This window comes from Methylobacterium sp. E-065 (assembly GCF_022829605.1).
Lineage (GTDB): Bacteria > Pseudomonadota > Alphaproteobacteria > Rhizobiales > Beijerinckiaceae > Methylobacterium.
The window spans coordinates 1-56,658 of sequence record NZ_JAKSYD010000289.1 but is presented as its reverse complement, the minus strand read 5'-3'; the positions used below and the strand labels follow the sequence as shown (position 1 = coordinate 56,658).

Here is a 56,658-nt window from a genome sequence, read left to right as displayed (position 1 = left end):
GGGGGCGGGTGGGCTTGTGGAGCACGTGGATTGGCCAGCGTATCCGCCGGCAACGCTGCACGCGCGTAAGACCGCCTTCGATGAACGAAGCGCGGGTCCCCTCTCCCGAGCGGGAGAGGGACAGGGTGAGGGATGAGAACTGCCCGAAAGAGGCACATCCCGTCGGCGCATTAATGACGCGCCCTATCCTGAAAATTCTCGACCCTCACCCCAGCCCTCTCCCTCACGGGAGAGGGAGCGGGTCGCACCTGTGGAGCGCGTCGGCCTCCGTAAATTGAGCGGCCGGCAATGGTCCGGGCGGGAGCCCTTCTCGTCCTCCGCCACGACAAATTCCCGCCGCGGCGCTGCCGGGCAGGTAAGGGTATTCCGATTTTCTGGAGAAACCACGGCGGTGCGGCTCAAGTTGGGGCTTTTCGCGCATTCGAAGGCGTGCCGTATCGGCCGCTTCTGCGCCCCTGGAGCCGCTTCCGTCCGGTTGTTCGTCTGGTGCCGCTGGGCCCGGGCCGAACCTGTCCCGAAACCGTCTATGCGGCGTTCCGCTGCGGTGGAGTCATCCCTGTCTCCTCCAGTTTCAGCCAATCGCAACCGTTGCGAAACCTGATCTCCTCAAGGTTTCCGGCCGATCCGTGCCTGCATTCGCGAAGCACACAGGGAGACTGCGCCCGTCACAGCGGTCGGTCAACTGCAAATTTGCCGCTTGAAAGCTTTTTCCCGACAGCCGACACCATGCGGCGATGCATCATGAGGCCGCGCAACCACTTAGATCGATCCTACGGCAGCGCAGAAACTTCAATGGCGCCCCAACCAATCGGCGGCTTCTGAGTTGGACTCAGCAAGCAAGGCGGCGCCCCGGTCGCTCGACGCTATAGGCCTTCCGGCGGCTTGCCGGTCAGCGACGCCACTCAGACGGTCAGGTCGACGCCCCGCATTCTTGCTTCTGCGGGGACGCGCAGCGAACGGAAATCAAGTCACATCCAACGTGTCGTCAGCGCCGGTCGGCCTCGACGGTGGGCGTCTGCGTCAGGGCAGAGACGCGCTCCCGCAGATCCATGAACCACGTTGGCGCCGGTGCGCGGCCGCCATTGACCACGACGGTCGCGGTCATGCCGGCGATCAGCGGGATCTCCGATGGAACGTGATCGATGCGGATGCGGACGGGGACGCGCTGCGCCAGACGCACCCAGGTGTAGACCGGGTTCACGTCCGGCAGGCCCTGCGTGCTGGAAGCGGCATTCGCCGTCGAGATGCCGAGGGTGATGCTGGCCACCGTGCCGCTGAGGCGCGGGTCGAAGCCCATCAGCTTGACGTCGGCCCGGTCGCCGACATGGATGTTGGGCATCTTCGTTTCTTCAAAGTAGCCGTCGATCCAGTACGAATCGGTATCGACCACGTTGATGTTCGACGTTCCGGTCCGGGCGTAGTCGCCGACACGCATCAGCAGGTTGGTGACGCGACCGTTGACGGTGGATTTCACCTGCGTGCGTTCGAGGTTGATCTTGGCCTGACGCAGCTGCGCCTGCGCGCTCTCCAGGGCGGCCTCAGCGATCTTGGCCTGACCGGCAAATTGCTGCTTCTCCTCGACCGAGGTCGAGACCGTGGTGAGCGCCTGCCGCCGGGCCGACTGGGCGTTCTTGACCTGAAGATCGGCCTCGCGGTTCTTCACCTCGGCATCGGCCGAGGTCACGTTGACCTCGAAATCGACCGGATCGATCACGTAGAGCACGTCGCCCTTGTGTACGTTCTGGTTGTCATGGACGCGCACATCCACGATCTGCCCGGCGACCTGCGGGGCGATGTTGGCGACCTGCACCCGCACCGTCCCGTCGCGCGTCCAGGGTGCCGCGACGTAGAATTCCCAGACATAGGCGGCCGCCACGAAGGCGACGAGCAGGATCACGCCGGTGGCGGCCAAGCGGAACACCTTGGCAGCCCGGCCCCGGCGCGGGACAATCGGCAAAAGATCGTTGTGATCCGTCGCACCCGCGCGGGCTGCGGGCTTGGGATCGTCCTCGTCGGCGGTCGTTTCAGGCATCAGATCAACGCGATGAGCAGGGCGAGGACACAGACGTAGATGCCGGCCTCGGCGAGCGGGGCGTTGGCAACATAGCGACTGAAGCGAATGCGGGCGAAAACCCAGCGCAGCAGCAGGAGAATGACGAAGGCCGCCAGGGCGTAGGCGACGAACGAGGAGATCAGCACCCCACCGATGTGAATGTCTTCATACATGTGCGAGCGCGATCAATCTGGCCGCTTGAGGAGCGACACGGCTCCGACGCCGAGGCGCCGAAGGAACTTGCGGTGTCGGGCGATGGTTCGCGCGGCGGTGAGAAGATCGCTGGCGGCCCGCGCCGTCGTGAGACGCACGCGCCGATCCTGCCGCGAGGCCGCGCGGATCAGATCGCCAGCGGAGGCTTCCAACGCGCGGTCGTCCGCGGTGGCCAGCCCGTCCCGGGCGCGCAGGATCGCGTCGCGCATAGGCGTTGTCGGCCAGAGCCGGCGCAGCTCGGCATGGCCACGGGCGGCCGCCGCCTCCAGCCGGGCCAGGGCGAAGGCGTGTGAAAGGCTCGCCTGCCGCACGGCGCCGCTCCCCGAGCTGTAGCCGGCGAACTGGAACAGGCGGTCGGCGTTCAGGCTGGTCCGCGTCGTGGCATCGCCGCCCTCACCGAGGAGGGCGTTCGCCAGCGCGCGGTGGGCGGAGTCGAGCGCGAAGACGCGCTTCTGCGCCGGCGTCACCGGAATGAGGAGGCGAACGACGATCGACAGGATGGTTGCGGCGACCACGACCAGGAACGCGTTCAACAGGAAGGTCTCCGCGTCATAGGTCTGCGGGTTTGCGGGTCCGAGCAGGACCGGGAAGAACACGATCACGATAAAGCCGATGCCGAAGGTCTTCGGGTTCAGCGACAGGAAGCAGCCGAGGAAGATCACCGGCGCCATCACCATGGCGAGCATCGGGAAACCCTGGACGCCGTTGAGGAAGACGAAGCGCGCGATGCCCGCGAAGGTCGCCGCGAGAACCATCCCGATCACGACGCCGGTGGCGAACTTTTTCGGGTCCGGCGTCACAGAGGACAGGGACGCGGTCGCCGCCACTTGCACGAGCGCGAAAGAGGCCTGCGGCAGGCCGAGCGCCACGAAGGTTGCGGCGGTGGCCGCGAAGCCCAAGGCGACCCGGAAGGCGCCGCGCAGGGCGACGGGAAAATCCCGGTGCGTCGGCAGGCTGGCATCGCGCAGAGGCTCATGGCCATCCGCCACGGCCCCTAGGCCGTCCTGCGCGAAGGTCGCCGCGCAGACGAAATCCAGGGCGCGCTGAAGCACCACCACCTCGTCGAGGGGTCTTTGACCGTCCCGGACGGCCTCATCCACGAGGTCGCGCAGGCGCTCGTCATCCCGGTCGAGGCTGGCGGGATCGGGCGCATCGGCGACCCGGCGGCAGATATCCAGCGCCTCGGCCACCGCCGGGCTCGGGTTCCGCAGATTCGCGGCGGCCGCCGCCACGGTTCGAATCGAGGCCGCCATCACGTACAGCGCGGCGATGCAGCTGCGCGCGCCGGCGGCGCGGAAGGGGCCGTCGTCGAGTTCCCCCGCGATGGCGCTGGCATCGGCGCGCATCGGCGCGATCGTACGGATCAGCGCGGCGGTGCGCGCGGCACCGAGATCGCCATCGGCCAGGGATTCCCGGGCGTAGGCGCGCGTCCCGTCCCAGGCCTTGCGGAGCTGCGGCAGCAGGGCCCGCCATGTGCTCGGGGAGGCGAGGGCGTCGTTGATGAAGGTGATCGCAACGATACCGAGGACGATCACGGCGACGCGCGAGACTGCGGCATCGAAAGTCCCCTGAGGATCGTCGATCTGTCCCAGCGCAATGATCGCGACCGTGTAGCCCGACAGCATCGCCCCATAGGCGCGGGTGTCCTGGAGGTACTGCGCCACGAACACGCACAGGCCGAGCCAGACCGTGACGCTGGTAAACAGCAGGACCCGGTCCTGCCCGAACAGCGCGACGACGACGATCGACACCACGGCACCGATCAGCGTGCCTAGAAGGCGGTAAACGGCCTTGGAGATGGCCTGCCCGCGCTTCGGCTGGGCGAGGATCGCCACGCAGGTGGCGGCCGAGGAGGCGCTGTCGAGCTGGAGCCAGAAGGCCGCCGCCAGCGCCAGCATCATGGCGATCCAGATGCGCAACGCGAAGGCCCAGGCCGCGGGCTTGGGCACCCAGGCGTCGAGAAACGCGATCACCCGATCACTCAGCGAGGCCGGACCCGCACCGGTGGCCGACGATTCAGCCATGCCGGGCGCAGCCCGGCACAGCCCCACGGTTTCGATTCGACAGAGCCGCGCGCACCGATCCGGCCTCCGCTTCGCCGGAAACAGTGCGTGGCATCCGCCGGGGCAGGCCTTCGTGCGTCACGATTGGTACCCCGGTGGTCCGCAGCTCCGGCGTTAGGAACGAATGAGACGCGTCGCGGTTCGCGCGCCTCAGGCCTTGTCGCCGCCCTTCAGGCGCTTGTTGCACTTGCTCCAGTACTGCGGCCACTTCGGACCCTGCGCGGCCTTCTGCGCGTCGGTGAGCGCGCGCCACTCTGAGCCACAGGTCTTCTGGCGGGTGCGCGCGGCGGTCTGGCCGGGCGTCAGCTCCTTTGCGGCCGGGGCGCCCGGCGCGGTGGCCGGCGCCTCGGCGGCGGCCGGAGGTTTTGCGGATGAATCCTTCGCCAGCACCGGCTGCCCGGCGAGCAGCGGCACGGCGAGCCCCACGATCGTTACGAATCGCCTGATCATCGACTGGTCCCCCACGGCGCCATCGCGACGCCCCGGTTGCCTATCTCGCTGCGCCCACGCTGGGTCGGCAAGGGTCAACCGGACGCTGCCAACAGGCAGTGCATCACAGCGCGCGATCTTGAACCGCCAGCGGCTCCTGCCGTTGAGACCTTGAGCGCGGCGGGGAAATCGTCTTCATTGCCGGGATTGTCCGAACCCGGCAGGGGGGCGCCGCGCCGCGGCGATACGGTCGAGGAGCAGGCAGAGCATGGCAGCGGTTTCCGGGCGGCCGATCGACGTCCATACCTGGAGCACGCCGAACGGTTGGAAGATTCCGATCATGCTGGAGGAGTGCGGGCTCCCCTACAGGATCGTCCCGGTCGACATCGCCAAGAACGAACAGTTCGCCCCGGACTTCCTGGCGCTCTCGCCCAACAACAAGATCCCGGCGATCGTCGATCCTGACGGACCGGGCGGCACACCGATCTCGGTGTTCGAATCGGGCGCCATTCTGCAGTATCTCGGGCGCAAGACCGGTCAGCTCTATCCCACGGACGAGCGCGCCCGCGTGCTCGTGGACGAATGGCTGTTCTGGCAGGTCGCAGGCTTCGGGCCGATGCTCGGCCAGACCCATCACTTCAAGATCTACGCGCCCGAGAAGGTGCCATACGCGATCGAACGCTTCACCGCCGAGGCGAAGCGCCTGTACGGCGTGCTGGAGCGCCGCCTCGAGGGTCGGGCCTATCTGGCCGACGATTACTCGATCGCCGACATCGCGACGTTCACCTGGGCCAAGCTCAATTTCAAGCAGGGTGTCGCGATCGAAACCCTGCCGAACGTAGCGCGCTGGCTGGAGAGCGTGCTGGCGAGGCCGGCGGTCCAGCGCGGCCTCGCGGCAATTTGACGAACCGGTCGAGCCGTCAGTTCTTGTTGGCGGCCTGCTGGTTGACGTCCGGCACCCGCGTCCAGGTCTGGGAGCCGCACAGGATCTTGAGCATGCAGCCCGAGACGCTGAGCTCGGCCTCGCTCTCCCGCTCGAGGCTGACCGTGTAGATCTTGCCCTCCTCGATATTGTAGATCTCGCCGGAGAATTTCTCCTCGTCTGGCTTCAACCCGTCGATCAGTTGCAGGCCCATGACCGGGCGGCTGCGCTTCTTCGGATCGGGGTTCTTGAGGTCGGTGCGCGGCGTACCGGACTCGGTGGTCGGCAGCTTGAGCCACACGACCTTGCCGCAGACCAGCTTCTGGCCCGGGCCGCACCGGTCGATCCGGATCTTGGCGCGGCCATCGCCGGTCAGCCACGTGCCGGAGGGATCCTTGCCTGTGTCTGCGGTGGCGGCCGAGAGGCCGGTGAGGAGCAGGGCGGCGCTGAGAGGGATGCGCATGGTTCGTCTCCGTGAAGGGGGCGTCGCGGGCGCCCGGGGGAAGGACGAAGTCGATGGAGCGGGAGTGAGCCGTCGCAATCAGGCGAATTTTCGGCGGTGTTGCGGCGGAGCCACGGCCACGCTGGCGTTACCGGATCGCCCGGCGCCGCTTGAGACCCCGTACTGCCACCGCTATAAGCCCGGCGCCGAAGCGAAATTTTCGCTCCCGCGGCGCGGCCGGCATCCCGACGCGCCGTACGCCTTTTCCACAGACGGACCGGACGCATCATGGCCACCGAGCGCACCTTCTCGATCCTCAAGCCCGACGCCACGCGGCGGAACCTCACGGGCGCCGTCAACGCGGTGATCGAGGAGTCCGGCCTGCGCATCGTCGGCCAGCGCCGCATCCGCATGACCCAGGCCCAGGCCGAGAAGTTCTACGAGGTGCACAAGGAGCGCCCGTTCTTCGGGGAGCTCGTCAGCTTCATGACCTCCGGCCCGGTGGTGGTCCAGGTTCTGGAAGGCGAGAACGCCGTGGCGAAGTACCGTGAGGTCATGGGCGCGACGAACCCGGCCCAGGCCGCCGATGGCACGATCCGCAAGAAGTTCGCGGAGTCGGTCGGCGAGAACACCGTCCACGGTTCGGACAGCGCCGAGAACGCCAAGCTCGAGATCGCGCAGTTCTTCCAGGATTCCGACATCGTCGGCTGACCCTCAAGGCGGTGGCGGGCCGGGCACACCGGGCCGCCATCGTTCCCCCGCGCGCTTCGGGGTGTGGTGAATGCCGCCCTGTGTGTCCGGCCCGCCATTGACGGACGGGAGCGTGGAGGCGTCCAACGGCCGAGCTTCATCACCCTCAGCCCTGGACTTTGACCACCATGACGATGCGCCGCCTGCCCCTGCTGATCGCGACCGGTCTCATCGCCCTCGGCGCGACCGCCGCCCTCGCGGGCGGATCCTCGGCCCCGTTCCAGCAATACGAGCCGGATCCCGCGCTCAAGACCGCCACCAAGGCGAACCTCGAAGGGCGCGTGCGCCACGCCTGCACGATCGTCCAGGCTCGCCTGACCAGTGCTCCCGAGGCATCGTTGGAGCGTCCCTGCGGCTGCTACGCCCGGCAGACCCTGCGCAGCCTCGACGCGTCCGAGATCGAAGCCTACCGGGCGACCGGCTATTTCAACGACACTGCGCGCGCCAAGGCGCTCTCGGCGCTGGACAGCTGCAAGCTGCAGCGCCCGGTCTGACGATCACCGGGGCGCTGCCCCGGACTTCGCCGAAGGGACTTGTCCCTTCGGGATCCCCCGTTAGACGCTGAACAGGACGCCCTCCGGGGCCTCCTCGGCGATGATCACGCGATCCTCCTCCAAGTGGGCCCGCCCGCCCGCCACCAGGGCGAGCACCGCCGGATAAAGCCGCCGCTCCTGCACGATCACGCGGCCGGCGAGGCTGTCGGGATCGTCGTCCTGTCGGACCGGGATCGCGGCCTGGGCCAGGATCGGACCGGCATCGAGTTCCGGCACCACGAAATGGACGGTGCAGCCGTGCAGGCGCACGCCCGCATCGAGCGCCTGACGGTGTGTGTGCGTGCCCTTGAACAGGGGCAGCAGCGACGGATGGATGTTGATCATCCGCCCCGCCCAGCTGGCCACGAAGCCCGGCGTCAGGATCCGCATGAAGCCCGCGAGGCAGACCAGCTCGACGGACGCGGCCCGGAGTTCGGCGTCGAGCACGGCATCGAAGCTGGCGCGATCCGGAAAGGCCGTGTGGTCGATGATCCGCGTCGGGATGCCGGCCTCGGCGGCCCGGGCGAGGCCCGCCGCATCGGGCCGGTTCGACAGGACCAGGACGATCTCGGCCGGATAGGCCGGGTCCCGCGCCGCTTCGAGCAGCGCCACCATGTTCGAGCCGCGCCCCGAGATCAGGACCGCGACCCGCATCTTCCCCGTGGCCGCCATCAGAGGGCGAGGCGCCCGCTGAAGGTCACGGCCTCGGGTCCCCGCGGCGTGATGCGGCCGAGGCGCACCGGAGTCTCGCCGGCCCGGGTCAGGGCCTCGTCGACATCATCCACTGCGTCGGCAGCGGCGATCACCACCATGCCGATCCCGCAATTGAACGTGCGCAGCATCTCGGCTTCGGCGACGCCGCCCTCCCGGGCGAGCCAGCCGAACACCGGCGGCGGGGTCACGGCGTCGAGGTCGACGCTGATGCCGACATCGTCCGGCAGGACCCGGGGCAGGTTGTCGGGGAAGCCGCCGCCGGTGATGTGCGCGAGCGCCCGGATGCCGTCGGTGGCGCCGAGCGCCGCCAGCAGGGGCTTCACGTAGATCCGGGTCGGCGTCAGCAGCGCCTCCCCGAGGCTCTGGTCCGGCGCGAAGGGCGCCGGCGCGTCCCAGCGGAGACCGGTCTTGGCGACGATCCGGCGGACCAGCGAGAAGCCATTGGAATGCACCCCGGAGGAGGGCAGGCCGAGCACCACGTCGCCGGGGCGGATGCCCGGACGCGGAAGCAGGCTGCCCCGCTCGGCGGCGCCGACCGAGAACCCCGCGAGGTCGTAATCCGAACCGTCATAGAGGCCCGGCATCTCCGCGGTCTCGCCGCCGATCAACGCGCACCCGGCCTGACGGCACCCCTCGGCGATACCGCGCACGATGTCGGCGCCGACGCCCGGCACCAGTTTACCGGTGGCGTAATAGTCGAGGAAGAACAGCGGCTCCGCGCCCTGGACGATGATGTCGTTGACACACATCGCCACGAGGTCGATGCCGATCGTGGCGTGCCGCCCGGTCTCGATCGCGATCTTGACCTTGGTGCCGACGCCATCGTTGGCCGCCACCAGGATCGGATCGCGGAAACCCGCGGCCTTCAGATCGAACAGGCCGCCGAAGCCGCCGATCTCGGCATCGGCCCCTGGGCGCCGGGTCGAGCGCACCATCGGCTTGATCGTCTCGACCATGGCGTTGCCGGCGTCGATATCGACGCCCGCCGCCGCATAGGTCAGCCCCGTCGTCGGCTCTTTGCCGTCCCTGGCCGTCATGCCCGCGCCACCTCGGTGATTGATCGGCCCGCTCTAGCGGCTAACCGCGCGTTGCGCGAGTCGGCGCCTGGCCGCCCGACCATCGCTCCGCTTGGACGAACGGCCCTTGACCTGCGCGGGTGCGGGGTGATCCTGAGTGGGCATGCCTGAGAACGTACCACCGCGGCAGCTCGCCTTCGACCTGCCGCTCGATCCGCGCTACGGCCGCGAGGATTTCCTCGTGGGTCCGGCCAACGAGGCCGCCTACGCACTGATCGAGGCCTGGCCCGACTGGCCCGACAGCGTGCTGGTGCTGACCGGCCCATCCGGCAGCGGTAAGAGCCACCTGGCGGCAATCTGGGCCGAGCGCGCCCACGCCTGGACCGTTCAGGCCGCCGACATCAATGCGGATGCGGTCCAGCACCTCGTGTCCAACGGGGCGCTCGTGATCGAGGATGTCGACCGGGCGCCGGACCGGGACGAGGCGGCGCTGTTCCACCTCCTGAACCGCGCCCGTGAACGCGGATGCCCGCTGCTGCTGACCAGCGGCACCGGGATCGATGCGCTCAATCTCGCTACGCCCGACCTGCGCTCGCGCCTGCGCCTCGCGCCGGGGATCGCGATTCGGGAGCCGGACGACGCCCTGCTGCGGGCCGTGCTGGTGAAACTGTTCGTCGATCGCCAACTCGTGGTCGATCTGAGCGTTATCGATTCGCTGGCCCTGAGGATCGACCGGTCCCTCGGGCGTGCCCGTGATGTCGTCGCCGAACTCGACCGGGATGCCTTGGGCCGCCAGCGGCGGATCAGCCGCCCGCTCGCCCTCGCCGTTCTGCGGCGGATGGGCTTCGACGATGAGTCCGATCCGGACGGCTGATCTTGGAATCCCGGGTTCGTCACGAAACTGTCGTGAAGGCTCGGGGTGGACGTTGTAGAACGCGCGCCGCCGCGCAAAGCCGTGATGAGGGACAGGGAACAGGAATGGATTCGACGCAGAAGCCCACGGAACGCGAAGCCGCCGACGAGGCCGCGGAACCCCGTCGGCATTCCGCGTCCCATCCGACCACCCGTCGCGCCCCGGCCGTCCGGCGAACGCCGGCAGGCGCCACCGCCGCGCCGGCTGTCGCCTCTGCACCGGCCGCGCAGCCCGAACCGACCGCGCAAGCCAAGCCCGTCGCGCAGCCTAAAACCGCCGCGCAACCGAAGCCGGCCACGACACGGCCCCGGACAACGACTGCAACCCAAGCCGCAACCGCCGCGCCGCGGCCGGCAGCCGGGCCGCAGAACACTTCGCCGGCGGTCAATGCTCCGACGGCCTCGGCCGCCGCGATCGCGGATACGACCGACGAATGGCCGGCCGTCGTCGCTCAGCCCGAGGAGCCCCAGGCGGACGCGGCGCGCGAGTCGGTGCTCGAAGCCGGGCGCGGGCTGCGGCATTCGCCGGAGCGGTTCGTGAACCGTGAATTGTCCTGGCTGCAATTCAATCGTCGCGTGCTGGAAGAGGCCTCGAACCCCAATCATCCGTTGCTGGAGCGCCTGCGCTTCCTGTCGATCTCGGCGAACAACCTCGACGAGTTCTTCATGGTCCGCGTGGCGGGCCTGATCGATCAGGTACGCGCCGGCCTCACGGTCCCGTCCCAGGACGGCCTGTCGCCCTCCGAGCAGCTGGTGCGGATCGGCACGGAAACCGCGCGGCTGGGCGCGGACCAGCAGGCGCGCTGGCGCGAGCTGCGCGAAGAGCTCCACGCCTCGGACATCGACATCGTGGAGCCTGCCGCGCTGACCGCCGAGCAGACGAAGTGGCTTGAAGATTATTTCCTGACCCACGTCTTCCCGGTGCTGACGCCGCTGGCGATCGACCCGGCTCACCCGTTCCCGTTCATCCCGAATCTCGGCACCACGATCGCGCTGACGCTGGTGCGGCCGAAGGACGGGCGGACCCTGCGCGCCCTGATCCGCCTGCCGGGCGTCATCGACCGATTCGTGCGTCTGCCGGTGAGCGACAGCGAGACCACGGCACGCCTGATCCCGATCGAGCAGGTGATCGGGATGTTCACCGGCCGCCTGTTCCCCGGCTACCTCGTGAAGAGCTGCGGCGCCTTCCGGGTGGTGCGCGATTCCGATCTCGAGATCGAGGAGGAGGCGGAGGATCTCGTTCTCCACTTCGAGACCGCGTTGAAACAGCGCCGCCGCGGCGTGGTCATCCGCCTCGAAGTCGAGGCCGGGATGGCGGAGGATCTGCGCGGCTTCGTGGTGGACGAACTCGAGATCGCCCCCTATGCGGTGTTCCTCGTCGAGGGCATGCTGGCCCTCAACGAACTCAGCCAAGTAGTCGGGATCGACCGGCCGGACCTGAAGTTCAAGCCCTACAACCCGCGCTTCCCGGAGCGCATCCGCGAGAGCGGCGGCGACGTGTTCGCGGCGATCCGACAGAAGGATTTCATCGTCCACCACCCCTACGAGTCCTTCGATTCGGTGGTGCAGTTCCTGGCCCAGGCGGCCCGCGACCCGAACGTGGTGGCGATCAAGCAGACGCTGTACCGCACCTCGTCGAACTCGCCGATCGTGGCGGCGCTGGCCGAGGCGGCCGAGCTCGGCAAGTCGGTGACCGCGCTGGTCGAGCTGAAGGCCCGCTTCGACGAGGAGGCGAATATCCGCTGGGCGCGCAATCTTGAAAAGGCAGGCGCGCAGGTGGTGTTCGGCTTCGTCGAGCTGAAGACCCACGCCAAGCTGTCGCTGGTGGTCCGGCGCGAGGGCGACAAGCTCGTCACCTACTGCCATGTCGGCACCGGCAACTATCACCCGATCACGGCGCGCATCTACACGGACCTGTCGTTCTTCACGGCGGATCCGGCGATCGCCCGGGACGTGTCGCGGATCTTCAACTTCATCACCGGCTACGCGGAGCCCGCCGAGCTGGAGCGCATGGCGGTCTCGCCGCTAACGGCGAAGAACAAGCTTCTGGAGCACATCGAGGCCGAGGTCGCCCACGCGAAGGCCGGCCGCCCGGCGGCGATCTGGATCAAGTGCAACTCCCTGGTCGATGCCCAGATCATCGACGCGCTCTACGACGCCTCGGAGGCGGGCGTGCAGATCGACTGCGTGGTGCGCGGCATCTGCTGCCTGCGGCCCGGCATCCCGGGCCTGTCGGAGACGATCCGGGTGAAGTCGATCGTCGGGCGCTTCCTGGAGCACGGGCGCATCTACGCCTTCGGCAACGGCGTCGGGCTGCCGCATCCGAAGGCGACGGTCTACATCTCGTCGGCCGACCTGATGAGCCGGAACCTCGACCGGCGCGTCGAGGCGCTGCTGCCGATCATGAATCCGACGGTGCATCAGCAGGTCCTTGACCAGATCATGCTGGCGAACCTCTTGGACAACCGTCAGAGCTGGCGGCTGCTCGCCTCCGGCGGGTGCGAGCGGATCCAGCCGGCGGATGGCGAGGAACCCTTCAACGCCCATAAGTACTTCATGACGAATCCGAGTCTCTCGGGACGCGGCAAGGCGTCGAAGAAGTCGAGCCCCCGTGCGTTGAGCCGGCGGGCGCAGCGCGCCTAGACGTCCGCCGCATGCGCCGGAAGCTCGACAGGTTTCGCACGGACGCCCTGCGCTTCTGCGTGAGGAACTTGCGGACGATCGAAGATTTGCGCAAAGGACGTACCCGCCCGTCGACGCAAGGCCATGTGGTTTCCCCGCCGCCGACATGGTTTCCCGACCGGCCACCGGGCCGTGACATCATGGGTCCGGAGCCGACATCGGTCGCAGCGCGACCGGCCACGGCCCCGGATCGCACCGGCGGTGCGTCCAGCGAGCCCGCCGCGCTCACTCAAGGACATGGACGTTTGGGCAGCTCTCGCGCCAATCTCATCCTCGCGCATACGACGGAGCGGTCCGTGGTCGACGCGCATGCCCCGGTGGCCATCATCGACATTGGGTCGAACTCGGTCCGGCTCGTTGCCTATGACGGCCTGACCCGGGCGCCGACTCCGCTCTACAACGAGAAGGTCCTGTGCGGCCTCGGGCGCAACGTCCTGACCACGGGCCGGCTGAATGACGAAGCGGTCGCCCGGGCGCTCGCCGCGCTGGCCCGGTTCCGGGTGCTGTGCGAGACCATGCGGGTGTCGCGGGTCTTCGTGCTGGCGACCGCGGCGGCCCGCGACGCGGAGAACGGCCCGGATTTCCTGCGCGCCGCTGAGACGGCCTGCGGCCAGGAGATCCAGCTCCTGTCCGGCCGGCGCGAGGCGGAACTCTCTGCGATGGGCGTCATCTCCGGCTTCCACGCCCCCGACGGGGTGGTGGGCGATATGGGCGGCGGCTCGCTCGAACTCGTGGATGTCCGCGGCACCGTGGTCGGGCAGGGGGTGACCATGCCGCTCGGCGGCCTCGCCCTCCAGGATCTCTCCGGCGGCTCGGTGAAGAAGGCCGCCAAGATCGCGCGCGAGCACATGCGGAAGGCGGTGCCGCAGCTCGAAACCCTGCGCGGTCGGACCTTCTACGCGGTCGGCGGCACGTGGCGGGCGCTGGCACGGCTGCACATGGCCGCCCGCGGCTACCCGGTCCACGTGATGCACGGCTACACCGTGGAGCCGACCGACGAATTGACCTTCCTGCAGCTCGTCGAGCAGACCGACGTCGCCCTGCTGCAGGATGTCGACGCGATCTCCGAGGCGCGGCGCCCGCTCCTCGCCTACGGCGCGGTGGTGCTGGAGGAGATCATCCGGGTCGGCCGCCCACGGGAGGTCGCGATCTCGGCTTCCGGCGTCCGCGAGGGCCTGCTGTTCGAACAGCTCGACCGCGACGCCCGGCTGATCGATCCGCTCCTGGCCTCGGCGGCGGAGTTCAACACCCTGCGCTCCCGCGCGCCCCAGCACGGCGAGGAGCTGATCGCCTGGACCGACCGGTTCGTGGCGACCCTCGGCGGCCCCGAGACCGCGGACGAGCGCCGCCTGAGGCACGCAGCCTGCCTGCTCTCGGATGTCGGCTGGCGCGCCCATCCCGATTACCGCGACCAGCAGAGCATCGCGGCGATCCAGAACGCCGCCTTTGTGGGCGTCGACCACCCGGGCCGGGCCTATCTCGCGCTGGCGGTCTCGCTCCGGCACACCGGGCTCGCGCCGGAGAAGGCCAATCCGATCCTGCGCGCCGTGGCCGGGCCACGCCTGTTCGAGCGGGCCCGCCTGCTCGGGGCGTTGTTGCGGGTCGCGTTCCCGATCTCCGCCGGAATGGACGGAGCCCTCGGCCAGGCGCCGCTGACCGTCGAGGACGGGCGGGCCATCCTGCGCCTGCCGCGGGACTGGGCAGCCCTGAACGGCGACCGCCTGCTGAACCGTGTCCGCGGCCTCGGGCGCGTCACCGGCCTCGAAGGACGGGTCGAGATCGGGTAGCGGCGCCGTTTGAACGGAGCGTCACCGCACCCTCCCGCTCGGCGCGAGGGCCGAGGGATGCTGGGGTCCCGGCCCGCGCATGCCGTGCGATGACACCGTCAGGCCGCCCAGCTCGTGGACGGTCAAGCAGGTTTCGCAAAGCTGCTCTGCCGGCTTCGCAACGAATTCTGCGGCCGACCTGGCGCCTACGCGGACGAAACGTCGGCCTGGGCCCGCGCTACACGACGCAAGACCGAGAAGCTCTGCTATTCCCCGATCCTGAAGTGCCGGAGGGTAGCGGAGACCTCGAAGGCGCCTTCCTTCGAGGCCCGCTGACACGATCACTTCATGACGCGGGTGATGTGGGTGGGATCGCCCGACGACCGCAATTGCAGCTCTCTGTCTTGGACCAAGTGGCCAACCTCTGGAAATCTGCCCGGAGCTGCGGTCGATGCTATGTCTCGATCGGTCGGTAGGACTCGATCCCGAACACCGCCGGTCTGCTTTCGGATCTGACGCCCCCGAGAATGATCGCGGACCATGGCGGCGCACCGCGACCGATCACGCTCATTTCGCAATGCTGTGATCAAATTAGAACAACCCCGAATAATTAGGACCTATTGTGTCCTCACATCGCTCGACGAACATAATTTTGCATTGCCGCCAAGTCGCGTCGATTCCTCTACCCTAAAATATATATTACAAGATCATTATACAAACACATACCGATCTTTCGTAGTGAGGATTTTTGGTCTTACAGTGCCACAGAGACTTGCACTGTTTGACGGAAAAAATGATGCGCTGGTTGGGTCGTTTCTCGATAGGCGTGATGCTGGGCCTGCTTCTGGGCACTACGGCCCTCATGCTGCTGAGCTACACCGCGAGCAGCCTGATCGATGCGCGCGGTCAGATGTTCAGGGCGGAGAGGGCCGTCACCCTGGCGCATGCGAGCCGCCGCCTGCTCCAGACGCTGCAAACCGTCCGCCTCGGACGCGGCTTGGCGGTCGCACTGAATGCCGAGGAACCGGCGGGCGGCGACACCCTGTCGTTCGTTGCGGCCAATCGCCGGGCCGTGATCGAGGACGTGCGGCGCCTGCACGACCTGCAAGGTCACGCAGACATGGCCGGGTTCGCCGCGCTGCTCAGCCGGATCGAAACGCAGCATCAGGCCGTCGCCGCGCTCTGGCCGCGGGTGGATGCGTCCCTCAAGCTGCCCAAGGGGCAGCGCGACATGGCGCTGCGATCCGACATCAAGACGGCAGTCGCGGCGCTGCTGGACGCGCTGACGGAGGCGACGAACGCCGTCGATGCGGAATTCGTGCGCACCGATCCGACCCTGCAGCAGGACCTCGCGCTCAAGGGTGCCGCCTGGGCGATGCGCTTGGCCAGCGGCGATCTCGCGTTCCGGATGCAAACTTCGGTGGCGGCCGGGACACCCTGGTCCCTGACCGACACCGTGGCCGCCGCGGAGGAACGTGCCCGGGTGCAGGTCGCCTGGGCAAAGACCCGCGAAGCGGCGTCCGGCGCGGCCGAGACCGTCCGGGCCGCATTCGAGCGGGTCCGAACGGCCTACGGGGATGGCGAGCCGGCCGCGTCCCGGTCCCTGTTCGAGGCCCTCAGTCAGCAACGGATGCCGGGCATCACCTTGCAGGACCTACGGCAGCGCAACACCGTCGAAGTGACGGCGATCGCCGACCTCGCCCGCGCGGCCCTCGACGATCTGGTCACGCGCGCCGAGACCCTGGCTGGCGAAGCGAGGGCCAGCCTCATCCGCAACGCCGCCGCTATGCTGAGCGCGATCCTGCTGGCCGGCTTTGGTTTCGTGGTGCTCATCGGCGGCGTCCTGCGCCCCCTCCTGCGGATCTCGGCGACGATGCAGGCGCTCGCCGAGGGGGATATCGCGGTCCTGATTCCGGTCGATGGGTATCGGAACGAGTTCGGTCCGGTCGTGCGGGCCGTGCAGGTGTTCAAGGAGAACCTGATCCGCACCCGGCAGATCGAATCCGAGGCGGACGAGGCGCGCCGCGTCGCCGAGGAGCAGCGCCGCACCGGAATGCGCCAGATGGCCGATGGGTTCGAATCCGCAGTCGGCGGCATCGTCCAGCAGGTCTCGGTGGCCGCCGCCGGGCTGCGCGACATCGCGGGCCGCATGACCGAGACGGCCGAGGAGACGGCGGCGCAATCCACACGCGTGGCGGCTGCCGCCGAGGAGGCGTCCACGAACGTCAACACGGTGGCAGCCGCAGCCGAAGAGCTGGGCTCGTCGGTGCGGGAGATTGGGCGGCAAGTCCAGGGCTCGGCCGAAATCGCCAAGGCGGCCGCGGCCGAGGCGGATAAGACCGGGGCACTGGTCCGAACGCTGAGCGCTGCCGTGGCCAAGATCGGCGACGTAGTCGGTCTAATCTCGTCGATCGCGGGCCAGACCAACCTGCTGGCGCTTAACGCCACGATCGAGGCGGCGCGCGCCGGCGAGGCGGGCCGCGGCTTCGCGGTCGTCGCCGCGGAAGTGAAGGCGCTCGCCGAGCAGACCGCCAAGGCCACGGAGGAGATCGCGAGCCAGATCGCCCAGGTGCAGGACGTGACGAATCAAGCGGTCGGTGCGGTCCGGACGATCACGGCGCGCATTCGGGAGGTCGACGGCGTGGCGGCCTCGATCGCAGCCGCGGTGGAGGAGCAGGGCGCAGCGACCCAGGAGATCGTGCGCAACGTGGGTCAGGCGGCCCAGGGCACCAGTGAGGTGACCGGCAACATCCTCGGCGTCGCCGGCGCCGCCGAGAAGACCGGGACGGCAGCGGTCGAGGTGTTCAAGGCCACAGCAGAACTGTCGGGACAGGCCGAACGGCTCGCCGGCGAGATCGGCCGCTTCCTGACCAACGTGCGCGGCAGCTACGCGCTGTCGGCCCGGCAGGTGATGCTGGTGCAAGACAGCTTCGCCGAGGTCCGGCCGATCGCCGACACGGCAGCCGACCTGTTCTACGGCCGCCTGTTCGAGACCGCCCCGCAGGTGCGCACGCTCTTCCCGAGCGATATGGCCGAGCAGAAGAAGAAGCTGATGGCGATGCTCGCCCTGGCGGTGGCCAACCTCGACAAGCCGGAGGCGCTCGCCGCGGCCGTCGGCGAGCTCGGCGCACGGCACGCGGGCTACGGCGCGAAGGCCGACCATTACGGACCGGTCGGCGCTGCCCTGCTCTGGACGCTGGAGCAGGGGCTCGGCGCGGACTTCACCGCAGAGGTCCGGGACGCCTGGGGCGCGGCCTACGCGGTCGTCGCCGGCCTCATGCGCCCGGCCGCGACGGAGCGCGCCGCCTGAGGGGTGGAGCTCAGGCGAGCCGATCGGGGAAGATCGCCTTCTTGACCACCGCGTGGACGCCCCAATTGCCGTCCACGACCTGCGTGATCCCGAAATCGACTGCCACCGACATCAGCGAGATCGCCTCGTCCTCGGTCAGCCCCTTCGCGTGCATTAGGAACTGGCGCATCTTGCGGAACGCGTCGCGCATGGCGAGGTCGATCGACGACTTCTCGAAAATCGCCGCCTGGGCATCCGGACCGAGGTCGCGCAGATAGTTCGGGTAGCTGAATCCGGACAGGACCCAGTCGTCCTTCGTCTCGATCATCGGGAAGTCGAGGGCTTCCAGCGGCGAGCCCGGCAGGTCCGCCTTCTTGTGCAGGATGAACTGGAAGGTGCCGGTGAGCGAGCACTCGATCGCGGTCCCGCACAATTCGGAATCGCCCTGGCTGGCATGGGGATCGCCCACCGAGAACAGCGCCCCCGGCACGGCGACGGGGAAGTAGAGGGTTGCGCCCTTGCCGATCCGCCAATTGTCGATGTTGCCGCCGGTATAGCTCGGCGGGATCGTGTTGACCCGGTCGGCCTCGGCAGGCGCCACGCCCAGCGTGCCGAAATGCGGGCGGATCGGCACGCGGATCCCCTTCAGCACGTCGAAGGTCTTCTGCGTCTTGGCATGGTCGACCGGCAAGCCGGGATAGTCGATGGTCGGGTGCGCGACCCCGAACGGGTCGGTGACGCCGGGCCAGCGGAAGCTGTAGACCGCCCGCGCCCAGTCGCGCGCCCCGGTGGCATCCACCTCGTAGATGGTTACCACTTCCCGGGGTTTGTCGCCGGTGATCAGATCCTTGTAGTGGAAGCCCCACCACGCGGCCGCGTTGCTGCCGAAGGCGAGCCCCTTGTATTTCGGGTTGGCGCTGGGGCGAGGCGCCACATCGAGGATGCGGACCTCCAGCACATCGCCGGGCTCCGCGCCACGGATCGCCACCGGGCCGGTGCAGATATGCACGCCGAGACCGCCGCCGGGGCCGATCTTGGCGTCCATCGCGCCCGCGCCGCGGGGCGAAACCGCCATCTTGTCCTTGGTCCAGAGGTAGACGCTCTCGGCGCCCGGATCACCCTGGATCATCCGTTCGGCATCGTCGCTCGCCTGATGGGTGAGCGTCTCGATCGTGACGAAGTCACCTGAGCCGATCTCGACCTGCGGCTTGAGGCTGCGGCTGAAGAAGCCCCAATGCACCGTCTCGGCGTTGGCGGGCAGATGGTAATGGCCAGTCGCGGCGAACTTGGCGCCCGAGGCCTGCGCCAGAGCCGGGCTCACCAGCGAGGGGCCTCCGGCCGCGAAGGCCGCAGCCGCAGCGCCCGTCGCCGCAAAGCCGCTCTTCAGGAAGGCGCGCCGCTCCGGCTCCAGGTCGCGTTTGAACCGACGCCGATGTTCCTCGAAGGCGTGGCAGTTCGGGTCGTCGCCCAGGCACATGATGTCCGCTTCCGGTGGTGTCGTTTCCCCGGAAGCGGTCAAGCAATTCGACGGCCACGCTCGCGGCCGTCGCGAGGGGTGCTTACTCGGAGATCATCCCGACCCCGGCCTCCTCGGGCTTGGGCGGCGCCTCGTCCGATTGCGCCTCGACCACCGCGGCGGCCGTGACGTTGACGATGCCGCGGGCGGTCACCGAGGGCGTGAGGATGTGGGCGGGCTTGGCCGGTCCGATCAGCAGGGGGCCGACCGGCAGGGCGTCCGCCATCACTTTCGCGAACTGGAACGCGATGTTGGCCGCATCGAGGTTCGGGAAGATCAGGACATTCGCCGCACCCTTCAGGCGCGAGCCCGGCAGCACCCGGTCCCGGACCATCTCGGAGAGCGCCGAATCCGCCTGCATCTCACCATCGACGATCAGGTCCGGATCGCGCGTCTGCAAGAGCGCGAGGGCGTCACGCATCTTCATGGCGGAGGCCGAGTCCGACTGGCCGAAATCCGAGTGGCTGAGCAGCGCGATCTTCGGCGTCAGCCCGAACCGGCTCACGTGGTTGGCGCAGGCCTGCGCCACGTCGGCGATCTCCTCGGCGGTCGGGTCTGCGCGGACATGGGTATCGGCCAGGAAGTAGGCGCCCGTATGGGTGACCACCAAGCTCATGGCGGCGCATTGCTTCACGCCGGGCGCGAGCCCGATCACGTCGCGGATGATGCGCAACCGCGTCTCGAACCGGCCCTCCAGACCGCAGATCAACGCGTCCGCCTCACCGCGGCGGACCGCAATGGCGCCGATCACCGTGTTGTTGGTGCGCACCAGGGTGCGGGCGGCGTCCGGGGTGATACCGCGCCGGCCGGCGACATCGAGGTAAGTCTGCACGTAGGCGCGGTAGCGGGGATCGTCCTCGGGGTCGATCAGCTCGAAGTCGCGGCCGTGCTCGATCGACAGGCCGAACCGCTTCAGGCGGGTCTCCACCACCCGCGGCCGGCCGACCAGGATCGGGAACGCGACCTTGTCCTCGACGATCGCCTGAACGGCGCGGAGCACGCGCTCGTCCTCGCCCTCGGCGTAGATCACCCGCTTGGGCTCGGCCTTCGCCTTGGAGAACAGCGGCTTCATGATCAGGCCGGACCGGTGGACGAACCGATCGAGGCTGTCGGTATAGGCGTCGAGATCCGCGAGCGGCCGGCCGGCCACACCCGAATCCATCGCCGCCTTGGCGACCGCGGGGGCGATGCGCAGGATCAAACGCGGGTCGAACGGGCTCGGGATCAGGGATTTCGGCCCGAACGGCCGCGCCTCGCCGCCATAGGCCCGGGCGACCACGTCGGAAGTTGTCTCGTGCGCGAGGCCGGCGATCGCCTTCACGGCCGCCTTCTTCATCTCCTCGTTGATCTTGTGGGCGCCGACATCCAGCGCGCCGCGGAAGATGTAGGGGAAGCACAGGACGTTGTTGACCTGGTTCGGGAAATCCGACCGGCCGGTGCAGATCATCGCGTCCGGCCGCTCCTTCTCGGCGAGCTCCGGCATGATCTCGGGATAAGGGTTGGCCAGCGCCATGATGAGCGGCTTCTCGGCCATCTCCCGGAGATATTCCGGCTTCAGGACGCCGCCGGCCGATAGGCCGATGAACACATCCGCCCCCGGGATTACCTCGGCCAGGGTCCGCTTCTCGGTCTCCTGCGCGAAGACGTCCTTCCAGCGGTCCATCAACTCCGGGCGGCCCTTGTAGACCACGCCCTTGATGTCGGTAATCGTGATGTTCTCACGGGTCGCGCCGAGCGACACGAGCAGGTTGAGGCAGGCGAGCGCCGCGGCGCCCGCCCCCGACGTGACGATCCGGACGTCGGACAGCGTCTTGCCGGCGAGTTCCAGCCCGTTGAGGACGGCCGCTGCCACGATGATCGCGGTGCCGTGCTGGTCGTCGTGGAAGACCGGGATGTTCATCCGGGCCCGGCACTGCTCCTCGACCTCGAAGCATTCCGGCGCCTTGATGTCCTCCAGGTTGATGCCGCCGAAGGTCGGCTCGAGCGCGCAGACCACGTCGACGAGCTTGGACACGTCCTTCTGGTCGACCTCGATGTCGAACACGTCGATGCCGGCGAATTTCTTGAACAGGACCGCCTTGCCCTCCATCACGGGCTTGGAGGCCAGCGGTCCGATGTCGCCGAGACCCAACACGGCCGTGCCGTTGGTGAGCACCGCCACGAGGTTCTGGCGGATCGTGAGGTCGGCGGCCTGCTGCGGGTCGTCGTGGATCGCCATGCAGGCGGCCGCGACGCCGGGCGAGTAGGCCAGCGCGAGGTCGCGCTGGTTGCCCAGTGGCTTCGTCGCCTGGATCTCAAGCTTCCCGGGCTTGGGCAGGCGGTGGTAGACGAGCGCCCCGGCCTTGAGGTCCTCGGACATGTTATCGGCCATCGCCCACGCTCCCGCTCACCTTTTTCACCCGGGACGACGCGGTCGCGCATCGCGCGGGCTCGCGTCTTGACCGGTCTGTTGCACCGGCTCCGCAGGGGGCGCAACCCGCACAACGAGACCCGGCTCCACCTCGCCAAGCTGGCGAGGACCTACGGCTTCTCCATAGGCGCCTACTCGTATGGGCGTCCAAAGGTCCGCTTTCCGGAAAGTGGTCGGCGGCTGACGATCGGCCGCTATTGTTCCATTGCCGACAAGGTTGAGATCCTGCTCGGCGGCGACCATCGGCTCGACTGGGCGTCCACGTATCCGTTCGCCGCGATGCGCGGGCTGTTCCCGGATGCGCGGGCGCCGGAGGATTTTCACGCCTCCCGGGGCGACGTGGTGATCGGCCACGATGTCTGGCTGGGCTCGGGCTGCATGATCCTGTCAGGCGTCACCATCGGGCCCGGCGCCGTGGTGGCGGCCCGCACCGTGGTGACCCGTGATGTGCCTGCCTACGCGGTGGTGGCGGGCAATCCGGCGCGGGTGGTGCGGCATCGGTTCGACGCGGCGACCGTGGAGGCCCTGCTGGCGGCGGCGTGGTGGGACCTGCCGCACGCGGCGGTGACGCGGCTGGTGCCGCTGCTGCAGAGCGGCGACGTGGCCGCACTCCTGGCAACCCTCGGGGCGGAAGCCGGCAGCGTTGCGGCGGGGCGGGGGATTGCGTAATCCGCGATCCTCTTCGCCGCTCACGCCGAACCTGGAGTCCGCTCATGTCCGATCCCGCGCTGCCCGACCGTCTCTCGGTCAACCCGGACAGTCCGTATTACGACGCGGCCCTGCTGGAGCGTGGCATCGGCATCCGGTTCAAGGGCGTCGAGAAGACCAATGTCGAGGAGTACTGCGTCAGCGAAGGCTGGGTGCGCCTCTCGGCCGGCAAGACCCTCGACCGCGCCGGCAACCCGATGACGGTGAAGCTGAAGGGCCCGGTGGAGCCCTATCTGCGTGATGCGGCGGACACAGAATGAAACTCCGCCGGGCTCATCGCTCCAGAGGGAATGGGGTGGGCTCCCAGTAGGGCTCCAGCACCGTCCCGCGGACGTTGGCGGTCTCCCAATCGTGCAGGATCTTGGCCAGCGCCGGGCGGTCGCCGGCCATGAGGGGCTCCGCCACGGCGGCGAGCTGGGTCTGCCAGCGATGGGCACGCGAACTGGGCGGGAACGACTTGCCTGCGTGCCACGACTGTCGTTCGTGCCAGATCGCTCGCGCGGCTTCGAGGTTGCCGGCCGCGATATGGACGATCATGCGGTCCTCGTGCGGCTCGTCGTGGACCCAATGCGGCCGCGGCGGCAGTGTCGCGTAGCTTTCTGGCGTCCCATAGAGCGCCAGCTTCGGAAGCGCCACTGAGTCCAAGGCCGCGATGGCCTCCGGTACCATCGCGGGGTCGGACCAGAGCCAGAACTTCTCCGCTGATGTTGGGGATCTACTCAAATATTCAAAGTATGTACCAATAGGAATAGCCCCGGGCAAACCCGTAAAGTATAGCGCCGTCATAAAAAATCTCGGCGAGCAACAATTTGGATCAGAAGTCCGCTCGATAAATATGCCAAGCGCAATATGATGAATAGGATCTCTAACTGCGAAACGACTCCCGATCTGAACTAGATACGGATGCTTGGTTTTCAAAGCCTTGAAGATCGGTCGAACTTGACGAGCGCCGGTCATATCATGGGCTCGATCTGGATTGGAATATAACGCAGGGCGCCTGGATATCGTCTTTGCACAACGGTGGCAATATCGACTGACCGTGGTCCTCTAAGGTACGCATTCCCGGTCTTGTGATCATAGACACAGACAGTTGATGGCTGCGAGCGCTCAAGCACGTCAAGCCGGATCGATCCTCGCGCGCCATATTTCGCATCCGTGCCGGTCGTAGCATCGAAAGATGTCTCAGCAACGAAATTCTGGTCTTTCCGGGCATTTATGACGCCCGCAATGCCAGCATGCACTTTGTTGCCGAAATCCTGCCCACCGAAGTAATTACCAGACGCTTTGACACCAGCAGCGACTGCGTCCGCTATAGCCTGCACCTCCCTGTTACGAGGGCACAACTGGTCCAACTCAGTCTGCCCTACTGCCCCAACCCACATGGCTCGATCGTTATAAGCATCCCCGGGGATATACTCGCTTGCGGGGGCAGCGAAGATAGCCCTTCGATCGGTGGTGTTCCGCCCAGACAGAGCCGAGAAGAGCGATCCGGCTGCCTCGAGTGTCCTCGCAAATCGCCGTGCCAGTTCGTCTGACGGGCGCGGCCGACCCCGGGCCAGTTGGAGGAAGGCTTCCGGTTCCGCTCCATCCGAAGTGAGGATACTTCGAGCCAGGATCTCGTTGCTGTGACCATCACGGATCGTCTGCGTGAGACCTGAGGTCTCGAAGACCGCTCGTGTCCCATCCTGTCCGGTGACCGTGTGCTGCTCGTCCCAGTCCGTATGCGGTTTGGCCCGAATCCGGATCGAAAGAACCCGCGATCCATCTTCGAGGACAGCGTCTTCAGTTTGCGATTGAGCCTGAGTCCGCCGCCGGTGCCCTCCGGAAGCCAGCGACCGCCATCGGACTGGCCGGCCGGCGCGCGCGGTTGGTCAGGTCGGTACTTGCGGCTCAAAACGTGCTCAAGCCGTATTAGCTTGACGCCGATGGCGAGGCCAGCGAGCGCGGTGCGAAGGGCCGCGACTTCCTGAGCGTGACGATCATTGGTCAGTCGCGACATCCGCCCCACCCCCGCTTGGACAAAAAACCTATCTCGCGAGGCGGTTTTGTCGGGATTTTCCTATTCAGCGGGCGGGAGCTCCCCCGCCGCAGCTTCAGTTGTGCGAGCCGCATAATCCCGCAGCGCCGCTGCGATCATCACGTCGAGTTGGCCCAACCGCTTCGGCGTGGCGACTACGAGGCTCGTGACGACCTCGGGATGGCTTCGCCGCTGCCGCGGCCGACGTGCATGGTTGGATAGGCGGAGGGTCGCGTTATGGCCCGGACGCGCGAGGTAAAGGGTGTCGCCGCGCTCGTTCCGGGCGACGATCGTGAAGCCCTGGGCCTCCAGCAGCCTTGCCGCTACCGCCAAGGCTGCCGGAGGCGGGAGCAGCCTGTCGAAATCCTTCACGGCCCCGCCGGCTCGATCGTGCCGAGGCGTCGCCGCCCGAGCGCCCGCGCCTTGAGCGCCAGGGCCGGCCGCTCCACCCCGTACCAGGACAGCGCCGCCACCGGCAGCGTCGCCGCGAGGGCGGGGGCCAGCAGCGCGGGTCCCGAGATCTCCGGCCAGAGCGCGTACAGGGTCTGCTGGATCGGCCAGCCGTAGAGATAGACCCCGTAGGACAGGTCCGCCGGTGGATCGAACACGCCCCGCGCCAGGGGACCGAGGGCCAGCCAGACCACGCCGTAGGCTTCCGCCAGGAACAGCAAGGCCGGATGGGCCGGCGTCCGCGCGAGGACGCAGGCCCCGAAGGCGAGGCAGGCGAGGGCGGCGCCGGAGATCCGCAGGCGCTCGCGCCAGAGATAGAGGCACGCGCCAGCCGCGAAGATCAGGGGCAGGCGCAGGGCGGTCTCGATGCCCTTGGGCAAGTCGGAGCCCCGCAGGCCGCCCACGATGGCCAGCGCCAGTGCGAGCCCCGCGACGATCACCAGGGCCGACCAACGCCGCCGGAGCAGACCGCACAGGGCGGCGGCGAGAACGCCGAGATAGCACAGAACCTCGTATTTCAGCGTCCAGACCGTGCCGAGCGGCGCCGGGTACGGGTTGTGCTCGAACACGCCGGGGAGGGCGGCATTGCTCTTGAAGGTCGTCAGCGTCCCGCGGATGAACGCCCACAGGCTCGGCTCGCGAAGATACTCGGAGACGGGCAGGCGGGTCATCGCCGCGCCGAGGCCCAGAGACACGATCAGAGTCGCGGCGACCAGTCCGGGCAGGATCCGTAAGCTTCGGGCCAGCGCATAGTCCCGGATCCCGCGCCGGTCGCAGCTCATGGTCACGAGGAAGCCCGATACGGCGAAGAAGCCGTTCACCGCGTGCTCGCCCAACGTGTAGCCGGTGAGACGGGTCAGGGGCTCGTCCCCGGGGGCGCCGGTCGCGACGCTGAAGGCGTGGGACACGACCACGGCGACCGCCAGCGCCAGCCGCAGGCCGGTGAAGCCATTGCGCCCGGCATCGAGCGCTTCGGCGATGGTCCGCGCGCTCATCCGGACAGGCCTTCGCGTGCCAGGGCGGTGCGGCCGCGCAGGAAGGCGAGGGCGCCCGCCGCCGAGCCGCCATACCGCTCCAGCCCGCTCCGGCGCAGAATCAGGGCGGAGAGCAGCGCCTTCGGCAGGTTGGTCAGCAGGATCCCGAGGCTCGGATCGGGCAAGCCGTATTTGCAGCTGACATAGGCCCGCGACCAAGCCTGATGCCAGCGTGTGCGGAACACGCGGCCCCGCTCGGGCGCCGAGGAACGGCCGCGGCCGTGCAGCGCCTCGGCAGCGTGGACGTGGATGAGGGCGCGACCGGCCTCGGCGACGCGCCGGCACAGGTCGTCGTCCTCGTAGAACAGGAAGATGCGCTCGTCGAAGCCGCCGAGGTCCAGGAAGAGGCGGCGCGGCATCAGCAGACAGGCCCCGGACAGGAACGGCGCGCAGGCATCGCCCTGCGGCAGCGCGCGCCGGCCGCCCGGATTGGTCAGATAGGGCGCGAGCAGCGAGCGCGCCTGGAAGAAGAAGCGCCCGTCGGGCTCGACCAGCCGCGGTGCCAGCAGGCCGGCATCCGGCCAGGCCCGGGCGGCCGCCAACAGGGCATCGACGGCGCCGGGACGCAGGATCACGTCCGGGTTGACGAACAGGATGTGCTCCGCCGTCACGGCGGCCCGGACGCCCCGGTTGTTGGCGCGGCCGTAGCCCTCGTTGCGGGCGTTGCGAATCACCTGCGCGCCGGCTTCCTCCGCGACGGCAGCGGAGGCATCCCGGCTGGCATTGTCGACCACGATCGCCGGCACATGCTGCCCGGCGAGCGCGGCAAGGCAGGCGGGCAGCACCTCGGCGCTGTCGTGCGCAACCACGATGGCGACGAGGCGCGGCACCGCGCGGCCGGACTAGGCCTTCTTCTCAGGCAGGTTGAGCCGGATATGCAGCTCACGGAGTTGCTTGGGCGTTGCCTCGGCGGGCGCGCCCATCATCAGATCCTCGGCGCGCTGGTTCATCGGGAACAGCACCACCTCGCGGATGTTCGGCTCATCGCACAGGAGCATGACGATGCGGTCGACACCCGGCGCGATGCCACCGTGCGGCGGGGCGCCCATGCGGAGCGCGTTCAGCATGCCGCCGAACTTCTCCTCAAGCACCTCGCGGCCGTAGCCCGCGATGGCAAACGCCTTCTCCATCACGTCGGGACGGTGGTTCCGGATCGCGCCGGACGACAGCTCGGTCCCGTTGCAGACGATGTCGTACTGGAACGCCTTGATGCCGAGGATTTTCTTGGTGTTGGCGCCGGTCTCGTCCTCCGACGCCAGTGCTTCGAGATCGAGTGCGAGGAACTCTTCGCGATCGATGTTCGGCATGGAGAACGGATTGTGCGAGAAGTCGATCCGCTTCTCCTCCTCGCTCCACTCGTACATCGGGAAGTCGGTGATCCAGCAGAAGGCGTACTGGTCCTTGTCACACAGGCCCAGCTCGTCGCCGATGCGGATGCGCGCCTTGCCGGCGAGCCCGGCCGCCTTGCCCTCGACGCCGGCGGAGAAGAACACCGCATCGCCCGCCTTGGCCCCGGCCCGCTCGGCGATCAGCGCCTGCACCTCGGCCGGGATGAACTTTGCGATCGGCCCCTTGCCGGTGAGCTGCCCGTTCTCCTCCTCAAACACGACGTAGCCGAGCCCCGGCGCCCCCTCGGAGCGCGCCCAGTCGTTCAGCCTGTCGAAGAACGAGCGCGACTGCGCGGCCGCTCCTGTCGCCGGGATCGCCCGGACCACACCGCCGCCGGCGATCACACCCTTGAACGCCTTGAAGGCCACGTCCTCGCGGGCAAACAGGTCCGTCACGTCGGCGATGATCAGCGGATTGCGCAGATCCGGCTTATCGACACCGTATTTCAGCATCGAATCCGCGTAGGTGATCCGCGGGAATTCCTGCGTGACGCGCTTGCCCTGGGCGAATTCGTCGAATACCCCGCGCAGAACCGGCTCCACCGCCTGGAACACGTCCTCCTGGGTGACGAAGCTCATCTCGATATCGAGCTGGTAGAACTCGCCCGGCGAGCGGTCGGCCCGGGCATCCTCGTCGCGGAAGCAGGGCGCGATCTGGAAGTAGCGGTCGAAGCCCGCGATCATCGTCAGCTGCTTGAACTGCTGCGGCGCCTGCGGCAGCGCGTAGAACTTGCCGGGATGGACCCGCGACGGCACGAGATAGTCGCGGGCGCCCTCCGGGCTCGACGCCGTGAGAATGGGTGTCTGAAACTCGAAGAAGCCGCCGTCGCGCATCCGGCGGCGGAGCGAGTCGATGATCGCGCCGCGCTTCATGATGTTCGCGTGGAGCTTCTCCCGGCGCAGGTCGAGGAAGCGGTAGCGCAGCCGCGTCTCTTCCGGGTATTCCAGATCGCCGAAGACCGGCAGCGGCAGCTCGCCCGCCGGGCCTAGCACCTCCAGGTCGTCGATATAGACTTCCACGACGCCGGTCGGCAGCTCGGGGTTTTCTGTGCCGGCCGGGCGGGTCCGCACGCGGCCATCGATCCGCACGACCCATTCCGAGCGCACGGCATCAGCCGCTTTGAAGGCCGGGGAATCCGAATCGATCACGCACTGCGTCAGCCCGTAATGATCGCGCAGATCGATGAAGAGCACACCGCCATGGTCGCGAATGCGGTGGCACCAGCCTGAAAGCCGGACGGCCTGCCCGACATCGGACGGGCGGAGCGCCCCGCAGGTGTGGGAACGGTAACGATGCATGACGGGCTTCTTCTGTGGGAAGGCCGGCACCATTCACGCGAGCCCCCCCAAGTCAAGCGCGGTCCGCACCGGAGGCCTCGGGAAACGGCTTCGGCGATCCCCGCCGGACTACCGGACGGGCCCAGCAATCCCCATATCATGTCCATGATCGAAAACGCTTTTCTTCCATCCGGGGGCGGCCGAGCTACCCCTGTCGATGCGCGTCCGAGCGCGTGGCGGACGCTGCCGCTCGATGGGCATTTCGACCTCGTCTACGAGGACGCGTCCGGTGCCTGGAGCAACCGCTCCCTCGCCGCGCGCGAACTCAAGCTCGGACCCGGCCGGACCCTCCTCGGCGGCATAGACGCCCGTCGGGGCGGCTATCGCGGTTTCCGGGTCGACCGGATCCGTCGCCTCGTGGATGGCGCCACCGGCGAACGCATCGAGACCGGTATCCTCGACCGGCTGCTCGGGCGCGCCGAGGCGCAGCGCCGGGCCGATACCCTTCGGATCAAGCGACAGGGACAAGCGCGCCGGAGGGCCGCCTCGCAACCCCTGAAGGTTTCCTCAACATGGGGTTCATGACGGGAATACGGGAAAAACAGGGACGCGGTGCGGGTTTCCCTCCCCACCGCCGCGTCGGTTGCGTATAGCCGGTTCATGGATCTGATTTCTTCGACCGGCACCCTGCGGGACATCTGTACGCGTCTGGCCGCGCAACCCTTCGTGACGGTCGACACGGAGTTCATGCGCGAGACGACCTACTACCCCAAGCTCTGCCTGATCCAGATGGCGGCCCCGGACGGCACTGCCGTCCTGGTCGATCCCCTGGCGCCGGGAATCGATCTGCAGCCGTTCATTGACTTGATGGCGGATACGCGGACCGTGAAGGTCTTCCATTCCGCCCGCCAGGACCTCGAGATCGTCTGGATGATGGGCGGGATCCTACCGCATCCGTTCTTCGACACGCAGGTCGCCGCCATGGTGTGCGGCTACGGCGATTCCGTCTCGTACGAGCAGCTGGTCAACGATGTCGCCAAGGCCAAAATCGACAAGTCGTCCCGCTTCACCGACTGGTCCCGGCGGCCCCTGTCCGAGGCGCAGCTGACCTACGCCCTGTCGGACGTCACCCACCTCGTCACGGTCTACGAAGTCCTGGTCGCCGAGCTGCTGCGCACCGACCGCGGCGCATGGCTCGACGAGGAGATGGCGGTCCTGACCTCGCCCGACACGTACCGGGCTGATCCCTCCCAGGCGTGGCGGCGGCTCTCCGGCCGCATGCGCAAGCCACGCGAAATCGCCGTGCTCATGGAAGTCGCGGCGTGGCGCGAGAGCGAGGCGCAGACACGCAACGTCCCACGCGGGCGGGTGCTCAAGGATGAGGCGGTGATCGACATCGCTTCCGCGGCGCCCCGAAGCGTCGAAGCCTTGGGCCGCCTGCGCACGATCCCGGCCGGCTTCGAGCGGTCGCGCACGGGCACCGACATCCTTGCGGCGGTGGAGCGTGGGCTGTCGCGAGACACGGCCGACATCCGTATGCCGGAGCGGCTGCGCCGGGGCGGTGGCAACGGCGCCATCGTCGAACTCTTGAAGGTGCTGCTGAAGGCCGTCTGCGAAGCCGAAGGCGTCGCGCCGAAGATCATCGGCACCGTCGATGATCTCGAAGCGATCGCCGACGACGATCGCGCGAACGTGCCCGCCCTCGAAGGCTGGCGGCGCACGCTGTTCGGCGAGAAGGCGCTCGCGCTGAAGCAGGGCCGGCTGGCGCTCTCCGTCGAGGCCGGACGGATCGTGGTGCGGGATCTCGAACCGGCATCGCCCGCCGTGGACTGAGTGCCCGCTGACGGGCGTGGAATAACCGAACCATGAAGGCGTGACTTGGCCGGTGGGTGGGATTAAATGGCAACCCGGTTGCCGTTCCTTCCCGCCCGTGCGTCCCGCGTATGTTCGAGCCGAACGAAGTCCTCAAGACGCTGACCGGCCGCGGTCTCGTTACGGCGGAGGGATGCGGTTCGGTGCGGGTCCGCTACCGCGTGATCGTCGAGCGACGGGAGGTCGGCGTCGTTGCCCACGGCACGCTTCACGGCAGCCACACCAATCTAAAGCCAATCTGGCTCGAACCGGACGCGCAGCTTCGGCTTGCGAACGGGCGGCGTCTCGACATCTCGATGACCGACCTCGTTGGTGACACCGCCGAGTTCGAGAGCACCGGCCAAATCGGAACGCTCTGACCGGCCACATCGCCTCGACTCGCTGATGTCCCTGAGGCCGGATACCCGACGCCGTTCGAGCGTAGCTGGCCGGGACGATTCGGCAATTTGTCGCGCCCAACACTTCTTATGTGAAATGGGTCCCGCTCTTTAAAGCATGCGGCGACGGGGCGCACGGGTGTTCAGACCCCTCAATAGCCGGCTTAGACGAGAGAGATCCAATACCGCATCGCCGTCTTTGACGAACGCGGTGCCGTGAAGACGGCTGGCTATCCGACCACTATCAGCGCAACCGGTGCATGAGTACGCACAGCAACGCTTTCCCGGATGCAAGTCCTGCATAGGGTGCTGTCACAACGCCGTGAGATCGCCAGCGCCGAACAATAAATTGATTGTGCAGCGCACCATTTCCTAAGCCGGATCGATGACGATCAACGGCCTTCTGTAACCTCTGAATAAGCCTTCATCCTGTGTCCACATCGGTGGAACTGCGAGTTGACGGCGCTCAAAAATCTCTTAAGGTCCGGGCAAGCCTCGGTTTCGAGGGGACCGCCTCAGGGATGGTGGTTCCTGGCTAAGGGATCTGAAGATCTCTTAAAGTCGATGAAGCCCGCTACCGAGGCGTCCATCCCTGTCGCAAATAGTCAGGTCGGAGTCCACGCGACACCGCACTCTTGGTGTGTCGCGAGTATTCTCAAAGACTTGTCGGAGGAACCCATGAGAGCAGTGCATCTCCTTGCGCTCGGCGCGGGCGTTGCGGCGGTTGCCGCGCCGGCGCTGGCCAACGAAAGCGTTCTGAAGAGCATCGCCAACCCGGCGGAGCAGGCACTTCAGACGGTCGATTACGCCAACACCCGTTATTCGAAGCTCGACCAGATCAACGCGTCGAACGTGAAGAACCTCCAGGTTGCCTGGACCTTCTCGACCGGCGTTCTGCGTGGCCACGAGGGCTCGCCGCTCGTCGTCGGCAACATGATGTACGTGCACACGCCGTTCCCGAACATCGTGTACGCGCTCGATCTCGACCACGAAGCGAAGATCGTGTGGAAGTACGAGCCCAAGCAGGATCCGTCCGTGATCCCGGTCATGTGCTGTGACACGGTCAACCGTGGCCTGGCCTACGCCGACGGCACGATCCTTCTGCACCAGGCCGACACCACCCTCGTGTCGCTCGACGCCAAGACCGGCAAGGTCAATTGGTCGGTCGTGAACGGCGATCCCAAGAAGGGCGAGACCAACACCGCGACGGTTCTGCCGGTCAAGGACAAGGTCATCGTCGGCATCTCGGGCGGCGAGTTCGGCGTGCAGTGCCACGTCACCGCCTACGACCTGAAGACCGGCAAGAAGGTGTGGCGCGGCTACTCCGAGGGCCCGGACGATCAGATGCTGATCGACCCGGAGAAGACCACCTCGCTCGGCAAGCCGGTCGGCAAGGATTCCTCGCTGAAGACCTGGGAAGGCGATCAGTGGAAGACCGGCGGCGGCTGCACCTGGGGCTGGTTCTCCTACGATCCCAAGCTCGACCTGATGTACTACGGCTCGGGCAACCCCTCGACCTGGAACCCCAAGCAGCGTCCGGGCGACAACAAGTGGTCGATGACCATCTGGGCGCGTAACCCGGATACCGGCGTCGCCAAGTGGGTCTACCAGATGACTCCCCACGACGAGTGGGATTACGACGGCATCAACGAGATGATCCTCACGGATCAGAAGGTTGACGGTAAGGAGCAGCCGCTCCTGACGCACTTCGACCGTAACGGCTTCGGCTACACGCTGAACCGCGCGGACGGCAGCCTCCTGGTCGCCGAGAAGTTCGATCCGGCCGTAAACTGGGCGACCAAGGTCGACATGGACAAGGGGTCCAAGAACTACGGCCGTCCGCTGGTCGTGTCGAAGTACTCGACCGAGCAGAACGGTGAGGACACCAACTCCAAGGGCATCTGCCCGGCGGCGCTTGGTACCAAGGATCAGCAGCCTGCGGCCTACTCGCCGAAGACCCAGCTGTTCTACGTGCCCACCAACCACGTCTGCATGGACTACGAGCCGTTCCGGGTCACCTACACCCCGGGCCAGCCCTACGTCGGTGCGACCCTCTCGATGTACCCGGCCCCGAACTCGCACGGCGGCATGGGCAACTTCATCGCTTGGGACGGCGTCAACGGCAAGATCAAGTGGTCCGACGCCGAGCAGTTCTCGGTGTGGTCCGGTGCTCTGGCCACCGCTGGCGACGTGGTGTTCTACGGAACGCTTGAGGGTTACCTGAAGGCGGTCGACGACAAGACCGGCAAGGAGCTGTTCAAGTTCAAGACCCCGTCGGGCATCATCGGCAACGTGATGACCTATCAGCACAAGGGCAAGCAGTACGTCGGCGTCCTGTCGGGCGTCGGTGGCTGGGCCGGCATCGGCCTCGCGGCCGGCCTGACCGACCCGAACGCCGGCCTCGGCGCGGTGGGTGGTTACGCGGCTCTGTCGCAGTACACCAACCTGGGCGGCCAGCTGACCGTCTTCGCCCTGCCGAACTAATCGGCCGCAGGGTACAAGGTAAGATCGGTGCCGGCGCGGGCTTCCGCGCCGGCACTCTTTTGATTAGATTTGCGTGTAAGAGGCGGTCGCTCGTTCGAAGACGAAAAGCCTCGGAACTGGGAGACAGATGCGTTGCTCAACCTCAGCAAGATCGTAACGCGGCCGGTTATCGCCGCCCTCGCCCTAGCGACCGTTTCCGCGGTTGCCGTACATGCTGAGGATGCCAAGCCCGCTGCCGACCCCAAGCTCGCCAATTCGCTGAACGCGAACGACAAGAGCGCCGAGCAGGACCCCAAGCTGCTTGCGGCGGATGCCGCCGTGAAGGTCGATGACGGCAAGTACACCGATGCCGACGGTCACCCGACCTTCCACGTCACCCAGGACGGCAAGAAGCTCGACTGGTACACCTACTCGGGCTACCGCCGCTACCACGCCGAGTGCCACGTCTGCCACGGCCCGGACGGCATGGGTTCCACCTACGCGCCGGCCCTGAAGGACTCGCTGAAGCACCTCTCGTACGAGGAGTTCATCGGCATCCTGGTAGGTGGCAAGCAGGATGTGAGCGCGTCCGAGCAGAAGGTCATGCCGGCGTTCGGCGACAACAAGAACGTCATGTGCTACTCGGACGATCTCTACGTCTACTTGAAGGCGCGCGCTGCCGGAGCGGTCGGCCGTATTCGCCCCTCCGAACACGAAGACAAGCCCGAGACCGCCAGGACGGCCGAGAAGGAGTGCATGGGCGGTTGATGTCGCCTTTTGCCCGGATCGCTCTCTGCGCCCTGTCGTTGACGACGGCGCAGGGAGCACTCGCCCAGCATCTGCCGGATACGGTGACCACGGACGTTCTGCGCGTCTGCGGTGATCCGGGCAACATGCCGTTCTCCGAACGCAAGGATGACGGCTTCGAGAACAAAATCGCGGCGATCATCGCCGACGAACTGAAGGTCAAGATCCGCTATTACTGGCTGACGCAGGGCCCCGGTTTCGTGCGCAACACGCTCGGGACTGGCCTTTGCGATCTCATCATGGGTACGGCCTTCGGCGGCGACCTCGTCCAGACGACCAATCCCTATTACCGTTCTGCCTACACGTTGGTGACACGGGCCGGCGAGTTCGACGGCGTCACCGGCCTCGACGATGTGCGCCTGAAGGGGAAGAGCATCGGCGTGATCGCCGGCACGCCGCCGGTCAATCGGATGGGCGATCTCGGGCTGGTCTCGAATATGAAGGCCTACGCCCCCTATCAGCTCGACCCGGCGCGGAAGCACCAGACTGTGGCGGCCGAGATCGTCGCGGCACTCGCTGCCAAGGAGATCGACGCCGCAGTGCTGTGGGGCCCGGCAGCGGGTTGGCTCGCTAAGCGATCCGGCACCGCGATGAACGTCGCGCCCTTGCTCAAAGAGCCGGAACGGCCGCCGATGGCCTATCGGATCGCCATGGGCGTGCGGATCGGCGAGAACGATTGGAAGCGCACGCTGAACGGCGTACTGCGCAAGCGTAAGGCCGATATCGACGCCGTTCTTCGCGACTACAACGTTCCGCTGCTCGACGAGGAAGAGAACAAGCTGGCGCAGCCCGCCGAGCGTTGAGCGGGTTCAGAGCCGCGCGATCCCACTCCGGTCGAGCTTTTCAAGCGCATCCTCCACCCGCTCGCCGCCGATGATGAGATCCGGTGCGATCTCGGCCAGCGGGACCAGAACGAAGGCACGTTCGCGCACGTAGCGATGCGGCAGGACGAGACGGGCGTCATCCACGGCAGCGCCTTCGTAAGCCAGGACGTCGATGTCGATGACCCGCGGCCCCCAACGCTCCTCGCGCACGCGCCCGAGATCGTGCTCGATCGACAGGCAGGCATCCAGCAGGCCGTGCGGATCCAGATCGGTATCAACCGCCACCGCGCCGTTGAGAAACCAGGGCTGATCGGTATTGCCCCACGGCGGCGTTCGGTAATCGGCTGAGCGCGCCACGACACGGATGCCAGGCGTCGCCGCGAGGCCCGCCACGGCCCTGTCGAGCATCGCGGCCATGTCGCCGATGTTGCTGCCGATGCCGAGATACGCCTTCATGCGTGGGCTCCACGGCGCCGCAGTATCTCGATGCTGACGCCCTCCAGAATCGCTGGGACCGGTGCGCTCGGCTTGTCGATCCGCACCGCGATCGTCGCTACGCGTTCAAATCGATTGAGAATCGTCGCCGCGATCGTCTCGGCCAGCGCCTCGATCAGATTGAAGCGGCGCTCCGTGGCGATCTCAACGGCGATCTGCGTGAGGTCGGCATAGCTCACCGTCCCGGCCACATCGTCGGTGCGTCCTGCCTCGGCAAGATCCAGCTGCGCCTCGAGCGAGATATAGAAGCGCTGGCCGAGCACCGCCTCCTCGGGCAGCAGCCCGTGCCGGCCGAACACGGCGATCCGCGTCACCCGGATAAGATCGCCCGTCATCGTCACTGGATCTCCGGCCGCATCACGGCATCGACCACCCGCATGGCGTCGACATGGGCCGCCACGTCATGCACCCGCACGATGTCGGCGCCGAGCGTTGCCGCGACGGAATGGGCGGCAAGCGACCCAGTGAGGCGATCGGCCGGACGGCTCTCGCGGTCGTGCAGCCGGCCGAGCAGCGATTTGCGCGAGACCCCGACGAGAACCGGGAAGCCCAGGGCCCGGATCTCCGGCAGACGGCGCAGCGCTTCGAGATGCTGCATCCAGGTCTTGCCGAACCCGACCCCGGGGTCGAGCACGATGTTGGCATCGTCGATGCCGGCGCGATGCGCGATGCCGAGCGAGCGCTCGAAGAAGGCCAGCATGTCGGCGACGATGTCGATATCCGGCTCGATCGTCGCGCGATTGTGCATGATGATGACCGGCGCTCCATGGGCGGCCGCAACCGTGGCGATATCGGGTTCGCGCTGCAGGCCCCAGACGTCGTTGACGATCCGCGCGCCGGCTTCCAGGGCGACGCGGGCCGTCGACGCCTTGTAGGTGTCGATCGAAATCGGAACGGCCAGCCGCGGCACCAAGGCGCGGATCACCGGCAGGACGCGGGCCTGCTCCTCCTCGGCCGGCACCGGGACATGGCCGGGACGGGTCGATTCACCGCCGATGTCGAGGATCGCGGCCCCCTCCGCCACCAGCCGCTCCGCCTGGGCCACTGCCGCATCCTCTCCGGTGAACAAGCCGCCATCGGAGAAGGAGTCGGGCGTGACATTGAGGATGCCCATCACCAGCGTGCGCCCGCCGAGATTGGGGAGCAGGTCGGACAGGCCGGGGGAGGGGGTCACGGTGCGGGTCCCGTTCACGTGCGCGCTTCGGGGCCCGGTGTGCGTCAATCGCGAGGCCGGCGCAACGCCGGCCTCACCTGCCTACCCGTGGTAGCAGCGGATCTCGGCCTCGGCCTGGGCACGCCGGAGTTCTGCAACCTTGTCGTCGAAGATCTTGGTCGACTTGAACTCGTTGGCGCGGTTGCCGATGCCTTGCCGCATCGACAGGACGGTACTTGCCTGCACGTACTTGTCGTAGGGCAGGATCGCGGCGAGCTGGTCGAGCGAGCAGGAGCATTTCTGCAGGCTGTCCCGGGTCTGGCCGTTGGCCGCCATACAGCCGAACACATAATCGACCCGCGCATCGGTCGGGTAATCATTCTCTTCCGCCGCCCAGCCGGCCAGCCCCGACAGGGTCAGGGCGAGGACGGCCAGCGCGCCGCGTTCAGCCAGCCTTCTGATCATAGTTCAGCTTCTCCTCCAGCAACTCGCCGCCGTCCTGGTTCTTCGAGGACGCCTCGATCGAGACGATCTCGCCGGGGACCGACGGGGCCGTGACGAAGGTATAGGTCATGTCGTCCATGCCGCGCATGCGCTGCGCCAACGCGTCGCCCGCGAAGGGCTTGGTCACGACCTGCCAGGCATCGATGTCCTTGCCACCGAAATTGACCTTCGTGGGCGTGACGACGGCCTTCTCGCGCAAACCCTTGCGGATCGCGAGCTTCAGGTAGCGCGGGTTGGCCTCAAGCACCTTGGCCAGACCCTTCAGGTGGTTCTCCAGGAAGAGCGACACGACCGGGTTGCCCGCCATATCCTCGAACGGGCCGGCCGGCACGCGGTTCAAGCCGGAGAACATCGTGACGCTAATGTCCCGGGCGTCCGGGCTCTTCCCGGGCTCGATCGTCAGGACCAGCGTGTCCTGCAACGGCGCGCCGAACGGCCCACCCGCAATGCCGGAGCGGCGCAGGTAATCGTAGGTGATCTTGGAGCCCGGCACCGCATTCTTCATCTGCGGCTGATCGAACAGCAGATCGGACGCTGAAGGCGGGGCCGCGGCGTTGGTCTGGGTCACGGCGGCAGGCTTCGGTGCGTCTTCGGCCACGGCAGGCAGCGCGGCCAGCACCAGCACGAGGGCGGTCGTGGCAACAACTCTCACGAGTGAACTTCCTCCTTGAACGGCGATCGGACGTTGCTGCCGATCGTCCGATAGACATAATCAGGCGGGTTCTCGGCCGCTTCCTCGACGGCGAGCGCCCGCACCTTGGCGTGAAGCGGGGAGAGCGAGCAGGCCGGGTCGGTGGCGGCGGCGTCTCCGGCCAAAGCAAGAGCCTGACAGCGGCAACCGCCCCAATCCTTCTCGCGCCGGTCGCAGGAGCGGCAGGGCTCCTTCATCCAGTCGGTGCCGCGATAGGCCGTGAAGGCCGGCGAGTCGCGCCAGATCTCCCCCAGCGAATGATCGCCGACGTGCCAGAACTCCAGACCGGGAATCGTCTCGGCGGCGTGGCAGGGAAGGACCTTGCCCTGCGGCGTGACGTTCATGAGCTTGCGGCCCCAGCCACCCGCACAGGCCTTCGGGTATTTGGCGTAATAATCCGGCACCACGAGATCGATGACGAGCTGGCCCTTCAGCCGCTCTCGGGCGGCCTCGACGATCCGGATCGACTCGTCCACCTGCGCCTTGTTGGGCATCAGCGCGGCGCGGTTGACGTAGGCCCAGCCGTAATACTGCGTGTGGGCCACTTCGAGCCGCTTGGCGCCCATCGTCACGGCCAGATCGATGAAGCCCGGCACCTCGTGGATGTTGCCGCGGTGGATCACCGAATTCAGCGTCAACGGCAGCCCGAGTTCCACCACCTTGGCGGCGAACTCGAACTTCTGGGGCTGCGCATTCTTCAGGCCGCCGATCCGCTCGGCGTTCTGTGCGTCGACGCCCTGGACCGAGAGCTGCACGTGGTCGAGTCCGACATCGTAGAGCGCCTGGAGCTTGCCCAGCGCCCCACCGACGCCCGACGTGATCAGGTTCGAGTAGAGGCCGAGATCCGCGCAGGTCTTGGTGATCTCGACGATATCGTTGCGCGCCGTCGGCTCGCCGCCGGAGAGATGGACATGGAGCACGCCGAGGCCCGCAGCCTCCGTGAGGACACGCTGCCACGTCGCCGTGTCGAGCTCTCCGGAGCGGCGGTCGAGCTCGAGCGGGTTGGAGCAGTACGGGCAACGCAGCGGGCAGCGATGGGTCAGCTCGGCGAGCAGACCCACCGGGGCCGGTGCCTCGGGGCGATTCGGCGTGACGGCGTTCATCGCTCCAAGACCCGTTTCTCGGCCAGCCCGTCGAGCATCACTAGGATGTCGGCCTCGATGGCGCGCGGGTCGGCCGCATAGGTCTGGCCCAATTCGTCCGCGATCCCCGCCACGCTGCGGTTGCCGTCGACGAGCTTCAGAACCGCCACGGCATTGTCGTCGAGATCGAAGGTGCGCTCGGGGGCCAGCAGGACCCATTTGCCCCGGGTCTCGTCGTTGCGCAGCCGGACACCGCGGGGAAGCCGCGGACGATCTTCGGCCGCCATCTTGCGGCCCGCACCGGCGGCCTGAACCTGCGGCTGCTCGGCGACGAGGCCTTCGCCCGGGCGCCACGCATCCGGCGGGATCATGCCGGGGGCGACGTAGGCGAAGTACAGGGCGTCGAGCTGGGTCCAGAGGACGTTGCACTTGAAGGTGAGCGCGGCCATGGCCTGACGCTGCAACTCCGGCGTGGTCGCGTGCCGCGTTACGTAATCCAGAGCGAAATCGGCATCCCGCGGCGCCTGGGTGAGGCGCTTGTCGAAATAGGCCAGCGTGTCCTTGGTGATGAAGTCGTAGTTCTTCAGCATCCCGGCGACACGCTCGGAGATGATGGTCGGCGAGAACATTTCGGTCAGCGACGAGGCAATCGCCTCCAGCAAACTCTTTTCCGAGACGAAATGGACGTACGCCTCGACCGAGAATTTTGTCGCCGAGAGGATCCCGCGGGTCGAGAGCACGTAATCCCGGTCGAAGCCGACACCCTCGGCGAGCTTGAGCCAGCGCTCGATCCCGCCGTCACCCTCGTGATCACCATCGTGATCGACGATACGCTGGCGCCAGATCCGCCGGAGCGACGCGTCGGTCATCCGGGCCAGGACGGCGGCGTCCTTCACCGGGATCATGGCTTGGTAGTAGTAGCGATTCAGCGCCCAAGCCCGGACCTGATCCTTCGACAGCTTTCCGTCATGGAGCAGGCGGTGGAACGGGTGCAGGATGTGGTAGCGGCGCGCACCGATGTCGCGGAGCGCGGCCTCCAATTCCTCGGGGCTGAGGAGACGCTGGCTCTCGGCGGTATCGGGGGTCGGAAAAATTGCGTTCATGGCGTGTCCGGCGTCCGTTCTCGGGTCGCGATTCCTGTGTCGTCCCGCCCTCGGCACACCGGGCGTGTTCCTGAACTCAAGGACGATATAGTGCCGACAATCGGTCGGCCCAACCGTCAACGTCTGCCGAGATATTCTGTCGCGTCGTTTGACCTCCGGCCCACGTTTCCCGATCCACACCCGCATCCTGAGATGCCGGAGCGAAGCGCAGATTTCGAGCGAGACCTTCAGCCCGCCGCGCGATCCCTGGCGTTATCCTTCGACGCGGCTTCGCCGCACGTCAGGATGACGGCGTACGTTGGACGCGTCTGGCTACAGCGACAGGCTCAGCCCGTCATGCGCCACCGTCCACCCGGCCGCCTCGACATCCCCGCGCTCCGGGGATCCCTCGACCAGAACCGGATTGGTGTTGTTGATGTGCACAAAGATGCGCTGCCCGATCTCGGTCGCTGCAAGCGCATCGATCGAACCGTTCGCGCCGCGCATCGGCACGTGCCCCATGCGCCAGCCGGTCTTCGTCCCGACGCCGGCCCGGATCATGTCGTCGTCGTGCAGGACGGTGCCGTCGAACAGCAGCGCATCCACACCGGCGATGCGCGCCCGCAACCCGTCCGTCACCCGCGCGCAGCCGGGAATGTAGGCAAGGCGCCGGCCGCCGGCCTCTATCAAGGCGCCGACCGTCGTCTCGGTCTCGGCGCCGATCTCCATGGTCTCGTCTTCCAGCCAGAGCGGCACCTTGCCGGGGACGGCGAAGAGCGTGACCGACAGGCCGGGCAGGGGCTCGAACCGCGTGTCCATGCCGACGGCCTCACGGGCTACGACGCCGTCCGCCATCACGTCGAAGACGCGATTGGCGTTCACCGAGTCGAGAATCCCGCCTGTTGCATAGAGCGTGTAGGGCTGGCCTTCGCGCAGCGTCAGCAGGCCCGCGACATGATCGACGTCACCGTTGGTCAGAAGCACGGCGCGGATCGGCGAGTGACGCAGGCCCTCGCGCGGATGCATCGCTCGATTGTCGAAGAGTTGTTGCCGGATATCCGGCGAGGCGTTGATCAGCAGCCAATCCGACCCGTCCGCGGACACCGCAATGCTCGACTGGGTCCGGGGCCGCACCCGGTCCGGTTCGGACCGCGCCAGCGTGCAGATGGGGCAGCGGCAATTCCACTGGGGAAGGCCGCCGCCGGCCGCGGAACCGAGGATCACGACGCGCATGGTGCGGCTCCCGAGATCCCCGGCCCGTAAAACTCAGTTGAAGGTGTCGATCTCGGCCGACTCGTAGCTCGTCACTTCCATGCCGACGCAGATCTCGGACACGATCGGGGCAGCCCACTTCATGGTGTTTCTCCTTGGCGGTATCCTCACCGAGCGTCACACGGATCCTAAGAAGACCCTAAGACACTGATGGCGCTCTCGTTTTTTAGGCGCGGGACCGGTATCAACGATTCAGGGGCACGCTTCAAGCACTAACTTGCCGGATCCTCCCAAATTTTTCGTGAGACACTTCCTAAAGTTCCGGAAACCCACGGGAAACGTCGGCCGGTAGGACTTAAGTACAGTTGGTCATTGTCGAAAGTCCGGTCCGCGCAGCTCCAGCATAAAACCCTTGCCGCGCACGGTCGTCAGGGCCGGGCCGCCGAAGCGGACGAAATCGGCCATCTTCGAGCGCAGGTACCCGATGTAGACATCGACCACGTTGAGCGAGAGGCCGCCCTGGCTGGCCCAGAGCCGGTCGAAGATGTCCGCGCGGGAGACGGGCTTGCCGATGCTCTCCATCAGCATGGCGAGCAGATCGGCTTCGCGCGGGGTCAGGCGGGCAGTCGCCTCGCCGCAGCTCGCCTGGCGGGTATCGAGGTCGAGACTCAGCCGACCCGCCGTGATCCTTGAGCGGGGCGCCTCGGCCTGCTCGCGCCGCATCAGGTGCGTGCGCAGGCGCGCGACCAGCTCGTCGAACTCGAACGGCTTGACGATGTAGTCGTCGGCTCCGAGCGCCAGACCCTCGGCCCGGTCGCGGATCTCGTCGCGGGCGGACAGGAACAGGATGGCACCGGCGAACCCGCCTTCCCGCAGGGACCGGCAGACATCGTGGCCGGACCCATCCGGCAGGCCGATATCGAGGAGGACGGCCCCGGGCGCGGGATCGTGCGCCGCCTTGAGCGCCTCGTCGACGCAGGCCGCCGTGCCGACCTCGAAACCCTCGGCCTCCAAGCCCCGGGCCAGGAGGCCGCGGATGTCGATATCGTCCTCGACGATCAGGATCCGCGTCATGCGGCCGGCTCCCTCACCTGTGCGGCGCCGGCCGCGTCCCCGGCCGTGCCCAACCCCCATGCCGGATCGAGCGCCGGGATGTCCAGGCTGACGCGGGCGCCGCGCCCGTCCGGACCGGCGCCCACCCGGATGGTCCCGCCATGCTGCTCGACGATCCAGCGCGCGAGGGCGAGACCGATGCCGAAGCCGGTCTCGTCAGGCCCCGCGCCCGCGCCGCGCTTGAAGCGCTCGAACAGGTCGGTCTCGGAGGTGCAAAATCCCGGGCCGTCATCCGTCACGGTGATCCGCCCGATCGGGCCCGGACCGGCGGCCAGCGCGACCTCGACCCGGGTGAGCCCGGCGGCGTGGCGCAGGGCGTTATCGACGAGGCTCTCCACCGTCTGCCGGATCCACTCGCGATCTGCGAGGCTCTCGACGTCCCGGGTCCCCAAATCGAGGGACAGCGCGACCCGCCGCCGAGCGGCCTCGGAGGTCATGTTATCCACCGCCTCCGACAGGACCATGGCGAGCCCGAGGGGCCGCTTGTCGAACGCGATCTCGCCGGTCTCCGATCGGGCAACGCGCAGCAGATCCTCGACCCGCAGCTTCAGGCGCTGCGCGCGCTTCTTGATCGTCGCGAAGACCGGCCCGGGATCGGCGCCGCGGGTGGCCCCCCGCAGGGCGAGATCGCACTCGCCCAGGATCACGGTGAGCGGGGTGCGCAGTTCGTGGCTGACATCGGCGAAGAAGCGCCGCCGGGACTGGTCGACGGATTCAAGACGGACATTGGCCGCGCGCAGATCCGCGGTCCGGGCCGCGACCGTGTCCTCCAGCGCCGCCCGATCGGCCACGACACGCGATTCCCGCCTGGCGAGGCGGGCGGCCATGCGGTTGACGTTGGACATCAGGAGCCCGAGCTCGTCGCGGGTCGCGACGGAAAGGCGGGTGTCCAGGGCACCGTGGCCGATGGCGCTCGCGGCCCGGCGAACCTCCTCGATCCGCGCCAGGGTCGGCCGGGTGACGCCGCGGTAGAGGATCGCCAGCAGCACGAGGGCCGCCGTCACCGCCGCCGCGGCGGCGAGGCGCAGCCGCTCCGAGAGCGCCCGGGCCTGCTCGGAGCCGAGCGCCATGCTGCGCCGCTCCGCCTCGATCAGGAAAGAGAGCGGCTGGCCCGTCATCGCGCCGAACCCATTGAGCGCACCCTTGATCGCGTCCTGCCGCCGCTCGGGCTCGGTCTGGCGAGCGATCAGAGCCACCTGCCGGTCGAGGACGGCGCGGGCAGCACGCAGCGCAGCCATCGGGCGGGTCCGCGCGGCGTATTGCATCCGGTCGGCCGGGTCGTCGCTCGGTGGAAAACTCTTGGCCAGGGCCTCGTCGACCGTCCGCAGGGCGCGGTCGGCGTTGTCGCGGGCGATCGCCATCGCCTCGGGCTGGCCGTCGGGATTACCCACGGTCTCGACGGCGGCGAGGCCGAACTGCGTGAGGCGGCCGGACAGTTCGGCCAACAATTCCAGGCGCCGCTGCGCTTCGAGAGTCCGGTCGACGGTCCGCTCGGCCGCGCCGATCGCTGCCAGCAGCGCCGCAGCAGCCAGGATCACCACGATGGCCGTGCCGCCCAGGAGCAGCGCGAAGCGGGTCTTCAGCGAGCGCATGGGGCCGCCCTCAGAACAGGGCTCAGCATCGCACCGCCCCGCCGAAGAACCAAGGCGTGCTCACAGATCCTTCGGCACGCTGCCCTTAGCGGCGCAGCGCCAGCGCTCGACGTGCCATTCGGGATGCGAGGCCTGCCACGTCGCCAGCGCGCTCTGGGAGTTGCGCAGGCACACGAACGGGCTCGACTTCTCGAACGACATCTCGATCCGGTCCTCGCGGCAGGTCGAGGGCTGGGCGGCGAGGCAGATCGACAGCAGCAGCAGCATGGGCGTTGTCCCGGGCTGCCGGCCTCGGGCGGGCCGGCTTGGACGGGAGGATAGGACGCCTTCACGCCCCTTGCCCAGGCGGCGTCAGGCCGCGACCCAGATCTCGCCCTTCGCGATGGTAGCGAGATCACCCGAATAGCGGCGGAGCGGCTTGTCGAGCAGGGCAGCATGCTCCGGGCTGAGGCCGCGCAGGGCCGTCGCCAGCAGGCGCAGGAACACGAGATCGTGCGCGCCGGTCTCCACGAAGGTCTCGGCCATCCGCCCGTGCGCGCCGAGGACGAGGGTTCCGCGGCGCATGCCGAGCCCCGGCTGGTCGCCGACCGCGAGGGCCGCCAGGGTGCCGGCGATCATGCGGGAGCCCGCGAAGGCACCAGCAGCCCCAGCCACGATCGTCCCCCGCCGCATCCGGTCGCCGAGATGCGCGCCGGCGGTCCCGCGGATGATCAGCGTCGCCCCGTCAAGCCCCGTCTTGGCGGCATAGACCGCGCCGCCCGCGTAGTCGCCGGCATCGCCCTCGATGGTGATCGTGCCGCCGGTCGCACCGGAAGCCGCGTAGGGACCGGCGTTTCCGGTGACCGTCAGGCTGCCGCCCGCCATGCCGGCACCGAGGCGCTGGCCGACATCGCCGGTCACCCGGATCGTGCCGGCGGACAGGGACGCCCCAACCCGATCCAGGCGCTCGTGACCGCCCTCGATGGTCAGGGTGTCGGCCCCGTCGAGGGACACGGAGAAGCACTCGCCGAGCCGTACACCCGTCCGGGTCGTACCGACCTCCAGGCGCTCGGCCTCGCCTTGGGACAGACCCGACAGCGCCAACGGGTTGATGTTCAGGAAGTCCAGCCGCTCGGGCGGGGCCGCGCGCAGGATGAGGGTGCTCACGGCTCAGCCCTCCGACTTGGCGTCGTCGCGCGCGAGCAGGTCGCGCAGATGATAGTGGTGGCGGCCGAGATTGCCGCCGTAATTGCCGGCCGTCACAGCGATCAGCCCGTGTTTTCCGCCGATCTCGGTCGCCGCGTGCAAGCCGGCGCGCATCGAGTCGGACACGCCCTGAGAGGTGAGGGCGTCGATCACGATCTCCAGCACCACGCCGCAATCCGCCGGGAGCGCCGAGCCAGCCCGGCCCTTGAGCGTCGGGCAGTAGGCGTCGTTGGTGGAGGCCATCATGCCCTTGGTCCGTCCGCCGACCTTCGAACCGGAGCGGACGATGCCGCCCGGGAACGGCAGGATCGCACCCGGCACAGCCTTGGCAGCCTCCACAGCCACCTCGGCGACCTTCAGTGTCTCCGAATGGGTCCGCCCGAGGAACAGCAGGTTGCCACCGCCGACCGCACCGTCGACGGCCCGAACTGTATCCTCGCACAGAAACTCGCCGTCCATCACCGGGATGCGCCAGTAGCGCCGTGCTTTGCCGGAGGCGTCGGCCAGGCGCTTTGCGATCGCGAAGCCGTCACCGAAATAGCGGATCGCGCCGCCGAGCTTGATCTTGGTCGGCCCATCGACACCCGCGTAGCAGGCCGTGCCCGGGCAGGTGAGGATGCACTGGCCGACCCGCTTGATCAGCTGCTCCTTGAGACCGTTCGGCTCGAAGCCGAACAACAGGATGCGGACGCCCGGTCGCCCGTCCGGAGTTTCCTCCGGCGACAGCTCGGCGTCGATGCCGGCCTCGGCGCCGCAGCCGATCACCGAAGTGGCGAAGCCCGTCATCGTGGTCGCGGCGATCATCGCCCACTTGGCGGTGTCGTTCGTGACGACGATGGCGGTCCCGGCCACGTCGAACGCCTCCGCGAAGGTGTCGATCACCGGGATGCCGTTGAGGGAGAGGTCAGACATCGTAGTTCCCGCGGCTCGCCCCGCTCATCACGCCCGACATGGCACCGCCTCGAAATTCTCCGTGCCCTCACCGAATGCGGCATCGGGCACCGCGAAGCTGTCGAGGCCCTCGCCGAACCGCTCCGTGAGGTAAGTGTCGGCGCGCTTCGCCATGGCCTTGTCGGACTCGACGGTAAGCGACAGCGTGCGCCCGGCGCGCCACTCCACCACCTCACCGTCCTCGACGATCGGCACGCCGTCCTTGAGGACAAGCTTGGCGGCGGTGAACATCGCGGTGCGGTTCGAATCGTCCCGATAGATTGCGACGTCCGCCCGAGCACCAGCCCGCAGGTGACCGCGATCCGCGAGGCCGAGCAGCTTGGCCGGTCCGGACCGCGTCAGCTGCGCAATTTCCGAGAGCGTGTATTCGCGCTCCAGCCCTGAAAGCCCCGAGCGCTCGCCAACGATCTTGGGCAGCGTCGCGATCTCGCGGTCGCGCTCGGACTTGTCCATCAGCAGGTGGATGATGCGCGGGTACTGGGTGAACGGGCCGCCGTTCGGGTGATCCGTGGTCAGGATCGTCCGCTCGGGATCGGTCGAGAGCAGCATGATCTCCAGGCCGATCGCCCACTGCAGCGAGCTGGTCGGGCCGCGGGGCCGGTACAGGAACGGCACCACGCCGCCGCCCTCGGCATCGCCCGCGTTCAACACCCACTTCTTCGGATTGGCGCCCTTCCGCCCCGCGAACTGGCGCAGGATGTCGAGGGAGACCGTAACGGTCTGGCCGAACACCACCTGCCCGATGTCGAGGGTCGCGTTCGGATTGTCGGAGATCGCCTGCGCGATCCGCTCGGCGGCCGAGCGGAAGCCGCCGGTGCCGGGATTGGCCGGATCGACCGCTCCGTAGGCGTAGAACTGGGCGTGGGCGAAGTGGATGCGCCGCCCCTCCGCGGCGTCGAGCGTCGCCATGAAGCTGTCGTCGGCGCCCGGCAGGCCGAGGTTGTTGCAGTGAACGTGCAGCGGGTGCGGGACGCCGATCTCCTCGACCGCGTCGAGGAGCGAGCCCATGATCTGCCGGGTCGAGAGTCCGTAGCAGGGGATCTCGTCGTCGAGCGACAGGCGGAGCGCACCGTCCTTGAAGGCAGAGGCGCCGCCCGCGTTGATGCATTTCACGCCGAGGCCGCGCGACTGCGCCACCGACAAGGTCACGAGGTCGCGCACCGCGTTGCCGCCCTGGCGTTCGCGCAGCAGCTGCAGAAGCTGGTCGTCGTTGCCCATCACGGTCAGGGCCCCGCGGTCGAGCAGCGGGATGTCGGCGAGTTCGAGCTGCGTGGCCAGCGCGTGGGTCGGCGGCATCGCGGGCTCGACCGCGGTGGTGTAGCCCATCCGCGCATAGGTGGAGCCGATCCAGGCCGCAGCGCCACCGGCATGCGCGAAAGGATGACCCTCGGGCGCCGCCTCGCTCACGTAGAGGTCGGGCAGGAGAAGCCGGGAGGTGATCACGTTGCCGCCGGCGATGTGCGAATGCACCTCGACGCCGCCGGCCATCACCACGCAGCCCGCCGCGTCGATGACGTGGTCGGCCTCGCGGCCCGGCGGGTCGATGACCTGGCCGTCTTCGATCCACACATCCCCGACGGAATCGCGGGACGCGGTCGGATCGACGACGCGCCCGCCCCGAATCACGCTCAGCATGCGGGTTCACTCCTCGACGCGGGCTGGCCGGTTGTCAGGCGCTCCGTGAGGGCGCCGAGGATCGATGCGGCCGACGGCAGATCCGTGGGCGCCGAGGCCGGCCAGTAGGTCAGCGCGGCGCGCGGATCGTTCCAGAGGACGCCGCCATGGTCGCGGCCGGGCTGACCGACCGCGATGACGATTTCGGCGGTTTTCGAAGCGCCGTCTGCGACGAGGGCTACGGACGGGACCGTCGACAGCCAATCGGGGCACGCCACCGGCACGGAGGCGAGCCAGAGTACCGCGTCGACCTCGCCGGCGGCGACCTGCCGGGCGGCGTCGAAGCGCCAGGGGTCGTGCTCGGGCACGCGGCGCCCGAAGCCGCTGCGCGGCGCCTGACCGGTCAGCCAGGCCGCGACCGGCACCACGGCGCGGTCCTGCCCGATACCGCCGGTGGCGAGGGTGAAGCAGCGTGTCGTCTCGCTCAGCTCCATGGCGAGGCCCTGGAGCATCTCGATGCCGGCCTCGCCGAGCTCGGCGGGATCGTAGAGGAGGACGCCATATTGAGCGGATGCGAGCCGGGCAGCGATCTGCCCCGGGAGGGCATCACCGGCGAGGTGGCCGCGGGCAAAGGCACGCAGCACGCCGACGGCCTCGGTCAGGCCGCCCGCGGCGGGCCAAGCCAGCGACGCGGTGGCGTTCGCGCCCACGGCCAGGAGCGCGCGATCCGATCCCGCAGCGCGACCGCGGGTCGGCTTCGTGTCGATCAGGCGCTTCATCAGCGGCGTTTGCCAGGGCGCGGCACCCACCACCAGCACCATATCGGCGCGCCCGACGGCTTCGGCCGGCGTCGATGTCAGGGCCCCGACCCGGCTCAGCGCGCCGAGTTCGGCATAGGTCCCGATCGACCCGGCGGTGTCGACGGAGGCACCAATGCGCCCCGCAAGATCATAGGCCGCACGGATCGCGGCGACGTCGGCGCTCAGGCCGGCGATCACCGGCGCGCGCGCCTTGGCGAGGAGGGACGCGGCCGCCTCGATGGCGGTGCCCGCGTCCGTCGCGCCACCCTTCACCCAGGCTGCCATGCTCCCTCTCGCAACGTTCTTGCTTGGCTTCGGAGCGGGCGACGGCCGTAAGACCGGACGAAGCGGGCACACCCCAAAGCAGGGGGCCCACAGAGTCGGAATGGCGCGCCTGCCCGGCAAGTTCCGGGCAGACGGCAAACTCGGCACGCCGTCGCGAGGCCTAGGTTTGCATTCATCCGCCCACCGCGGCAAGGGGGTATGGCGGGGTTACGGACTGGGATCTGGGCTGAAACGGTCGGTTTTCGCCCCTCCGCGTCATGGCCGGGGACAGGTTTCCGGGTGCGTTCCAGGACGGCGCCGGCACGCCGAAGCGAATGGTTCGGCCGATCCTGGGCCTTCTCATCCTGGATCTTCCGCCACCAGCAGCATCCGCCGCCCAGGCTCTCGCCGCAAACCGTAAGCGACGATCCGAACACTGATCGGCCGGCACCGTTGCCCTACCCCAGGCCGCGTGTGAAAAGCGCGCCGCACCGGCGGCATGCGAGGGACTGGCAGTGGGCGACGCCCCCGAGGGGAACGAAAACATCGCAGATGGCGCTGTGCGGGTCGAAGCACCCGCGCGGCTGCATTTCGGATTCCTCGACCTGCATGGCGGGCTCGGCCGGCGATTCGGCAGCATCGGCCTCGCCATCGACGAGCCCTCGCTGGCGCTGACCGCACGGCGCTCGCTGCACCCCTCGGTCACGGGACCGGAAGCGGATCGCGTGCGCGGCTACGTCCGGTCCGCCGCGGCGCATCTCGGGGGCGGCGAGGATGTCGCCATCGCGGTGGAACGCGCGATCCCGGCCCATGCCGGTTTCGGGTCCGGCACACAGCTCGGTTTGGCAGTGGCCGCCGCAATGGCGCGCCTGAGCGGGGCGCCGTTCGCCGCCGAGTCCTTCGCCGCCACGCTCGATCGCGGCAACCGATCCGGTGTCGGCCTCTGCGCCTTCACGGAGGGCGGCCTGATCGTCGATGGCGGGCGCGGATCGGACGGGGGACCCCCGCCGATCATCGCGCGCCTGCCGTATCCCGAAGCTTGGCGGGTCGTCCTGATCATCGATCCTGAGATGGCCGGCGTTCACGGCGTGCGCGAAGTCGAAGCGTTTCGCGATCTGCCGCGCTTCCCAGAGGCGCAAGCCGCGGAGATCTGCCGGATCACGCTGATGCAGGTTCTGCCCGCCGTCGCCCTCTCGGAGCCCGAGGGTTTCAGTGCCGGGATCACCCGGATCCAGGACCTGATCGGCGATCATTTCGCGCCCCATCAGGGCGGCCGATACGCCAGCGCGTCGGTGGCGCAGGTGCTGGCGAACGTCGCCGCGCAGGGCATACCGGGCTACGGCCAGTCCTCCTGGGGACCGACCGGATTCGTGCTCATGCCCTCATACGCCGATGCCTGCGCCCTCGTGGCCGATCTCGACCGCGGAGGCCCCCTCCGGTTCGTGATCGCCCACGGCCGAAACAGTGGCGCTTCGGTAACCGGTCCGGCCTGAGCCGACGCTCACGGGCTTGACCCGGAACGCCGCTCCGGGTTTGGACGATGGCAAAACGCATCGGTCGCACACCGCACGGGGAATCCATGGCCCGCTCGATCCTTCATATGCTGACGCCACTCCGGCACATGAGCCCGTTCGACGTGAACATGGCCGTGGATGCCGGCTACGAGACGGTGGTGACCTACACCGAGGTCAGCCTCGCCGACGTGGTCTCGCTGACCCAGGATTCGATTTTCTCGCGGTCTCCGGCCGACGGGACGCGGACGGGCATCTTCATCGGCGGCAAGAACGCCGAGGACGCCCTCGACATGGTCGACCGGGCCAAGAAGGCGTTCGTGCCGCCCTTCGTGAATCACGTCTTCGCCGATCCGGCAGGCTCGTTCACGACAGGCGCCGCGATGGTGGCGCAGGTCTCCCGGGCGCTCCGGCAGAAGTTCAACACGGACCTCCAGGGCAAGCGCATCGTGATCTTCGGCGGGGCCGGCGTGGTGGCCTACGTGGCGGCGGTGATCGGCGCGCTCCAGGGCGCCACCACTGTGCTGGTCGGCCATGACGGCGAGGAGCGCGTCTCGAAGATCGCCTTCACCATGAAGTGGCGCTTCGGCATCGACGTTGGCGCCGTCGACGGGACGACGCCGGAGGATCGCCGCGTCGCCATCCGGGACGCCGACGTGATCCTGTCGGCCGGGCCCGCCGGCATCCCGATTCTGACGGCGCAGGATCTCGAATCGGCGCCGAAGCTCCTGGTGGCCTCGGACGTCAACGCCGTGCCGCCCGCCGGCATCGCGGGGATCGACGTGAATGCCGTGGACGTGCCCCTGCCCACCGGCAAGGGCGTCGGCATCGGTGCGCTGGCGGTCGGGAACGTGAAGTATCAGACGCAGCGCCGCCTGTTCGACCGGATGCTGGCGTCCGACACCCCACTCTGCCTCGACTTCCGCGACGCCTACACCCTCGCGGTCGAGATCGCCGGCTGACGCCATTCAAGCCCGATCTGCCGAGCCCGATCGGGATGGCGGACGCGATCCTGATCGCCGCCCAGGCCGGGCGAGCCCTCGCGGAAGCGGCGCGGCGCGCCGGCCTCCGGCCCTACGTGGCCGACCTGTTCGGCGATTGCGATACGCTGGCCGCCGCCGAGGCCTATCGTCCGCTCCCGGGCCGCTTCGGCACGACGCCCTCTGCGGCCGAGACGCTGGTGGCACTCGACGACCTCGCGGCGGCGGCCGGAGGCTCGATTGGTCTGGTCCTCGGCAGTGGCTTCGAGGACGCACCCGGTCTGGTGGCCGAACTCGCGCACCGGCACCGGCTGCTGGGAGCCTCCGCCGACACCATCGCGCGCCTCAAGGATCCGTCGACCTTCGCCGCCCTCTGTGCGCGCCTCGACGTGCCACACCCCGCAGTCTCGATGGATCCGCCGGACGATCCGTCCCGATGGCTGCTCAAGCGGATCGGCGGCAGCGGCGGCTCCCATATCCGGGCCGCGACGCGGTCGGGGGCACCGCCGGGCCATTATTATCAAATGCGCGTCCCGGGCCGGGCACATGCGCTCAACGTCCTCGCCGACGGCCGCACGATCCGGATCCTGGCAGTGACAGAGCAATGGTGCGCTCCGACCCCGATCCGGCCCTATCGCTATGCCGGAGCATTGGTTCGCGGCGCCACCGAGCCGCCGGTACTGCCCGCGGGACTCGTCGCCGCGATTGCGGACGCCACCGCACGGATCGTTGCCGCGACCGGGCTACGGGGCCTCGCCAGCGCCGACATCCTGGTCGACGGATCCGACTGGTGGGTGATGGAGATCAACCCGCGCCCCGGCGCGACGCTGGATATCCTCGACCGGCGCGCGGTGCCGCTGCTCGAAGCCCACATCGCCGCCTGCCTGGGCGCGATGCCGGAACTCGGTGCGCCTCCGGTGGGTGCGGCGGCCGCGCAGATCTGTTACGCCGACCGGGAGCTTGCGCCTGTGCCGGACCACGATTGGCCGGACTGCGTGCGTGACCGCCCGCGCCCCGGCACGGTGGTCCGCCGCGACGCGCCGCTCTGCACGGTGCTGGCCGAAGGCGCGGACCGGGCGGAGGCGCTCGACCTGTTGGAATCGCGAACGGCCCGCCTGCGGGCGGCCCTCGCAGCGCAGAAAACATAAGTTCGAGGAAGCCCCGTGATGAGTGCCAGCCAATCCTATCCCAGCATCAACGCGCTCTCAGATCCGCTGGTCGAGCGGCTCGTGGCTGAGGCCGCGACCCTGCGGCTCTCCGTGTCGCAGGCCGCGGGCGGCGCCCGGATGATCGATGCCGGGGCGCAGGCGCGGGGCTCGATCGAGGCCGGGCGGCGCATCGCGGAGATCTGCCTGGGCGGCCTCGGCACCGTCACCATCGCGCCGAGCGGTCCGATCGCGTCCTGGCCCTACTCGGTGACGGTTCACGCCGCCGATCCGGTGCTCGCCTGCCTGGGCAGCCAGTATGCGGGCTGGAGCCTCGCGGACGAGACCGGCGATTCCGGCTTCTTCGCCCTCGGTTCGGGTCCGGGCCGCGCGGTCGCGGTCGTCGAGGATCTGTACCAGGAGCTGGGCTACCGCGACTCGGCGACCAGCACCGCCCTGGTGCTCGAAGCCGCCGGCGGCCCGCCCGACAGCGTCGTGGCCAAGGTGGCCGAGGCCACCGGCCTGCGACCCGAGAACCTGACCTTCATCTTCGCGCCGACCCAGAGCCTCGCCGGCTCGACCCAGGTGGTGGCCCGCGTGCTGGAGGTCGCCCTGCACAAGGCCCACACGGTGGGTTTCGACCTGCACGCCATCGTGGACGGGATCGGCTCGGCCCCGCTCTCGCCGCCCCATCCCGACTTCATCAAGGCGATGGGCCGGACCAACGACGCGATCATCTATGGCGGCCGGGTCCAGCTCTTCGTGGACGCCGACGATGCCGACGCCAAGCAACTTGCCGAGCAATTGCCGTCCACCACGTCGAGCGATCACGGTGCGCCCTTCGCCGAGATCTTTTCCCGGGTGAACGGCGACTTCTACAAGATCGACGGGGCGCTGTTCTCTCCGGCGGAAGCGATCGTGACGTCGGTGCGCTCGGGTGCCACCTACCGCGGCGGTCGCCTGGAGCCGACGCTTGTGGAGGCGTCCTTCGCCTGAGGGCCTCTCTGGGGGGTTGAACCCCTCAGGACGAAAGCACTTCTCCCTCCCCCTTGGGGGAGGCGAGAAGGCCGCCGCCGTCGGTGTGTGAGGACGCGAGTCCGGGACGCGCAGGGTTCCGCTCCACGCCGGCGAACAACCTCTTCCCAGGGTCGCCATAAGAGGCGAGCCCTGCCAATCGTCAGGCCCCCCATGCGTATCGGGCTCGCCGCCGATAATGGCAATTGGCACAAGAACCGCCTGCTGACGGCCATGCGGATGCAGGGCGTCGAGCCGGTGCTGTTCTCCCTGGCCGACGTGGCCGTGGTCACCGGCGGCGGCGAGCCCCTGCGTGTCCCGGGCTTCCTCGATGCCCTGCCGGACGGGGTCCTGATGCGCACCATCGCGGGCGGCACGTTCGAGGCCACCACGATGCGCCTCGGGGTGCTGCACGCCCTGGTGGCGACGGGCGTCACCGTGTGGAACAGCCCGACCGCCACCGAGCGGTCGGTCGACAAGGCCGCCACCTCGCTGCTCATCGCCCGGGCCGGCCTGGCGACGCCGGCAACCTGGGTTTTCTCCAAGCGAGAGGCCGCCGCCGCCCTGGTGGCGGTCGAGGCCCGGCCCGGCGCACCTCTCGTGCTCAAGCCGCTGTTCGGCTCGCAGGGGGAGGGGCTCGTCCTGATCGAGCGGCCGGAGGATCTGCCCGACGAGGAGGCCGTGGCCCGAGTCTACTACCTGCAGCGCTACGTCCCGCGGCGCGACGGGCTCTGGCGCGACTACCGGGTGTTCGTCTGCGACGGGCGGGCGATCGCCGGCATGATCCGCGAGGGCGACGGCTGGATCACCAACGTCCATAGGGGCGGCCGTCCGCTGCCATGGGCGATGCCGCGCGCCGCCGCGGACCTCGCCGAGGCGGCCGCCGCCGCGGTCGGCGTCGATTATTCCGGCGTCGATCTGGTCGAGGACGGGGAGGGCGGCTTCTCCATCCTGGAGGTCAATTCCATGCCGGCCTGGTCGGGACTCCAGACGGTGTGCGAGACCGATATCGCCGCAGCGGTTGTCCGCGGCTTCCTCGCCGCCGTCCGGGGCGCGAGCCGGCCGCGGCTCGTGGTGGCATGAGCGGCACGCTCGATCCGGCGCTGATCGGCACGCTGTACAAGGCGGCCTGCCTGGCGGAGCTCGACGCCCTAAAGCCCGGCAACGTCCATGCCTTCGCCGCCGGTCACCGCATGGTGGTGGCGGATTTCGTCACCAGCGCCGAAGTCTCGGCGCCGCCCCTGTCGCGGCCCGGCGCCGGGATCGGTGAACGGGTCCACGGCGGGGTCGCCGCCACGATGGCGGCGGTGGGCCAGAACACCAATCTCGGTATCCTGCTCCTCTGCGCGCCGCTCGCCGCCGCGGCCGAGCGCGGGACGAGCATCGCCGACCTGCTCGACACCCTCGACCGTTCGGACGCGGAGGCGGTCTTCGCGGCGATCCGCCTCGCCAATCCCGGCGGCCTCGGCCGGGCGGAACGGCACGATGTCGCCGCGGACGCGCCCGCCTCCCTCCACGACGCGATGGCGGAGGCCGCTGACCGCGACCGCATCGCCCGTGCCTACGGAACCGGGTTCGCCGACGTGACGGCGATCGGCCTCCCGGCCCTGGCCGAGGCCCGAGGGCTGGGGCTCGATCCGTCCTGGTGCACAACCGCCGTGCATCTCGCCTATCTCCGGTCGGTCCCCGACAGCCACGTCGCCCGAAAGCGCGGCCGCGCCGCCGCCGAGGATCTTCGCCGGGAGGTTGAGACAATCGTGGCCGGCCTCGATCTCGCCGCGCAGCCGGTCGAGCCGCTGCTGGCCCTCGACGCGTCGCTGAAGGCACGCGGCCTCAACCCGGGCACGAGCGCGGATTTCACGGTCGCGACCGTGTTCTGGGACGCGCTGGCGAGAGCGGGCGCCATGCTAGCCTGAGCCGTGCAAGTTCCCGTGTTTCCGAGGGCGAAGGCTAAAAAAATTCCTTCGCGGCAGGGCCTTGCTCGGGTTGTGAGCCGCAGGTGCCCGCTGTAGGGTCCGCCGCGCTGTCCGGCCCAACCGGCTCGACCCTTCCGGCTCGGCCGGTGGTCGGGCGCCGATAACAAGGATGGCTTCCCGGCCGCGGCACCGCCCCCGGCGCGCGGCTCTATTTCGGAATCCAGGGAGAGACACCGAATGGCGAAGATCACCAAGGTTCAGGTCGGCGAAGCGCTCGTCGGCGACGGCAACGAGGTCGCCCACATCGATCTCATCATCGGACCGCGCGGCTCGCCGGCCGAGACGGCTTTCTGCAACGGCCTCGTGAACAACAAGCACGGCTTCACCAGCCTGCTCGCGGTCATTGCGCCGAACCTGCCCTGCAAGCCGAACACCCTGATGTTCAACAAGGTCACCATCAACGACGCCCGTCAGGCCGTCCAGATGTTCGGCCCGGCCCAGCACGGCGTTGCCAAGGCCGTGCAGGACGCGGTGGCCGAGGGCATCATCCCGGCGGACGAGGCCGACGACCTGTTCATCCTGGTCGGCGTGTTCATCCACTGGGAGGCGGCCGACGACGCCAAGATCCAGAAGTACAACTACGAGGCGACCAAGCTGTCGATCCAGCGCGCCGTCAACGGCGAGCCGAAGGCTTCGACGGTCACCGAGCAGCGCAACTCGGCGCAGCACCCCTTCGCCGCCAACGCTTAGATCGGAGACGGTCCTGGGCAGAGTGAGCCTCCGCCCGCACCGCGGGGCCTGCTCCAGCGACTGGCTTCGATCTTCCTCGGCCGATAAGTAGGCCCCTGACGGGACGGCGAAAGCCGTCCCGTTTTTCGTTTGTCGTCCTCGGCGTGGCCGTCCGCTCCGTTCTCCAACCGGCCCCGCAGTGGACGATGCCATTGAGCCGCGGAGCTCCCCCGGATCGCGCGGCGCGTTCCAGTGCTTCCCTGCGAGGCCCGCTTCGCGAGCGCCTTTGACTGATAGGCTCGGGGGAAACACGCGAAGACTCCGCGCCTCATGGGGGGTGTCGCGACTGGCGGTGAGGGCTCACTCCGAACGCGGCGCATGCGAGCCCGGCAGGGCACACGTCATCGTCCCCACCCGCCACTGGCGCCGGGGGCATGGCCCAAGAAGCAACACGCGGGACGCGGGACGCCGCGGGGACCCAGGTGTCGGCCAAGTAACGCGCGGGATCCGGTCCCCGCGGCGCCCGCGGCATCGATCGGGCATGGTCCCCGGCCGGTGCCGTCTTTCTCGTCGCGGTGTCTCCGACGTCCCGATCCTGCGACTCCCCGTTAGCGGTCTCGGGCGGGGTGCACGCACCCCCGGAACCCGCATCGGCGCCGTGGCCTTCCAGCCGTCCCCCGCCTCGTCGTGGGCGGGT

General features: G+C 68.3%; 52 protein-coding genes. 22 read left to right on the top strand and 30 right to left on the bottom strand.

The annotated features are described in order from the left end of the window. Positions 1–985 precede the first annotated feature (985 nt). From MKK84_RS32205 to MKK84_RS32190, 4 genes are all read right to left on the bottom strand, one after another. Positions 986–2,032 (bottom strand): HlyD family secretion protein, encoded by a 1,047-nt coding sequence (locus tag MKK84_RS32205; RefSeq protein ID WP_243926604.1) that lies wholly within the window; start codon positions 2,030–2,032, stop codon positions 986–988. Then, positions 2,032–2,226, bottom strand: coding sequence for a DUF1656 domain-containing protein (locus MKK84_RS32200; RefSeq protein ID WP_243926602.1), 195 nt, complete (start codon positions 2,224–2,226; stop codon positions 2,032–2,034). The genes MKK84_RS32205 and MKK84_RS32200 overlap by 1 nt, the downstream gene beginning before the upstream one ends. Positions 2,227–2,238: 12 nt before the next feature. Beyond that, positions 2,239–4,290 (bottom strand): FUSC family protein, encoded by a 2,052-nt coding sequence (locus MKK84_RS32195; RefSeq protein ID WP_243926600.1) that lies wholly within the window; start codon positions 4,288–4,290, stop codon positions 2,239–2,241. Between the two features lie 189 nt (positions 4,291–4,479). After that, positions 4,480–4,779, bottom strand: coding sequence for a hypothetical protein (locus tag MKK84_RS32190; RefSeq protein WP_243926598.1), 300 nt, complete (start codon positions 4,777–4,779; stop codon positions 4,480–4,482). A gap of 247 nt (positions 4,780–5,026) precedes the next feature. On the opposite strand from MKK84_RS32190, the gene MKK84_RS32185 reads away from it, so the two are divergent. Continuing rightward, positions 5,027–5,662: a glutathione S-transferase N-terminal domain-containing protein gene (locus MKK84_RS32185; protein WP_243926596.1), complete on the top strand. Its 636-nt coding sequence runs from the start codon at positions 5,027–5,029 to the stop codon at positions 5,660–5,662. Positions 5,663–5,678: 16 nt separating this feature from the next. Here MKK84_RS32185 and MKK84_RS32180 read toward each other — a convergent pair whose 3' ends face one another. After that, positions 5,679–6,143 carry a DUF2147 domain-containing protein gene (locus MKK84_RS32180; protein ID WP_243926594.1) on the bottom strand — a complete coding sequence of 155 codons (465 nt, stop codon included), beginning with the start codon at positions 6,141–6,143 and terminating at the stop codon, positions 5,679–5,681. A 267-nt stretch (positions 6,144–6,410) separates the two neighbouring features. Here MKK84_RS32180 and ndk point away from each other — a divergent pair, with 267 nt between their 5' ends. Then, a complete protein-coding gene (gene ndk, locus MKK84_RS32175) occupies positions 6,411–6,833 on the top strand; it encodes a nucleoside-diphosphate kinase (protein ID WP_243926592.1) in 423 nt (140 codons plus the stop codon). A 167-nt stretch (positions 6,834–7,000) separates the two neighbouring features. Then, positions 7,001–7,366 (top strand): hypothetical protein, encoded by a 366-nt coding sequence (locus tag MKK84_RS32170; protein WP_243926590.1) that lies wholly within the window; start codon positions 7,001–7,003, stop codon positions 7,364–7,366. 60 nt (positions 7,367–7,426) lie between these two features. On the opposite strand, the gene purN is transcribed toward MKK84_RS32170, so the two are convergent. After that, positions 7,427–8,077 (bottom strand): phosphoribosylglycinamide formyltransferase, encoded by a 651-nt coding sequence (purN, locus tag MKK84_RS32165; RefSeq protein ID WP_243926588.1) that lies wholly within the window; start codon positions 8,075–8,077, stop codon positions 7,427–7,429. Continuing rightward, positions 8,077–9,156, bottom strand: coding sequence for a phosphoribosylformylglycinamidine cyclo-ligase (purM, locus tag MKK84_RS32160; protein ID WP_243926586.1), 1,080 nt, complete (start codon positions 9,154–9,156; stop codon positions 8,077–8,079). Before purM ends, purN begins: the two co-directional genes overlap by 1 nt. Positions 9,157–9,298: 142 nt before the next feature. Here purM and MKK84_RS32155 point away from each other — a divergent pair, with 142 nt between their 5' ends. The 4 genes from MKK84_RS32155 to MKK84_RS32140 all read left to right on the top strand — a co-directional run bounded on the left by MKK84_RS32155 (position 9,299) and on the right by MKK84_RS32140 (position 17,805). After that, entirely contained in the window at positions 9,299–10,009 is a 711-nt protein-coding gene (locus MKK84_RS32155; protein WP_243926584.1) for a hypothetical protein, read from the top strand. Between the two features lie 104 nt (positions 10,010–10,113). Next, positions 10,114–12,690: an RNA degradosome polyphosphate kinase gene (locus MKK84_RS32150; protein WP_243926582.1), complete on the top strand. Its 2,577-nt coding sequence runs from the start codon at positions 10,114–10,116 to the stop codon at positions 12,688–12,690. Between the two features lie 284 nt (positions 12,691–12,974). Next, complete coding sequence (gene ppx, locus MKK84_RS32145) at positions 12,975–14,516, top strand: exopolyphosphatase (protein WP_243926581.1); 1,542 nt, start codon at positions 12,975–12,977, stop codon at positions 14,514–14,516. 808 nt (positions 14,517–15,324) lie between these two features. Then, on the top strand, positions 15,325–17,805 hold the full coding sequence (locus tag MKK84_RS32140) for a methyl-accepting chemotaxis protein (protein WP_243926579.1): 2,481 nt from the start codon (positions 15,325–15,327) through the stop codon (positions 17,803–17,805). Positions 17,806–17,815: 10 nt separating this feature from the next. Here MKK84_RS32140 and MKK84_RS32135 read toward each other — a convergent pair whose 3' ends face one another. Further along, positions 17,816–19,261, bottom strand: coding sequence for an acetamidase/formamidase family protein (locus MKK84_RS32135; protein ID WP_243926577.1), 1,446 nt, complete (start codon positions 19,259–19,261; stop codon positions 17,816–17,818). An 82-nt stretch (positions 19,262–19,343) separates the two neighbouring features. Then, the gene (locus tag MKK84_RS32130) at positions 19,344–21,671 is read right to left on the bottom strand and encodes an NADP-dependent malic enzyme (RefSeq protein WP_276592331.1); all 2,328 of its coding nucleotides are present in this window, start codon (positions 21,669–21,671) and stop codon (positions 19,344–19,346) included. A gap of 78 nt (positions 21,672–21,749) precedes the next feature. Between MKK84_RS32130 and MKK84_RS32125 the strand changes: the two genes are divergently transcribed. Together MKK84_RS32125 and MKK84_RS32120 are read left to right on the top strand one after the other, a co-directional pair. After that, the gene (locus MKK84_RS32125) at positions 21,750–22,379 is read left to right on the top strand and encodes a CatB-related O-acetyltransferase (RefSeq protein ID WP_279599842.1); all 630 of its coding nucleotides are present in this window, start codon (positions 21,750–21,752) and stop codon (positions 22,377–22,379) included. Positions 22,380–22,423: 44 nt separating this feature from the next. Then, positions 22,424–22,678 carry a DUF3297 family protein gene (locus tag MKK84_RS32120; RefSeq protein WP_243926575.1) on the top strand — a complete coding sequence of 85 codons (255 nt, stop codon included), beginning with the start codon at positions 22,424–22,426 and terminating at the stop codon, positions 22,676–22,678. A gap of 13 nt (positions 22,679–22,691) precedes the next feature. Here the strand turns inward: MKK84_RS32120 and MKK84_RS32115 are convergent, their stop codons facing one another. From MKK84_RS32115 to aspS, 5 genes are all read right to left on the bottom strand, one after another. After that, positions 22,692–23,087 carry a hypothetical protein gene (locus tag MKK84_RS32115; RefSeq protein WP_243926573.1) on the bottom strand — a complete coding sequence of 132 codons (396 nt, stop codon included), beginning with the start codon at positions 23,085–23,087 and terminating at the stop codon, positions 22,692–22,694. Positions 23,088–24,477: 1,390 nt separating this feature from the next. Next, positions 24,478–24,807: a hypothetical protein gene (locus MKK84_RS32110; protein WP_243926571.1), complete on the bottom strand. Its 330-nt coding sequence runs from the start codon at positions 24,805–24,807 to the stop codon at positions 24,478–24,480. After that, on the bottom strand, positions 24,804–25,880 hold the full coding sequence (locus tag MKK84_RS32105; protein ID WP_243926569.1) for an acyltransferase family protein: 1,077 nt from the start codon (positions 25,878–25,880) through the stop codon (positions 24,804–24,806). Before MKK84_RS32105 ends, MKK84_RS32110 begins: the two co-directional genes overlap by 4 nt. Then, positions 25,877–26,749 carry a glycosyltransferase family 2 protein gene (locus tag MKK84_RS32100; RefSeq protein ID WP_243926567.1) on the bottom strand — a complete coding sequence of 291 codons (873 nt, stop codon included), beginning with the start codon at positions 26,747–26,749 and terminating at the stop codon, positions 25,877–25,879. The genes MKK84_RS32105 and MKK84_RS32100 overlap by 4 nt, the downstream gene beginning before the upstream one ends. A gap of 12 nt (positions 26,750–26,761) precedes the next feature. Next, positions 26,762–28,606: an aspartate--tRNA ligase gene (gene aspS / locus MKK84_RS32095; RefSeq protein ID WP_243926565.1), complete on the bottom strand. Its 1,845-nt coding sequence runs from the start codon at positions 28,604–28,606 to the stop codon at positions 26,762–26,764. Between the two features lie 144 nt (positions 28,607–28,750). Here aspS and MKK84_RS32090 point away from each other — a divergent pair, with 144 nt between their 5' ends. The 6 genes from MKK84_RS32090 to xoxJ all read left to right on the top strand — a co-directional run bounded on the left by MKK84_RS32090 (position 28,751) and on the right by xoxJ (position 34,907). After that, positions 28,751–29,170 carry a hypothetical protein gene (locus MKK84_RS32090; protein ID WP_243926870.1) on the top strand — a complete coding sequence of 140 codons (420 nt, stop codon included), beginning with the start codon at positions 28,751–28,753 and terminating at the stop codon, positions 29,168–29,170. A 75-nt stretch (positions 29,171–29,245) separates the two neighbouring features. Further along, entirely contained in the window at positions 29,246–30,418 is a 1,173-nt protein-coding gene (gene rnd / locus MKK84_RS32085) for a ribonuclease D (RefSeq protein WP_243926564.1), read from the top strand. 110 nt (positions 30,419–30,528) lie between these two features. After that, positions 30,529–30,816, top strand: a complete 288-nt coding sequence (locus tag MKK84_RS32080; RefSeq protein ID WP_243926562.1) for a hypothetical protein — start codon at positions 30,529–30,531, stop codon at positions 30,814–30,816. A gap of 696 nt (positions 30,817–31,512) precedes the next feature. Beyond that, positions 31,513–33,318, top strand: coding sequence for a lanthanide-dependent methanol dehydrogenase XoxF1 (gene xoxF1 / locus MKK84_RS32075; RefSeq protein ID WP_243926561.1), 1,806 nt, complete (start codon positions 31,513–31,515; stop codon positions 33,316–33,318). 132 nt (positions 33,319–33,450) lie between these two features. Next, entirely contained in the window at positions 33,451–34,065 is a 615-nt protein-coding gene (locus tag MKK84_RS32070; protein ID WP_243926559.1) for a c-type cytochrome, methanol metabolism-related, read from the top strand. Then, positions 34,065–34,907, top strand: coding sequence for a rare earth element methanol dehydrogenase accessory protein XoxJ (gene xoxJ, locus MKK84_RS32065; protein ID WP_243926557.1), 843 nt, complete (start codon positions 34,065–34,067; stop codon positions 34,905–34,907). The genes MKK84_RS32070 and xoxJ overlap by 1 nt, the downstream gene beginning before the upstream one ends. 6 nt (positions 34,908–34,913) lie before the next feature. Here xoxJ and folK read toward each other — a convergent pair whose 3' ends face one another. From folK to MKK84_RS31985, 16 genes are all read right to left on the bottom strand, one after another. Beyond that, positions 34,914–35,384 carry a 2-amino-4-hydroxy-6-hydroxymethyldihydropteridine diphosphokinase gene (gene folK, locus MKK84_RS32060; RefSeq protein WP_243926555.1) on the bottom strand — a complete coding sequence of 157 codons (471 nt, stop codon included), beginning with the start codon at positions 35,382–35,384 and terminating at the stop codon, positions 34,914–34,916. Then, complete coding sequence (folB, locus tag MKK84_RS32055; protein ID WP_243926869.1) at positions 35,381–35,758, bottom strand: dihydroneopterin aldolase; 378 nt, start codon at positions 35,756–35,758, stop codon at positions 35,381–35,383. Before folB ends, folK begins: the two co-directional genes overlap by 4 nt. Before the next feature lie 2 nt (positions 35,759–35,760). Further along, positions 35,761–36,597, bottom strand: coding sequence for a dihydropteroate synthase (gene folP, locus MKK84_RS32050; RefSeq protein ID WP_243926554.1), 837 nt, complete (start codon positions 36,595–36,597; stop codon positions 35,761–35,763). A gap of 81 nt (positions 36,598–36,678) precedes the next feature. Then, the gene (locus tag MKK84_RS32045) at positions 36,679–37,041 is read right to left on the bottom strand and encodes a hypothetical protein (RefSeq protein ID WP_243926552.1); all 363 of its coding nucleotides are present in this window, start codon (positions 37,039–37,041) and stop codon (positions 36,679–36,681) included. Then, positions 37,022–37,732, bottom strand: coding sequence for a hypothetical protein (locus MKK84_RS32040; RefSeq protein WP_243926550.1), 711 nt, complete (start codon positions 37,730–37,732; stop codon positions 37,022–37,024). The genes MKK84_RS32045 and MKK84_RS32040 overlap by 20 nt, the downstream gene beginning before the upstream one ends. Then, positions 37,729–38,874, bottom strand: a complete 1,146-nt coding sequence (gene pqqE / locus MKK84_RS32035) for a pyrroloquinoline quinone biosynthesis protein PqqE (RefSeq protein ID WP_243926548.1) — start codon at positions 38,872–38,874, stop codon at positions 37,729–37,731. The genes MKK84_RS32040 and pqqE overlap by 4 nt, the downstream gene beginning before the upstream one ends. Next, positions 38,871–39,956, bottom strand: coding sequence for a pyrroloquinoline-quinone synthase PqqC (pqqC, locus tag MKK84_RS32030; protein WP_243926546.1), 1,086 nt, complete (start codon positions 39,954–39,956; stop codon positions 38,871–38,873). The genes pqqE and pqqC overlap by 4 nt, the downstream gene beginning before the upstream one ends. 312 nt (positions 39,957–40,268) lie before the next feature. Continuing rightward, positions 40,269–41,168, bottom strand: a complete 900-nt coding sequence (pqqB, locus tag MKK84_RS32025; RefSeq protein ID WP_243926544.1) for a pyrroloquinoline quinone biosynthesis protein PqqB — start codon at positions 41,166–41,168, stop codon at positions 40,269–40,271. A gap of 33 nt (positions 41,169–41,201) precedes the next feature. Next, a complete protein-coding gene (gene pqqA, locus MKK84_RS32020; protein ID WP_012317526.1) occupies positions 41,202–41,291 on the bottom strand; it encodes a pyrroloquinoline quinone precursor peptide PqqA in 90 nt (29 codons plus the stop codon). A gap of 225 nt (positions 41,292–41,516) precedes the next feature. Then, complete coding sequence (locus MKK84_RS32015) at positions 41,517–42,221, bottom strand: response regulator transcription factor (protein ID WP_243926542.1); 705 nt, start codon at positions 42,219–42,221, stop codon at positions 41,517–41,519. After that, positions 42,218–43,852, bottom strand: a complete 1,635-nt coding sequence (locus MKK84_RS32010) for a sensor histidine kinase (RefSeq protein ID WP_243926540.1) — start codon at positions 43,850–43,852, stop codon at positions 42,218–42,220. The genes MKK84_RS32015 and MKK84_RS32010 overlap by 4 nt, the downstream gene beginning before the upstream one ends. Before the next feature lie 60 nt (positions 43,853–43,912). Next, on the bottom strand, positions 43,913–44,119 hold the full coding sequence (locus tag MKK84_RS32005; protein WP_243926538.1) for a hypothetical protein: 207 nt from the start codon (positions 44,117–44,119) through the stop codon (positions 43,913–43,915). A gap of 84 nt (positions 44,120–44,203) precedes the next feature. Next, entirely contained in the window at positions 44,204–44,998 is a 795-nt protein-coding gene (locus MKK84_RS32000; RefSeq protein ID WP_243926536.1) for a formylmethanofuran dehydrogenase subunit C, read from the bottom strand. A 3-nt stretch (positions 44,999–45,001) separates the two neighbouring features. Further along, complete coding sequence (gene fhcD / locus MKK84_RS31995; RefSeq protein WP_243926534.1) at positions 45,002–45,949, bottom strand: formylmethanofuran--tetrahydromethanopterin N-formyltransferase; 948 nt, start codon at positions 45,947–45,949, stop codon at positions 45,002–45,004. A gap of 27 nt (positions 45,950–45,976) precedes the next feature. Continuing rightward, entirely contained in the window at positions 45,977–47,623 is a 1,647-nt protein-coding gene (locus tag MKK84_RS31990) for a formylmethanofuran dehydrogenase subunit A (protein ID WP_243926532.1), read from the bottom strand. After that, the gene (locus tag MKK84_RS31985) at positions 47,617–48,687 is read right to left on the bottom strand and encodes a formyltransferase (protein ID WP_243926530.1); all 1,071 of its coding nucleotides are present in this window, start codon (positions 48,685–48,687) and stop codon (positions 47,617–47,619) included. The genes MKK84_RS31990 and MKK84_RS31985 overlap by 7 nt, the downstream gene beginning before the upstream one ends. A gap of 494 nt (positions 48,688–49,181) precedes the next feature. Here MKK84_RS31985 and MKK84_RS31980 point away from each other — a divergent pair, with 494 nt between their 5' ends. From MKK84_RS31980 to fae, 7 genes are all read left to right on the top strand, one after another. Continuing rightward, a complete protein-coding gene (locus MKK84_RS31980; protein ID WP_243926528.1) occupies positions 49,182–50,159 on the top strand; it encodes a beta-ribofuranosylaminobenzene 5'-phosphate synthase family protein in 978 nt (325 codons plus the stop codon). Between the two features lie 86 nt (positions 50,160–50,245). Next, positions 50,246–51,139 carry an NAD(P)-dependent methylenetetrahydromethanopterin dehydrogenase gene (locus MKK84_RS31975; protein ID WP_243926526.1) on the top strand — a complete coding sequence of 298 codons (894 nt, stop codon included), beginning with the start codon at positions 50,246–50,248 and terminating at the stop codon, positions 51,137–51,139. 35 nt (positions 51,140–51,174) lie between these two features. Next, positions 51,175–52,305, top strand: a complete 1,131-nt coding sequence (locus MKK84_RS31970) for an ATP-grasp domain-containing protein (RefSeq protein WP_243926524.1) — start codon at positions 51,175–51,177, stop codon at positions 52,303–52,305. An 18-nt stretch (positions 52,306–52,323) separates the two neighbouring features. Beyond that, positions 52,324–53,298, top strand: a complete 975-nt coding sequence (gene mch / locus MKK84_RS31965; RefSeq protein WP_243926522.1) for a methenyltetrahydromethanopterin cyclohydrolase — start codon at positions 52,324–52,326, stop codon at positions 53,296–53,298. Positions 53,299–53,490: 192 nt separating this feature from the next. Further along, positions 53,491–54,399, top strand: coding sequence for a RimK family alpha-L-glutamate ligase (locus MKK84_RS31960; protein WP_243926520.1), 909 nt, complete (start codon positions 53,491–53,493; stop codon positions 54,397–54,399). After that, on the top strand, positions 54,396–55,232 hold the full coding sequence (locus MKK84_RS31955; RefSeq protein ID WP_243926518.1) for a triphosphoribosyl-dephospho-CoA synthase: 837 nt from the start codon (positions 54,396–54,398) through the stop codon (positions 55,230–55,232). The genes MKK84_RS31960 and MKK84_RS31955 overlap by 4 nt, the downstream gene beginning before the upstream one ends. A gap of 237 nt (positions 55,233–55,469) precedes the next feature. After that, complete coding sequence (gene fae, locus MKK84_RS31950) at positions 55,470–55,982, top strand: 5,6,7,8-tetrahydromethanopterin hydro-lyase (RefSeq protein ID WP_091713492.1); 513 nt, start codon at positions 55,470–55,472, stop codon at positions 55,980–55,982. Positions 55,983–56,658 lie beyond the last annotated feature (676 nt).

What these genes read in the sequence shown, in the direction of transcription:
- MKK84_RS32205 (WP_243926604.1), bottom strand. Translation starts at nt 2,032, where the DNA reads ATGCCTGAAACGACCGCCGACGAGGACGATCCCAAGCCCGCAGCCCGC.
- MKK84_RS32200 (WP_243926602.1), bottom strand. Translation starts at nt 2,226, where the DNA reads ATGTATGAAGACATTCACATCGGTGGGGTGCTGATCTCCTCGTTCGTC.
- MKK84_RS32195 (WP_243926600.1), bottom strand. Translation starts at nt 4,290, where the DNA reads ATGGCTGAATCGTCGGCCACCGGTGCGGGTCCGGCCTCGCTGAGTGAT.
- MKK84_RS32190 (WP_243926598.1), bottom strand. Translation starts at nt 4,779, where the DNA reads ATGATCAGGCGATTCGTAACGATCGTGGGGCTCGCCGTGCCGCTGCTC.
- MKK84_RS32185 (WP_243926596.1), top strand. Translation starts at nt 5,027, where the DNA reads ATGGCAGCGGTTTCCGGGCGGCCGATCGACGTCCATACCTGGAGCACG.
- MKK84_RS32180 (WP_243926594.1), bottom strand. Translation starts at nt 6,143, where the DNA reads ATGCGCATCCCTCTCAGCGCCGCCCTGCTCCTCACCGGCCTCTCGGCC.
- ndk (WP_243926592.1), top strand. Translation starts at nt 6,411, where the DNA reads ATGGCCACCGAGCGCACCTTCTCGATCCTCAAGCCCGACGCCACGCGG.
- MKK84_RS32170 (WP_243926590.1), top strand. Translation starts at nt 7,001, where the DNA reads ATGACGATGCGCCGCCTGCCCCTGCTGATCGCGACCGGTCTCATCGCC.
- purN (WP_243926588.1), bottom strand. Translation starts at nt 8,077, where the DNA reads ATGGCGGCCACGGGGAAGATGCGGGTCGCGGTCCTGATCTCGGGGCGC.
- purM (WP_243926586.1), bottom strand. Translation starts at nt 9,156, where the DNA reads ATGACGGCCAGGGACGGCAAAGAGCCGACGACGGGGCTGACCTATGCG.
- MKK84_RS32155 (WP_243926584.1), top strand. Translation starts at nt 9,299, where the DNA reads ATGCCTGAGAACGTACCACCGCGGCAGCTCGCCTTCGACCTGCCGCTC.
- MKK84_RS32150 (WP_243926582.1), top strand. Translation starts at nt 10,114, where the DNA reads ATGGATTCGACGCAGAAGCCCACGGAACGCGAAGCCGCCGACGAGGCC.
- MKK84_RS32140 (WP_243926579.1), top strand. Translation starts at nt 15,325, where the DNA reads ATGCTGGGCCTGCTTCTGGGCACTACGGCCCTCATGCTGCTGAGCTAC.
- MKK84_RS32135 (WP_243926577.1), bottom strand. Translation starts at nt 19,261, where the DNA reads ATGTGCCTGGGCGACGACCCGAACTGCCACGCCTTCGAGGAACATCGG.
- MKK84_RS32130 (WP_276592331.1), bottom strand. Translation starts at nt 21,671, where the DNA reads ATGGCCGATAACATGTCCGAGGACCTCAAGGCCGGGGCGCTCGTCTAC.
- MKK84_RS32120 (WP_243926575.1), top strand. Translation starts at nt 22,424, where the DNA reads ATGTCCGATCCCGCGCTGCCCGACCGTCTCTCGGTCAACCCGGACAGT.
- MKK84_RS32115 (WP_243926573.1), bottom strand. Translation starts at nt 23,087, where the DNA reads ATGGTACCGGAGGCCATCGCGGCCTTGGACTCAGTGGCGCTTCCGAAG.
- MKK84_RS32105 (WP_243926569.1), bottom strand. Translation starts at nt 25,880, where the DNA reads ATGAGCGCGCGGACCATCGCCGAAGCGCTCGATGCCGGGCGCAATGGC.
- aspS (WP_243926565.1), bottom strand. Translation starts at nt 28,606, where the DNA reads ATGCATCGTTACCGTTCCCACACCTGCGGGGCGCTCCGCCCGTCCGAT.
- MKK84_RS32090 (WP_243926870.1), top strand. Translation starts at nt 28,751, where the DNA reads ATGATCGAAAACGCTTTTCTTCCATCCGGGGGCGGCCGAGCTACCCCT.
- rnd (WP_243926564.1), top strand. Translation starts at nt 29,246, where the DNA reads ATGGATCTGATTTCTTCGACCGGCACCCTGCGGGACATCTGTACGCGT.
- MKK84_RS32080 (WP_243926562.1), top strand. Translation starts at nt 30,529, where the DNA reads ATGTTCGAGCCGAACGAAGTCCTCAAGACGCTGACCGGCCGCGGTCTC.
- xoxF1 (WP_243926561.1), top strand. Translation starts at nt 31,513, where the DNA reads ATGAGAGCAGTGCATCTCCTTGCGCTCGGCGCGGGCGTTGCGGCGGTT.
- xoxJ (WP_243926557.1), top strand. Translation starts at nt 34,065, where the DNA reads ATGTCGCCTTTTGCCCGGATCGCTCTCTGCGCCCTGTCGTTGACGACG.
- folK (WP_243926555.1), bottom strand. Translation starts at nt 35,384, where the DNA reads ATGAAGGCGTATCTCGGCATCGGCAGCAACATCGGCGACATGGCCGCG.
- folB (WP_243926869.1), bottom strand. Translation starts at nt 35,758, where the DNA reads ATGACGGGCGATCTTATCCGGGTGACGCGGATCGCCGTGTTCGGCCGG.
- MKK84_RS32045 (WP_243926552.1), bottom strand. Translation starts at nt 37,041, where the DNA reads ATGATCAGAAGGCTGGCTGAACGCGGCGCGCTGGCCGTCCTCGCCCTG.
- pqqE (WP_243926548.1), bottom strand. Translation starts at nt 38,874, where the DNA reads ATGAACGCCGTCACGCCGAATCGCCCCGAGGCACCGGCCCCGGTGGGT.
- pqqC (WP_243926546.1), bottom strand. Translation starts at nt 39,956, where the DNA reads ATGAACGCAATTTTTCCGACCCCCGATACCGCCGAGAGCCAGCGTCTC.
- pqqB (WP_243926544.1), bottom strand. Translation starts at nt 41,168, where the DNA reads ATGCGCGTCGTGATCCTCGGTTCCGCGGCCGGCGGCGGCCTTCCCCAG.
- pqqA (WP_012317526.1), bottom strand. Translation starts at nt 41,291, where the DNA reads ATGAAGTGGGCTGCCCCGATCGTGTCCGAGATCTGCGTCGGCATGGAA.
- MKK84_RS32015 (WP_243926542.1), bottom strand. Translation starts at nt 42,221, where the DNA reads ATGACGCGGATCCTGATCGTCGAGGACGATATCGACATCCGCGGCCTC.
- MKK84_RS32010 (WP_243926540.1), bottom strand. Translation starts at nt 43,852, where the DNA reads ATGCGCTCGCTGAAGACCCGCTTCGCGCTGCTCCTGGGCGGCACGGCC.
- MKK84_RS32005 (WP_243926538.1), bottom strand. Translation starts at nt 44,119, where the DNA reads ATGCTGCTGCTGCTGTCGATCTGCCTCGCCGCCCAGCCCTCGACCTGC.
- fhcD (WP_243926534.1), bottom strand. Translation starts at nt 45,949, where the DNA reads ATGTCTGACCTCTCCCTCAACGGCATCCCGGTGATCGACACCTTCGCG.
- MKK84_RS31990 (WP_243926532.1), bottom strand. Translation starts at nt 47,623, where the DNA reads ATGCTGAGCGTGATTCGGGGCGGGCGCGTCGTCGATCCGACCGCGTCC.
- MKK84_RS31985 (WP_243926530.1), bottom strand. Translation starts at nt 48,687, where the DNA reads ATGGCAGCCTGGGTGAAGGGTGGCGCGACGGACGCGGGCACCGCCATC.
- MKK84_RS31975 (WP_243926526.1), top strand. Translation starts at nt 50,246, where the DNA reads ATGGCCCGCTCGATCCTTCATATGCTGACGCCACTCCGGCACATGAGC.
- MKK84_RS31970 (WP_243926524.1), top strand. Translation starts at nt 51,175, where the DNA reads ATGGCGGACGCGATCCTGATCGCCGCCCAGGCCGGGCGAGCCCTCGCG.
- mch (WP_243926522.1), top strand. Translation starts at nt 52,324, where the DNA reads ATGAGTGCCAGCCAATCCTATCCCAGCATCAACGCGCTCTCAGATCCG.
- MKK84_RS31960 (WP_243926520.1), top strand. Translation starts at nt 53,491, where the DNA reads ATGCGTATCGGGCTCGCCGCCGATAATGGCAATTGGCACAAGAACCGC.
- MKK84_RS31955 (WP_243926518.1), top strand. Translation starts at nt 54,396, where the DNA reads ATGAGCGGCACGCTCGATCCGGCGCTGATCGGCACGCTGTACAAGGCG.
- fae (WP_091713492.1), top strand. Translation starts at nt 55,470, where the DNA reads ATGGCGAAGATCACCAAGGTTCAGGTCGGCGAAGCGCTCGTCGGCGAC.